The sequence below is a fragment of the Lachnoanaerobaculum sp. ICM7 genome, from assembly GCF_000287675.1.
Taxonomy (GTDB): domain Bacteria; phylum Bacillota; class Clostridia; order Lachnospirales; family Lachnospiraceae; genus Lachnoanaerobaculum.
The window spans coordinates 1-57,671 of the sequence record NZ_ALJL01000030.1 but is presented as its reverse complement, the minus strand read 5'-3'; the positions used below and the strand labels follow the sequence as shown (position 1 = coordinate 57,671).

50 protein-coding genes (1 of these 50 running past the window's edge) are annotated in these 57,671 nt (G+C 35.3%); 2 read left to right on the top strand and 48 right to left on the bottom strand.

Annotated features, from left to right (window positions below; all coding sequences use genetic code 11):
- The 42 genes from HMPREF1140_RS10790 to HMPREF1140_RS10585 form a co-directional block, all read right to left on the bottom strand.
- Positions 1-559, bottom strand: partial view of a hypothetical protein gene (locus HMPREF1140_RS10790; protein ID WP_009663894.1) — the beginning only. The gene continues 1,715 nt to the left of window position 1, outside the view; the window shows 559 of its 2,274 coding nt (coding positions 1-559); it begins with the start codon at positions 557-559; its stop codon lies beyond the left edge, outside the window.
- The gene (locus HMPREF1140_RS10785) at positions 537-1,355 is read right to left on the bottom strand and encodes a hypothetical protein (protein ID WP_009663857.1); all 819 of its coding nucleotides are present in this window, start codon (positions 1,353-1,355) and stop codon (positions 537-539) included. The genes HMPREF1140_RS10790 and HMPREF1140_RS10785 overlap by 23 nt, the downstream gene beginning before the upstream one ends.
- A gap of 10 nt (positions 1,356-1,365) precedes the next feature.
- Complete coding sequence (locus tag HMPREF1140_RS10780; protein WP_009663940.1) at positions 1,366-2,286, bottom strand: MBL fold metallo-hydrolase; 921 nt, start codon at positions 2,284-2,286, stop codon at positions 1,366-1,368.
- Positions 2,287-2,630: 344 nt separating this feature from the next.
- On the bottom strand, positions 2,631-4,520 hold the full coding sequence (locus HMPREF1140_RS10775; RefSeq protein ID WP_009663903.1) for an IdeS/Mac family cysteine endopeptidase: 1,890 nt from the start codon (positions 4,518-4,520) through the stop codon (positions 2,631-2,633).
- Positions 4,521-4,672: 152 nt separating this feature from the next.
- Positions 4,673-6,325: a glycosyl hydrolase family 18 protein gene (locus HMPREF1140_RS10770; protein WP_009663842.1), complete on the bottom strand. Its 1,653-nt coding sequence runs from the start codon at positions 6,323-6,325 to the stop codon at positions 4,673-4,675.
- A gap of 133 nt (positions 6,326-6,458) precedes the next feature.
- On the bottom strand, positions 6,459-6,827 hold the full coding sequence (locus HMPREF1140_RS10765) for a TIGR02328 family protein (RefSeq protein ID WP_009663878.1): 369 nt from the start codon (positions 6,825-6,827) through the stop codon (positions 6,459-6,461).
- Position 6,828: 1 nt separating this feature from the next.
- The gene (locus HMPREF1140_RS10760) at positions 6,829-7,215 is read right to left on the bottom strand and encodes a YbgA family protein (protein ID WP_009663840.1); all 387 of its coding nucleotides are present in this window, start codon (positions 7,213-7,215) and stop codon (positions 6,829-6,831) included.
- Between the two features lie 226 nt (positions 7,216-7,441).
- On the bottom strand, positions 7,442-7,870 hold the full coding sequence (locus tag HMPREF1140_RS10755) for a type II toxin-antitoxin system HicB family antitoxin (RefSeq protein WP_009663836.1): 429 nt from the start codon (positions 7,868-7,870) through the stop codon (positions 7,442-7,444).
- Positions 7,842-7,964: a hypothetical protein gene (locus tag HMPREF1140_RS13865; protein ID WP_009663879.1), complete on the bottom strand. Its 123-nt coding sequence runs from the start codon at positions 7,962-7,964 to the stop codon at positions 7,842-7,844. Before HMPREF1140_RS13865 ends, HMPREF1140_RS10755 begins: the two co-directional genes overlap by 29 nt.
- A gap of 688 nt (positions 7,965-8,652) precedes the next feature.
- The gene (locus HMPREF1140_RS10745) at positions 8,653-13,083 is read right to left on the bottom strand and encodes a S8 family serine peptidase (RefSeq protein WP_009663887.1); all 4,431 of its coding nucleotides are present in this window, start codon (positions 13,081-13,083) and stop codon (positions 8,653-8,655) included.
- 7 nt (positions 13,084-13,090) lie between these two features.
- Complete coding sequence (locus HMPREF1140_RS10740; protein WP_009663892.1) at positions 13,091-14,515, bottom strand: S-layer homology domain-containing protein; 1,425 nt, start codon at positions 14,513-14,515, stop codon at positions 13,091-13,093.
- A gap of 283 nt (positions 14,516-14,798) precedes the next feature.
- Positions 14,799-15,308: a QueT transporter family protein gene (locus tag HMPREF1140_RS10735; RefSeq protein WP_009663898.1), complete on the bottom strand. Its 510-nt coding sequence runs from the start codon at positions 15,306-15,308 to the stop codon at positions 14,799-14,801.
- 119 nt (positions 15,309-15,427) lie between these two features.
- Complete coding sequence (locus HMPREF1140_RS10730) at positions 15,428-16,597, bottom strand: iron-containing alcohol dehydrogenase (protein WP_009663850.1); 1,170 nt, start codon at positions 16,595-16,597, stop codon at positions 15,428-15,430.
- A gap of 67 nt (positions 16,598-16,664) precedes the next feature.
- The gene (gene lon, locus HMPREF1140_RS10725; protein WP_009663901.1) at positions 16,665-18,923 is read right to left on the bottom strand and encodes an endopeptidase La; all 2,259 of its coding nucleotides are present in this window, start codon (positions 18,921-18,923) and stop codon (positions 16,665-16,667) included.
- Positions 18,924-19,084: 161 nt separating this feature from the next.
- Positions 19,085-20,257 (bottom strand): MalY/PatB family protein, encoded by a 1,173-nt coding sequence (locus HMPREF1140_RS10720; protein WP_009663883.1) that lies wholly within the window; start codon positions 20,255-20,257, stop codon positions 19,085-19,087.
- A 12-nt stretch (positions 20,258-20,269) separates the two neighbouring features.
- The gene (locus HMPREF1140_RS10715; protein WP_009663905.1) at positions 20,270-21,409 is read right to left on the bottom strand and encodes a trans-sulfuration enzyme family protein; all 1,140 of its coding nucleotides are present in this window, start codon (positions 21,407-21,409) and stop codon (positions 20,270-20,272) included.
- 114 nt (positions 21,410-21,523) lie between these two features.
- A complete protein-coding gene (locus tag HMPREF1140_RS10710) occupies positions 21,524-22,066 on the bottom strand; it encodes an NUDIX domain-containing protein (protein ID WP_009663934.1) in 543 nt (180 codons plus the stop codon).
- The gene (locus HMPREF1140_RS10705; RefSeq protein WP_009663890.1) at positions 22,054-22,374 is read right to left on the bottom strand and encodes a hypothetical protein; all 321 of its coding nucleotides are present in this window, start codon (positions 22,372-22,374) and stop codon (positions 22,054-22,056) included. Before HMPREF1140_RS10705 ends, HMPREF1140_RS10710 begins: the two co-directional genes overlap by 13 nt.
- The gene (locus HMPREF1140_RS10700) at positions 22,368-23,012 is read right to left on the bottom strand and encodes an HAD-IA family hydrolase (protein WP_009663893.1); all 645 of its coding nucleotides are present in this window, start codon (positions 23,010-23,012) and stop codon (positions 22,368-22,370) included. Before HMPREF1140_RS10700 ends, HMPREF1140_RS10705 begins: the two co-directional genes overlap by 7 nt.
- A complete protein-coding gene (locus tag HMPREF1140_RS10695) occupies positions 23,012-24,277 on the bottom strand; it encodes an HlyC/CorC family transporter (protein ID WP_035620424.1) in 1,266 nt (421 codons plus the stop codon). Before HMPREF1140_RS10695 ends, HMPREF1140_RS10700 begins: the two co-directional genes overlap by 1 nt.
- 19 nt (positions 24,278-24,296) lie before the next feature.
- Positions 24,297-24,776: a signal peptidase II gene (gene lspA, locus HMPREF1140_RS10690; protein ID WP_009663902.1), complete on the bottom strand. Its 480-nt coding sequence runs from the start codon at positions 24,774-24,776 to the stop codon at positions 24,297-24,299.
- 8 nt (positions 24,777-24,784) lie between these two features.
- A complete protein-coding gene (gene clpX / locus HMPREF1140_RS10685; protein ID WP_009663930.1) occupies positions 24,785-26,182 on the bottom strand; it encodes an ATP-dependent Clp protease ATP-binding subunit ClpX in 1,398 nt (465 codons plus the stop codon).
- A gap of 92 nt (positions 26,183-26,274) precedes the next feature.
- Positions 26,275-27,012, bottom strand: a complete 738-nt coding sequence (locus tag HMPREF1140_RS10680) for an amino acid ABC transporter ATP-binding protein (RefSeq protein ID WP_009663889.1) — start codon at positions 27,010-27,012, stop codon at positions 26,275-26,277.
- Entirely contained in the window at positions 27,002-27,694 is a 693-nt protein-coding gene (locus tag HMPREF1140_RS10675; RefSeq protein WP_009663921.1) for an amino acid ABC transporter permease, read from the bottom strand. The genes HMPREF1140_RS10680 and HMPREF1140_RS10675 overlap by 11 nt, the downstream gene beginning before the upstream one ends.
- A gap of 1 nt (position 27,695) precedes the next feature.
- Positions 27,696-28,499, bottom strand: a complete 804-nt coding sequence (locus tag HMPREF1140_RS10670; protein ID WP_009663875.1) for a basic amino acid ABC transporter substrate-binding protein — start codon at positions 28,497-28,499, stop codon at positions 27,696-27,698.
- Between the two features lie 213 nt (positions 28,500-28,712).
- Positions 28,713-28,973, bottom strand: a complete 261-nt coding sequence (locus HMPREF1140_RS10665) for an HPr family phosphocarrier protein (protein ID WP_009663886.1) — start codon at positions 28,971-28,973, stop codon at positions 28,713-28,715.
- The gene (gene whiA / locus HMPREF1140_RS10660; protein ID WP_009663871.1) at positions 28,966-29,928 is read right to left on the bottom strand and encodes a DNA-binding protein WhiA; all 963 of its coding nucleotides are present in this window, start codon (positions 29,926-29,928) and stop codon (positions 28,966-28,968) included. Before whiA ends, HMPREF1140_RS10665 begins: the two co-directional genes overlap by 8 nt.
- An 8-nt stretch (positions 29,929-29,936) precedes the next feature.
- A complete protein-coding gene (gene rapZ, locus HMPREF1140_RS10655) occupies positions 29,937-30,812 on the bottom strand; it encodes an RNase adapter RapZ (protein ID WP_009663911.1) in 876 nt (291 codons plus the stop codon).
- A gap of 1 nt (position 30,813) precedes the next feature.
- On the bottom strand, positions 30,814-31,695 hold the full coding sequence (murB, locus tag HMPREF1140_RS10650; protein ID WP_009663834.1) for a UDP-N-acetylmuramate dehydrogenase: 882 nt from the start codon (positions 31,693-31,695) through the stop codon (positions 30,814-30,816).
- 31 nt (positions 31,696-31,726) lie between these two features.
- Positions 31,727-32,656 (bottom strand): HPr(Ser) kinase/phosphatase, encoded by a 930-nt coding sequence (gene hprK, locus HMPREF1140_RS10645; RefSeq protein ID WP_035620460.1) that lies wholly within the window; start codon positions 32,654-32,656, stop codon positions 31,727-31,729.
- 35 nt (positions 32,657-32,691) lie between these two features.
- Positions 32,692-36,117: an SNF2-related protein gene (locus HMPREF1140_RS10640; protein WP_009663844.1), complete on the bottom strand. Its 3,426-nt coding sequence runs from the start codon at positions 36,115-36,117 to the stop codon at positions 32,692-32,694.
- 2 nt (positions 36,118-36,119) lie between these two features.
- Positions 36,120-37,445, bottom strand: a complete 1,326-nt coding sequence (locus HMPREF1140_RS10635) for a S41 family peptidase (RefSeq protein WP_009663923.1) — start codon at positions 37,443-37,445, stop codon at positions 36,120-36,122.
- Between the two features lie 103 nt (positions 37,446-37,548).
- Positions 37,549-38,637, bottom strand: a complete 1,089-nt coding sequence (locus HMPREF1140_RS10630; protein WP_007594353.1) for a PucR family transcriptional regulator — start codon at positions 38,635-38,637, stop codon at positions 37,549-37,551.
- 326 nt (positions 38,638-38,963) lie between these two features.
- Positions 38,964-39,767 carry a diaminopimelate epimerase gene (gene dapF / locus HMPREF1140_RS10625; protein WP_009663861.1) on the bottom strand — a complete coding sequence of 268 codons (804 nt, stop codon included), beginning with the start codon at positions 39,765-39,767 and terminating at the stop codon, positions 38,964-38,966.
- 18 nt (positions 39,768-39,785) lie between these two features.
- The gene (locus HMPREF1140_RS10620) at positions 39,786-40,337 is read right to left on the bottom strand and encodes an ANTAR domain-containing response regulator (RefSeq protein WP_009663904.1); all 552 of its coding nucleotides are present in this window, start codon (positions 40,335-40,337) and stop codon (positions 39,786-39,788) included.
- A 41-nt stretch (positions 40,338-40,378) separates the two neighbouring features.
- Complete coding sequence (gene glnA / locus HMPREF1140_RS10615) at positions 40,379-41,683, bottom strand: type I glutamate--ammonia ligase (protein ID WP_009663913.1); 1,305 nt, start codon at positions 41,681-41,683, stop codon at positions 40,379-40,381.
- A gap of 14 nt (positions 41,684-41,697) precedes the next feature.
- On the bottom strand, positions 41,698-42,885 hold the full coding sequence (locus tag HMPREF1140_RS10610) for an aspartate aminotransferase family protein (protein ID WP_009663918.1): 1,188 nt from the start codon (positions 42,883-42,885) through the stop codon (positions 41,698-41,700).
- Complete coding sequence (gene argB / locus HMPREF1140_RS10605; protein WP_009663876.1) at positions 42,882-43,748, bottom strand: acetylglutamate kinase; 867 nt, start codon at positions 43,746-43,748, stop codon at positions 42,882-42,884. The genes HMPREF1140_RS10610 and argB overlap by 4 nt, the downstream gene beginning before the upstream one ends.
- An 11-nt stretch (positions 43,749-43,759) precedes the next feature.
- The gene (gene argJ, locus HMPREF1140_RS10600; RefSeq protein ID WP_009663862.1) at positions 43,760-44,986 is read right to left on the bottom strand and encodes a bifunctional ornithine acetyltransferase/N-acetylglutamate synthase; all 1,227 of its coding nucleotides are present in this window, start codon (positions 44,984-44,986) and stop codon (positions 43,760-43,762) included.
- A 67-nt stretch (positions 44,987-45,053) separates the two neighbouring features.
- Positions 45,054-45,545, bottom strand: coding sequence for a GNAT family N-acetyltransferase (locus tag HMPREF1140_RS10595; RefSeq protein ID WP_009663860.1), 492 nt, complete (start codon positions 45,543-45,545; stop codon positions 45,054-45,056).
- Positions 45,512-46,552, bottom strand: a complete 1,041-nt coding sequence (gene argC / locus HMPREF1140_RS10590; RefSeq protein ID WP_009663935.1) for an N-acetyl-gamma-glutamyl-phosphate reductase — start codon at positions 46,550-46,552, stop codon at positions 45,512-45,514. Before argC ends, HMPREF1140_RS10595 begins: the two co-directional genes overlap by 34 nt.
- 161 nt (positions 46,553-46,713) lie before the next feature.
- Positions 46,714-47,517 (bottom strand): Rpn family recombination-promoting nuclease/putative transposase, encoded by an 804-nt coding sequence (locus HMPREF1140_RS10585; RefSeq protein ID WP_009663891.1) that lies wholly within the window; start codon positions 47,515-47,517, stop codon positions 46,714-46,716.
- Between the two features lie 193 nt (positions 47,518-47,710).
- On the opposite strand from HMPREF1140_RS10585, the gene HMPREF1140_RS13585 reads away from it, so the two are divergent.
- Both HMPREF1140_RS13585 and HMPREF1140_RS14170 read left to right on the top strand, forming a co-directional pair.
- Positions 47,711-47,869, top strand: a complete 159-nt coding sequence (locus HMPREF1140_RS13585; RefSeq protein ID WP_009663912.1) for a hypothetical protein — start codon at positions 47,711-47,713, stop codon at positions 47,867-47,869.
- A 50-nt stretch (positions 47,870-47,919) separates the two neighbouring features.
- The gene (locus HMPREF1140_RS14170) at positions 47,920-48,072 is read left to right on the top strand and encodes a type II toxin-antitoxin system Phd/YefM family antitoxin (protein ID WP_442852172.1); all 153 of its coding nucleotides are present in this window, start codon (positions 47,920-47,922) and stop codon (positions 48,070-48,072) included.
- Positions 48,073-48,689: 617 nt separating this feature from the next.
- Here the strand turns inward: HMPREF1140_RS14170 and HMPREF1140_RS10580 are convergent.
- The 6 genes from HMPREF1140_RS10580 to HMPREF1140_RS13080 form a co-directional block, all read right to left on the bottom strand.
- Positions 48,690-49,076: an SMI1/KNR4 family protein gene (locus HMPREF1140_RS10580; RefSeq protein WP_009663838.1), complete on the bottom strand. Its 387-nt coding sequence runs from the start codon at positions 49,074-49,076 to the stop codon at positions 48,690-48,692.
- Positions 49,077-49,109: 33 nt separating this feature from the next.
- Positions 49,110-49,619: an HNH endonuclease gene (locus HMPREF1140_RS10575; protein WP_009663924.1), complete on the bottom strand. Its 510-nt coding sequence runs from the start codon at positions 49,617-49,619 to the stop codon at positions 49,110-49,112.
- Positions 49,619-52,798, bottom strand: a complete 3,180-nt coding sequence (locus HMPREF1140_RS10570) for an ATP-binding protein (protein WP_009663874.1) — start codon at positions 52,796-52,798, stop codon at positions 49,619-49,621. The genes HMPREF1140_RS10575 and HMPREF1140_RS10570 overlap by 1 nt, the downstream gene beginning before the upstream one ends.
- 287 nt (positions 52,799-53,085) lie before the next feature.
- Positions 53,086-53,619 (bottom strand): hypothetical protein, encoded by a 534-nt coding sequence (locus HMPREF1140_RS10560; RefSeq protein ID WP_009663896.1) that lies wholly within the window; start codon positions 53,617-53,619, stop codon positions 53,086-53,088.
- Between the two features lie 12 nt (positions 53,620-53,631).
- Entirely contained in the window at positions 53,632-55,935 is a 2,304-nt protein-coding gene (locus tag HMPREF1140_RS10555; RefSeq protein WP_009663938.1) for a dynamin family protein, read from the bottom strand.
- A 3-nt stretch (positions 55,936-55,938) separates the two neighbouring features.
- The coding region (locus HMPREF1140_RS13080) for a dynamin family protein (protein ID WP_198007473.1) at positions 55,939-57,671 on the bottom strand (1,733 nt) is incomplete at its 5' end.

Below are 57,671 nucleotides of genomic sequence, written 5' to 3'. Positions count from 1 at the left end.
ATAATGTTTCATTTAAACAACTCGCCTTCCCTTTAATAAAATCAGGTATTTTATTTTGTTCTTTGTTTTTATCATTACAAGCAAGCTCTTTTTTAATCTTTTCTTCAACCAGATCACAAATTTTACCATACCTTTCTATATTTTTCTCCCAATCTTCATCAATTTTGAAAAGATTTTCTTTAATCAGCATTGCCTCTTCTTTTATATTCTCCCCATTATTCGTATAATCTTGGATATCCAAAAGTTTATCAAACAGATATTCTTCTAATGTACTAATAGAATTTCTTCCATCAATCATGTTTACAATTTTCAAAAGATAATTTGCATAATTTAATCGTATCATTCTCGTTACAAAATTTTCTTTATTTAAAAACTTTATTTCAATTGACGGCTTCTCCTCATATAGGGACAAATCGTAGATAATATTGGAGCGAGTAGTTTGACCATCATTTGTTGAATTTATATTAGAAGAATGTAACAAAAATGTTTTCGCAAAAGAAGATTTTCCCGCACCACTTGCTCCAAGCAAGAGTAAATTAACTTTCTTTGTTTCTTTCATATATCCACCTCACATTAACCGAATGATCTTCATTCCTCCTAAAAATAATACACCCTTTTTCTCTCAAATATTCCAAGACATACTTTATTTTATAATAATATAGCAACTTAAACGGATTTTCGCCCTCATTAATATTTAAAACTGATTGATTTAACCCTACTATAAAATGAGAGTTTTCTTCCATATTATAGACAGGTCCTCCTGAAAATCCCTGAAAAAGTTTTAAATCTTTAAAATTACTGTACCAGTGATAATCATCTGTTATTTGAAAAATACCGAATTTGTTGTTCTCAGGAAAAACTTTTTTGTATTTTCCTTGCATCTGTATTTTGGATGAAATCTCATTATCATACAAAACTTTAGGAAAGCCTTCAACATAAATAGTATTTAATTTTTTATCATCCCACATTAATTTAATCTCTAAGTCCATTTTTATTTCAATTTCAAAACAAATTAAAAAAGCTGCTATATCTTCTAAACCCACAAGGTTTTTAAGACTTCCCTCAGGTTCTTTGTTATCTTCTTTTGATAAATTTTGACAGGTAAAAAGTCTAATATCTAAAATCAAGTCCATATCCACCAATTTCCCTGTTTGATCATAAATATCAAATGCAACCATTTTTTTAAGTTTGTTTTCATCGGATATATCCGTCAAATCTTTTACCAAATGTCTATTTGTAAATATAATATACCATGGTTTATATTTATACTCTTTACAGGCTTCACAAGGATATATAATTCCCGAACCAATTTGAGTACCTGTCCTTATTCTAACAATATTTTGATTTATATTCATTATAATACCTCTATAATCTTATCGTATTCTCTTTTATGACCGTTAATATTTCCTTATCCTTATACTCTCCTTCATATGATGAACTATATACCTTTTTTCCATTAAGGACATCTATCAATTCTTTTTTTATTCTTACATCACCTTGTTTAAAATCTTTAAACTTGTTCGTAATAATAAATTTATCGCAAGGTAGTCTTTTCAATAACTCATCAAGTTGCTTGTTATTATCTTCAGAACCATGATGTGGAATTTTTATAATATCAAATTTTTCTATAGGATTATTTGTTTTTTTGTCATCAGACAAATCCTTAATATCCTCAATTATATCTTCTATATAGCCATCTCCCGTCATCAATACAACATAGTTGTTATACTCTAATATAAATATAATAGAACTTTGATTAACTATTTTTCCATTACCGGCTTTTGGCTTATTTCTAGATTTATAATAATCATAGTATTCATATAATTTTTGCACCTTTTCTTTATTAGGGGACAAAAATGTAATGTAGATTTTTCCTTCTTCTTTTTCCCGTTTTTCCCTTTCACCTATACTCAAAAAAATAATGCTTCCTTCACTATCTTGATATTCCCTATAAGAAACTATATTGTGAAAACGCTCCGTCAACTCTTCAAACTGTTTAGCTTGATTATATGAAATCACTCCATTTATAAATTTATTATATATAACTGTTATGCCTTCATAATTCTCTTTGTTTTTAAATAACTTTATTAAGCCCTTTATATGATCTTGGTCTATATGTGTAAGTAGCACATAGTGCAATTCTTCAATCCCAAATTCTTCCATTTTAGTTATAAAGTCTATATTTCCATTTCCACCATCAACTAAAAGATTAGTTTTTTCCTGTTCTCCAATACTGATACAAAAGACATCCTCTTGTCCTTCTGAAAAATTATAAATTGTTATCACTTTTATACTACCTCCTAGAAAATTATACTATTTAAATAGCATATCCCAACGTTATAAACTTGCAAACCCATTTAAACTATATACTAAAAAGTGCTGAAAATAGATAATTTATCTTTTCCAACACTTTATTCTAAATAAAAACTATAGATATCTATTATTACAATTATTTATATTGATGTTTTCTGATTCTAATTATAATAAAGCTATCTGACTACTAACTACAATTTGCTTTTGATTGGAAATTACGGTATTTAAGCTTATGTATATGTACAAACACCCATTTTGAGGTTAATGTATTGATTAGAGATAGAATATTTCAATTATAAATATAACCACAAATGTAATTATCTGAAATAATCATTCCATTGATTTGTTCCAAGGTATAGGATATGCAGATAGCCTACCTCAGCACCTGCAGACTTATCAGTCTCGTTGGTAGATAATTTTGCCCTTCCCCCGACATTTCGGATTTCATAACGTTTCATACCTACACTTCTTTCATCCTGATCGTCAGAATCACTGACATATACAGCTTTCAGCTTTCCGTTCAAATCATATTCCGCACCCCACAGAGTTACAATATGATTACTCTTTCTAAATACTTTATGAGAAACTCCTACTATACCGCCGTTCCCAAAAATTTCTTTAAGAAGATCACTTAAGGATTGATAGTTTCCGCCATAGGTACGCTCTGTAAGTTTTTCCCCTTTGAAAACATCATGGAAAAATCCACCGTTATTACTTGGAATGAGGTCGTCACTCTCTATATTAGTAGCACCCGTTATTTTTGGAGTATATCCGTTAATGAACAAATCCATCAAAAGATCCGAATAAAAGCCTCTCTCATTATATCCGTACAGCACCTTATAAAGTTCAAATATTTCACTTTTTTCCTGACTCTCAAAAGAAGTTTTTAAATCTGAAAGTTTTCTGTTTGCACGAATTATATCTCCGTTTTTTTCTATATATCTGTCAACATATTCAATATTTTGATCAAACCACCAATGAAGCATATTTGATGATACCGCCGCAAAGCAAAGATTTTTATCTATATCGATATTTCCACCGCTTGTCGTTTTATTAACATCATACCATCCGTCTCCGCTTGAATATGGTACAGTATATGTTATATAAGTATCTTTACCGCCTTGTATAATCTCTTTATGAAAATCTCCGCCTTCTCCCATAAGAGGACCGTTAATCCCCTTTGCCCAGATAATGGTTCTGATTTCACCATCTTCAGTCGTATACTGAACAACATTGTCATTCTCCGGAGTAATCAATGATTCTTTTATCTTTTCATCCCTGTCCTGTGTACTCTCTTTTCTTTTAGCCTCAAGCTTTTTACTTTCCTTTGGCTCTATATCCTTTTTTTCCTCTTCTTTCGGTATCTCTACATTTGAAGATGTAGCAGGCTTTACAGGGCTCTCATTAGACTTTTGGGTATCCTCTTTATCCTGGCTTAATTCTTTTCTTTGACTTATCGAACCTTCACTTCTACTGAAACTTCCGCCATTTTCCGATTCTCTTAATATTCTGCTTTCTTCTCTTTTTTCTCCTTGATTTAAGTTGCTTAAGTCATCACTTCTTCCGGTATTTTCTCCCTTATTTGATCCGGCGCTTTTATCGTAGCTTTCACCTTTGCCCAGGCTATCTGATCCGCCGTCTTTTCCTAAGCTTCCGCCTCTACCCAAGCCTCTGCTTTTACCGGAACTTCCACCTTTACCGGAGCTTTCGCCCTTGCCCAAGCCTCCGCTTCCACTACTTTTTCCCAAACCACCTGCATTACCTTGTTTCTTTGCTGTATTCGATGAGCTCTGTGAAGCATTACCTGTACTTATCCCCTTACCGGCTTCATAATACTCTGTTCCGCTTTCATTAATCCATCTTCCTAAAGCATCAACTCTATATCCGCTGACATCAGTATTTGAATACATTTTTCCAAATGTAGTATTATCTGTTCCTTCAAAATAATAACAATATCCGTCTATCCACTGCCAGCCTGACAGCAGTACTCCCTCATTTGCCGTCTTAGAGCTGTCCAAAAAATACCAATTATTTGAAGCATCCATATACCATCCGGTTTTTAAACTTCCGTCTTCATTAAAGAAATACCAGTTATTATTTATCTGCTGCCAGGCTTTTAGAGCCTTATCTTCTTTATAATATTTCCATTTATTATTTTCCTGTTTCCATCCGTCAGCACCTGCATATGCATTAAAGGACATCAACATGGTAAGCCCCAAAACTGTCGGGACAAATCTATTCTTTTTCACTTTACTACCCTTTCATTACTCAAAAATTGCACAAAAAATCAGCCACATCAATATGACTGAAGTTTTGTAAACAATTGTATAATACTACATTTTATTTTAAATATCCATTATCATTTATATGATATAACATCCCAGATCTCTTTAGGTTCAAGTCCCAGTTTCCAAACTGCCACTCCCGCCAAATCGGCTTCCTTTACCGCATCCATTTTAAGCTTCATAGAACGCTCATCTTCCATCCATATATACTTGGTGGCATTTCCCACTGTGGTTTGCCCTACATACTGACCTACTTCCTCGTCCCATGTTAGATTTACATTGTTTTCCTTTACCCATGTAGCAGCTCCTACCATTCCGAGTGCGGTTGATGTAACCTTATCATTTTCCTTGGTCCAAACCCTTGTATATACCGGAACAGCATTTATAAGTTTTTCCTTAGGTACTTCTGTAAGGCTGTCTGTAATGGAATTTTTTACAAAGTCTATAGAAGCACTGCTTCCTTCATCAGATCCGCTGTAATGCTCATCGTATCCCATATTTATAACATAATCCACAACTTCAGCCAGCTCATCTCTTTCATAGTACATATTGTAAGATGCCGGAATCGGAACATCTACACTCAACACCATTTTATTATTTCTGCAAGAAACAGAAAGCTCTCTTATAAACTGAATAAAATGTGGTGCATTATCCTGAGTGAGTGACTCAAAATCTATATTTATTCCGTCAAAACCATATTTCTTTGCATCTGCAATCAGATTTGAAATAAGATTTTTTCTGTTTTCAGAAGAAGACAATATCTTTAATGTACTGATATCCTTACTGAAATTATCAATTAAAGGCCATACCTGTAAGTTCTTTTTATGTGCCGCATCTACATAATCTTTACTTGCTATAGAAGTATAATTGCCCTTATTATCTGAAAGTTTGAACCATGTCGGTGATATTACGTTCATTCCACTTGTATTTGCAACAACCTTCTCCATACCGCTGTTTGCGGCAGCTGTCGTTACCTGATGCCATCCAAGAACAACCTTCTCATCCATTGATATGGAAGTATATTCCGGCTTTACAAATCCACTTTGTCTTTCAGCTTGTGTAAAATTTTTCAAGTGATTTTTCTTTACATATCCCATCAAACCGCTTTGTGTGAAAACTTTATACCACTTCTCATTTTGTTCAACTATTGTAACATTTTCATCTTTCTTAAGTTCCACACCCTCTATACTTGCAGACCAATTATCGGCATCCACTCTCAGTCCCGACTTTGACTTTATTGTAGCAACATCATAACTACCGAAAGTATTATTGATATACACCTTTTTAATTTCACTGTCAGTATATGAATCTACCCATACGTCTGTATAAGCCTTTATGGTTTCTATAGACAAATAAACCTTTCCGTCCGATTCAAGCAAAAGCGGCTTTCCGTTATTATCCACATTCTCAAAATTTGCATAAACTATTTCTGTAGGCAAAGCGTATGAAAGAAGCTTTTCATCATCACTGTAATAAAATTTATCATTGAGTATTGCTCTTGTCCAATTTAGAGGTACATATACCACTCCGTCTTTATATATTGCTTTGGCCTTTTGCAAAGAATAATTATATACAAGCGCTACATCATCACCCTCAACCTGATATAACTGCGCCTGTGTAATCTTCTCTTTTGAGCCTATAATTCCATCCATTTCTCTTGATATAAATATAATTCCAAGTATGATACATAGAACTACAACAATACCTATTAAAACCTTCTTCTTCACTTTTCCTCCATATAAATAAGTTATTGTAAAGTCTTCACTATTATATACCATAAATATGTATAAATATTTAAGAGAATATTTTTATAGGCGAAATTTTATGTTCCGACAAAAGTATCAAGGAATTTTATAAATTCTATAATTTAAGCTCTATACCTTTATTTCTTAAATTCTCTATACATTCATCCAGATATTCAATATTATGCTCTTTATAAATTGGATCTTCTATGATTTCCTCTTCAAGATCTATATATTTTTCTGCAATTTTACCTCTGTAATTTCTATCCTTCCACTCCCCTGAAACATTATATCCTCTTTTTTCCATCTCATCCATTACCAACAAATGGTATCTGAATAAAAGATATGGCGGATATGAAAACACATAATCTACGGTTTTATGTTTCTTCTTCCAACCGTTTCCCCTAAGAGCACAACATTCTCTATGCTGTCCAAGCAGCTGATTTTTAGGTAACAAGTGTATAATTTTTTCATGCCATAGTCTCATATTATTCTCCTGTTAAGAAAGTGGAGTTTTCCAAATATTCATTTGGGTATTTCTTTAATAAAGTATTTAAATAGTCAATTACAACTGTCTGACTGCTTCTCTCTTCCATATATTCATTTAATGTATTAAATAATTCTTGCTTCTCTACAGCACTTGCATCCTCTTTAAAATATCCCCACACATGAAGAACGGCATTACTGAAATCTTTCCTACTCTCATTCATGCCTTTTATTTTTTGTATTTTATCTTTCAGAAATGAAACATCCAATTCATTCCCTTTCAAGTACTCTCTTATCCCGAGATATTCCTTATGTGATTTACTCAGTACATAGTATTTATTTTTTGCCCACAACTCTTCACATTCTTTTCTTATGTTTTTATAACTCATACTCTCTTTTCTTTCAAAATACTTGAATATTTAATACTATAGTAAATTATGTAAGATTAAATACATTCAAAACTTATATCGTCATATTGTATCAAATATAATTATAATAATATAGTCAAAGCTTAAAATAAATCCCTGACGATTCAATATTCCCAATATAAAAACTGTCAAAATGTATCTAACATCCTGACAGTTATACTTACATAGCTTACCTTTTTAATATATACTAATTTAATGCATGGAACCTTTCTTCAAGTGCATCTTGTAAAACTCTTGAAATATTTAAGTTCAACCGTTTTGCCTCAACATTCATCCAACTCGGTATAGTCAAATTTTTCCTAACCATTTTCTTATCCAGTTTTTTTCTGTATCTTGTTAAGTCTGCATCTACGGTTGTAATTATACCTCTTGTATAATCGAAACTTTCACCCTCATGAATACTTTTAGCTAAATCTATAGCCTTTTCATAATTTGACGGTCCCGGAATTTCTTTTTTGCTATCCTCAATACTTAAACACTTTAAGCTTATAGCGTCCCTAGCCATTTCAATAGCATCAGCCAGATCTTTGCCCTCTGTATATATCATCAAATCCGGAACAAATACTAAGTAAATTTCATCCGACTTTTCAATCAATGTTGGATATACAACTCTCATTTTCTCCTCTTTCAAAAATATCATGTTCTTTTCCATGTCGTTTGAGTTTAAATCCTGCCTCTTCCAGCTTTCTTATTAAATCTCTACGTTTCATCGCTTTCTCCTGATATCATTTATACTGTACGTATTTTATGCGTACTTGTCAATATTTTTACTTAATTTATTTTTCAAAAAACAATAATATAAACATATACTATAAAAACTGCCAAAATATATCTCATATCCTGACAGTTATACTTACATGGCTTTCTTTATTTTTCAATATGTTGGGTATCAATGAGCGGCTACCTAGTAAGCCTTTACTGTGACACTTCTTTCATTGATACTTCACAGTTATAAACCATACTTTATTTGATTTTTTACATAGAGTCAGACGGTTTTTATACAATATATAAAAACCTATCTGTCTGCAACTTATATACTCGCTACAACCTGCGTGGGCTTTGCTTTAAGTAGTATTTTTATATATTTTTGTATGTAAAAATCGTATTTGGGATTTTCAGATTGAATAATCATTTAGAATACTATGATTCCCTGTTCTGCAGATTGACAGGTTTCGTTCATAGAAATTGAATTTTAGAATTTTAACTTTTATATTGGGGACTTTGATGGCTAAACTATCATTTATAAAAGTTATTTATAAATTTCTCCTTTCTCCGTCTTTACATAAATTATAACCCTCAAACGCTTTACACGCAATATGGAATAGTTGTTCGGTCGATATATGGCAAGATAGATTGTGCAAAACGAAAAGAGAGCCCTAAACAGCTCTCCTTCTTCTACTAATTATTTTTTGCTCTATATATGTATATGGTCTTTTCAGATTTGTTCCCGGCAAGATCTATGGCGCTTATTTTTATACTGTTTTGCCCCTCGTTTAGCGGAACTTCTATTTGTGTAACTATCTGCGTAGTATTACCGTCTTTACCTTCAATATAAGAAATTGAGGTTTTATCATCAGTGCCTATAAGCGAGTCTCCGTTATAAAGACTTAATTTAAATGAATTATCACGTGAGCGAACCTTTATTTTTACCATATCGGAATCAAGCTCTCTTTCATATACCTTATAATCAATAAAAGGATTTATCTTATCGTAGAATAATCTTCTTACCATGCTTGCCGATTTTTCGTTTTTAGTACTTACCTCAACTTTTATATTAACATTAAATGCTTCAAGCTTCAGTTTACTTTCAAAAGAATACGCTTCGCCCTTATATATTACATTTCCCTTTTTTCTATAGATAATATTGCTTTTTACAAGATCCTCTTTTCCTATATTTATCGGACTCGAGAGTTCATTTCCGTCATTATCTACAAGCTTTATTTGCACACTTTCTACGCTGTCATCCTCGTCCACATATCCTACAAAACCTGATACATCTATCTGCTTTTCTTCACCTTCCGTATTGCCAAGTACATCAAAAAACTCAGGTGTTTTAAGGAATACTGCAGGATATGGCTTTCTTTCTGCATTTGACGCAGTAGCATTATTAATTGTAATATCTGTAATACCTGCTTCTTCCATGCTCTCATGAGTATTTTGCATAGGCTTTCCGTCTCTAAATACTGTTGTAATATCAAAGCTTGTTTCAACAGGATTTATTGTGAATTCATAACAAAGCTTGTCCTCATCATATTTGAAATTGTATTTTTTTGATATTTCAGAATTTACTTTATTATCCAAGATTATATTTTCTTCGATATTATCATGTTTCAAAGTAAGTTTATGCAAATGTGATTCTTCATCCGCCAGCTTTATCCTAATCACCGCTTCCTTTTCTATCAAACTGTAAGTCATATCATCAAGTTTTATATCGTTTACATAAACACTTGCATTTTTATTGCTTATATAGTCAAAAAAGTTAAGGAAATTAATCTGATTATAATTGTCTTCTCTGACATCTGAAAGAGTGGTTCTGCTTTTATTATCCATATAGTCAACGGCATCTATTATAAGATCTGAAGTATCCGCAAAATACGGACAATGTACTTCAATATCCAAATTTCTGTAACCGTTGGTATAAACATATACTTCCCCCCTTGCAGTTGGACTGTCAGGTACCGCTTCTAAAGGTATATTAAGTTTGCCGTCTTCAACCTTTACAAGCTCTTTTCCATCCTTCATAGGTTCATCTTGAAATCTTATAACAAAGGATTTTCCGTATCTTATACTTGTATTGGCCTTATCATCTTGTGCATATCTTATTGACTGCAAATATACATTCTCTATACCTATGCCCTTATCATGAACATTAAATACTATCTCCTTCATATTGCCGTCAATATCATTTACCTGCACTTCATTAGCGGTGCTTAGACTAGGGGCCATGCTGTCCACACGTATAGGAAATTTATAGACCTGCTCTCCACTTCCTCCTACATTATTAGTATTAAGCTTTGCCTTTATACAATATATGTACCTGACACCGTCCTCTGCAATTCCTTCGCCAAGTTTTCCGTCCCATACCGACTCCGGCATAAACTTAAAGCTTTTATTGACTGAAAGTCTACTAAGCTTTCTTACCTGCTTTGAAATCCCTAAAACTCTTAAAGTTTCCTCCGTCTTTGCATCAAGTATCGAATACTCTATCTGCTCCATATTTCTGAGTGGTGCTATTCTTGTCGCCACATCGGGATAGTACTTACTGTTCGGTGAAAAATATATTTCATCATTGTACAGTGGAAGTTTAAGCATCATACTTGTTCCAAGCATTGAAGAGCTTACTCCCGCATTTTTATTTACAAAAAATTGTACGTTTCTTTTTTCACTTCCGATTTCAGGAAGCTGGAACGCATCTATAGCTCTTTGTCTGCCCCAATCTCCGTAAAATCCGAGGAAAGGTATATTAAGATCTGATATACCGTCTTTGTCTTTAAGACTTATAAAACCTTCTATAAAGTTATCCTCGTCAAGGTTTTCTGCATCCGAGTAATCCATAGTGAAATCTATACTTGCGGATGAATGTGCTTCCACGCTTATCTCTCTGCTTATATTAGACTCATTTGAATGTAATATTTCAGATCTTTGCAGTCTGTATGTACCGTCTGTAGGCTCATAAAGTGCAATTGAATTTATATTATAGCTTTTTGTACTGTCTCCAAAATTTTCAAGACTAAGTCTAACATCAAACCTTTTATCCTTAAGTTCTTTAAGCTCGAGCTTTCCGTCGGCTATATTGTCATTGGTTCCTTGTGCCCTTACTACTACAGTGGTTTTTAATGCATTTTCAATATTTAGAGCACCGCTTCCCTGCTGTCTAACAAAGTAGGGTATATCTTCAAATATTCCCTCATCCTTTAAAGGAGTTGCGGTATTCATAAGTAAAAGTTTTATAAATTCCGAACTGTTATCTGTTTGTATATTCTTTGCCTTTATATATTGTTTAAGTATGGCTGTAGCTCCCGTTACCTGAGGAGCCGCCATGGAAGTACCGGACATATCCTTATACTTATCGTCCTCAACGCTTGAGTATATATGTCCTCCGGGAGCGGTTATCTCCGGTTTAATTCTAAGATCCGGAGTGGGACCCCATGAAGAAAACTTTGAAACACTTCCTGCCGCTACATTGTCGACATCCGTCATTTCAGTAAATATCTCAGGTCTCAGATCATTATTATAACCGTATTCCTCCATTAACTTATCATAGGTACTTCTTTTTATACGGATACAGGTAAGCTTTCCCGCATTACCCGGAACTTCAAGATTTCCGCCTATTTGCTCAGCCATGCTCCTGTTATTGTAAAAAACAATGGCGGCAGGTTTTAATTCAGCTATTGACTCAAGCTTATCCCCAAATCCTAAGCTGTCTTTTGTTGTAGGAATCTCAAAGAGTACCAGCTTACCTTCTATATTTTCTTTTTTAATAAGCTCTTGCTTAGCGTTTTTTAAATCAAATATATCCGCACTTATAATCTTTTTCGGATTTTCTCCTTTATGCAAATCCATCTCTTCATTTACATAGGCATCCCAACTGTCCTTCCACCTTATGACATACATATGCCTTTTAGTATTTTCCATAGATGCAACTGCTATAGTTCCTTCATTTACAGCAGGATTTGCAATTAAAGCGGTATCATAATTTTCTTTTAAAGGCTCTACATTATTTATATTACCGGAAGTAATATTTCCGTCATTACCGGCAGCTACTGAAATTACTATTCCGGCTTTTCTTGCCTTTTCTATAACCTCATTTTCCGGATAAGCTCTGTTCTCCATTGAAAATCCGGCTGCCGATCCCAGGCTTAAGTTTATTACATCGGCCTTCAATGTTATAGCATCATCCAAGGCTTTCAACCAAATATCGGTAAATGTTGTAGGATACTCAAGGTCATCTGAAAATACCTTAAGCGCAAGTATTTGTGCATTAGGTGCCACTCCGAAAGTCCCGCTCTCAATATCGTTTGCGGCAGCTATTCCGGATACATGCATACCGTGCATTACACCGTAACTGTTACGTAAGTTCTTATTAAAATCATAATAATTATAGCCATAAGGTACTTTATCCGAATAATAAGAGCCTTTCAATCCGTTTTCAGCTATTATCTTTTCTATATCTGTCTTTGTGTACATAGGATGTACCGATTCATCCAGTCTAAGTGCCTTATGTCTGTAATCTATACCTGAGTCTATTACTGCAATAACGCTGCCCTCGCCCTTATAGCCAAGTGTATTCCACGCATATCCCGAACCAATTATACTGTTTGAAGACTTAAGATAAGGTCTTTGAAACTCCTGTGATACATAAACGCTTTTTACTCCGGGAAGCGCTTCTATTTTTTCTATTTCAGTCGCATCGGCACTTAATGATATACCGTTAAATATGGTATCATAGTGCCTTACCTCCTTAACATCCGCCTTTATGTCCTCATTTTTTATATCTTTTACAAGCTTATCCTGATCTTCTTTCAGCTCCTGCTTTTTTTCATCTATAAAGGAATCATCCAGTTTATCATAGTCCATATCTTTATTTATGGCTTCTTCTATCAAGGAGTCCTTATCAAGCTCTATTATAAGCCTAAGCTCTTTTGGCTTGTCTTCATTTTTTTTTGCTTCGGTATCAGCCGAATTTAATTTTTTATCTGCCTCTTTTACATACTCTGAAACTCTGTCCCCGTTATTTTGTGCCGCAAATCCCGGCTTAGCTGTAGAAACCAAGGGATTTATAAGAAGTACGGCACAAAACAAGGCAAGTTTTTTACTTATTCTATTCATAACTCACCTATTCTATAATTATTTTAACTATAAATTTCACCTTGCCATAGTTCTTGTCATTGATTACAAGATCCTCTAAGCTGCTTACAGCAAGCATATATTCTCCTTTTTGAGCGTTTTTTACCTGATTAAGACTCTCACCTTCCCACTTTACATTAAGCTTTACTCCGTTGTTTTCTCCGCTTAATTTAAGTCCTATAAGCGCTTTGTCTTCAAGAGTCACTCCATTAACTGCTTTATATTTTAACGTTTTATCCGCATATAAATGTTCATTCAGTACTATAAAGTCTTCACTCAAATTTTCCGCTGCACTGTTTTTTTTGCCTTCATTAGGAGTACCTTCATTTACTTTGGGCAGTACTTCACTCTGAGTTTTCTTATTTTCAGCAATATTTTCTGTACCTTTTTTCTCCTCCGGCTTAGCTGTACCCTTGTCTTGAGGTATTACTTTTTCTTCAGTTTCTTTATCACTTTGAGCTTTATTCTCTTTTTGATTATTGCCTCCGAAATAACTGTCTGATGAACCGTTACTTCTACTTCCCTTTATTATCCTCTTAACCGGTTTTCTACCGTCAGGCTTATACTCCTCCGGATTTGGCAAAGGTTCTACCTTCCCGTCAGATCCCAAATTTGTATAGGAAATATTTTTACCGAGGCTTTTTGCCGATTGTAACTTTGAGTTTGAAAGTTGCACCTCAAAGTTTTGGCTTCCTGCGGCAATATAGATTTTACTTATATCTGAATTTATAATCCTTAACCTTCCGTTACTTGCCTTTTGGTTTATAAGTATCGGAGTCTGTATTTTTATATTTTCTATAACGGCATCATTGGCATTTACAACTATAAAAGCCTTTGACTTATTGTTTTCATCCGCCTTGAAATTTTGAGAGGTATTGATAACCGTAAGGAAAAGCTCTTTAATTACATCCCTTAACTCACCTCTGTTTAAGACTTTACCGGGCTCAAAGCTCTTATCTTTTCCTTCAATAACACCAAGGTTTTCAAGTTCTTTTATATAGCCTCTTGACCATGACTGTAATTTCTCGTCATCAATAAAAGCTGTTTTACCCTCAGCCGCTTCAATACCTATATACTTTGCAAGTAGGTAATAGACCTCTTCCTTTTTAGGACTTTCATAAAGATTGGCAAATGATACATGCTCATCTATTATATTCAGTCCTTTTAATTTCTCTACAGATCTTTTAATATACTCTTCATCCGCATTTGCGTAATTTCCTATGTCCGCTATGTCGGATCCCAAGTTGCCTGAGATCTTTTCGAGTAATATAATCAAGTCTTTTTTGCTGATACTTACTTCGTTATCCATATATGTTTTTTGCTCCGCTTTTGCAATCGGAGCAATAAAAAATAATTGAATACATATAGCTATGCTTAACAACAAAGTAAATTTTATTGCTTTTTTCATACTCATTTGTTTCTCCTTATTTTGTTCTAAAGTATTTTATCTTCTGAATTTGTCCGGACATAAGAAGATAAAGCACTTTAAATTTTTTAATCGCACTTATTGGCTAAACAATATCTATATATACATATTGTAGTAAATTATAACAGGAAAAAGTGAAATGTAAATAATATGCATAGTTTTTTTTAGAAAAATTTAATCTATACGGAAAAATAAAAATATCCCGACAAATACAAGGCATCTTGTCCTTGTGACTTTGTCAGGATATTTCATTAATAAAAATTTTTATTTTCTAAGCTTTTTGGCTAACTTTGTTCTCGCTTCCAAAAATAAATGAACTTTTCGGTTCAAGCGCAAGCATCAATAAATTACCTAAAATACCTACCGCAAGGACTTCTCCTATACCCACTGTAAGCATCATGTAAGGTATCAAATCCGGTAAACCGTAAGCATACTTTAGTACAAACGGAATAATAATTGCGTTTGCAAGTATCGGTGGTACACATACCAACCATTTTGAAATACTTCTGAGTCTGTAGCTTAATATTGCACCTATAAGTGTAGCCAATGTTCCGAATATAATATCAGGAAGTGCCGCTCCGCCAAGTATATTTGCCAAAAGGCATCCTATACTTACTCCGGGTATTGCCGCCACTGTAAAGAACGGCAGAATACAAAGTGCCTCAGAAATTCTGAACTGGATAGCACCAAAGCTGATAGGGGCAAATGCAAGTGTAAGCACTACATATACTGCCGCTATGACTGCACCCTGTGCCATCATTTTTGTTGTAATATTTTTCATGTTTTCTCCTTTAGTTTTGTTTTAGGTGAGGAAGGTCTCGAACTCACCAAGTACGCTAGATACTTTACGGTATTTTAGAGAATAAATCAAGCATTTTCTTAATATTAATATGTTCTATACTATAAACATGCCTTATAGATTTCAACTATGTCCTCATTCGTAAGTGCTACGAATGCATCCTTTAAATATCCTCCGGTATTTGCGTGCTCAGCCATTGTCACAAAATGCTTATCGTCAATACCAAGTTCTGTAAGAGTCATAGGAATACCTGTTTCTTTAAAGTAATTTTCAAGCGCATCTATTCCTGCAAATGCCAACGCTCTCTCGTCATCACCGCTAAGTCCCATTACATTCTTTGCAAATTTTACAAATCTCTCTGTAGCACTTGCATCTTTATTAAGAATATGGCGCATCCATCTTACTGTTAAAATGGCAAGACCTACTCCATGAGTAATATCATAATAGGCAGACAACTCATGTTCCATTGCATGACATGGCCATCCTGTTTCCTGCTTGCCGTACTCAGGGATTCCTGAGCAGGCTACTGAGGAATTAGCCATAAGATTTGCTCTTGCAGAGTAATTTGTAGGATCTTTGAGTGCTATCTTACAATTTTTCATAACAGACTTTAATATAGTCTCTGCTATTCCGTCTGATAGATCGCTGTCCGGTGTTCTTGAAAAATATCCTTCAAATATATGACTCATTATATCCGCACTGCCTGCAGCTGTTTGATAAGGTGATACTGTATAAGTATATGTAGGATCGCATATACTTACTGCAGGATAGGTGTATACCGCACCCAATTTTTCATTTGTGTCAAGATTTGATATTACTCCTCCGGCATCAAACTCTGAGCCTGTTGCACTGAGTGTAAGTATATCTACAAGTGGAAGTGCTTTTGCTCTTCTAAAGCTTGTTTTTACCATCTCCCAAAGATCATCACCCTCATAGTAGCGTCCTACTGCAATAGCCTTTGCACAGTCAATTGTACTTCCACCACCAACTGCCAGAATCACATCAATATTGTGTTCCTTACAAAGTTCCACACCACGCTTTACCGAAGTTATCCTTGGGTTCGGCTCAATTCCGTCACATTCAGTGATATTGAAATTATTCTCCTTTAAAATCTTTATCACTTCATCATAAAGCCCCGTCTTTTTGATTGAGCCGCCGCCAAGGACGAACAAAACATTTTTACCGAAAGGCTCCAATGATTTTGCCAATCTTTTAATCTGTCCCTCTCCAAAATATAATTTGGTAGGAATATCATGTTTGAAACTAAGCATATTGTACCTCCACTTTTCATATACACAACCGGGGAATTTTACTTTCAAAATCCCTATAATATCAGCTTTATTTTAATACAATACTCAGTACATCTTCAACTTTTTTTACAGGAATTATTTCAAGTTCATTCAAAACTTCCTCTGCCACTTCTTTTAAATCGTCTTTGTTCTCATCAGGAATAAACACCTTCTTTATTCCCGCTCTGGCAGCTGCCATAAGTTTTTCAGGAAGTCCACCTATAGGCATTACATTTCCCCTTAAAGAAACCTCTCCTGTCATGGCATACTCAGGTGATACCGGAATATTATTTACAAGTGACGATAGTGCTGTAGTCATTGTAATACCCGCACTCGGTCCATCCTTTGGTACCGCTCCGGCAGGTACATGGATATGAATATCATTGTTTTCAAATACTTCATGACTTTCAGGGTACATATTTTTTACAAGGCTAAGTGCAATATCCACACTCTCTTTCATTACATCACCAAGCTGTCCTGTAATTTTTACTTTGCCCTTGCCTTTTGTAAGCATTGTCTCGATAAAGAGTATTTCTCCGCCTACAGCAGTCCATGCAAGACCTGTAACCACTCCTGCCTGCTTCTTCTCTAATATACTCTCATGTCTTATCGGTCTTTGATCAAGATAATCCTGTAATTCTTCCGGCTTTACATCCAATATTTCTTTATTGTTCTTAACAAGCTCAACTGCGGCATGTCGGCATAGAGCACTTATTTGCTTCTTTAATCCACGTACTCCTGCTTCCATAGTATAGCCGTTTATAAGTGCTTTTATGGTCTCATCCTCTATTATGAGATTGTCCTCGCTGATACCTGCCTTTTTCTTTGCCTTAGGTATTAAATGATCCTTTGCAATAGAAAACTTCTCAAGTGCGGTATAGCCTGTAAATCTGATGACTTCCATTCTGTCAAGCAGCGGTCCCGGTATAGTATCAAGAGAGTTTGCGGTACATACAAATAATACATCTGACAAATCATACGGTACATTCATATAATGATCTGTGAAAGTATTGTTTTGCTCCGGATCAAGTACTTCAAGAAGTGCACTTGCAGGATCTCCATTGTATGATGATGCGAGCTTATCAATCTCATCCAGTACCATTACAGGATTTGATGTACCTGCCTTTTTCATACCGTCCATTATTCTTCCCGGCATTGCACCTATATAAGTTCTTCTATGTCCTCTGATATCAGCCTCATCTCTGACACCTCCGAGAGAGATTCTTACATACTCTCTGCCAAGTGCCTCTGCAATGCTCTTTCCTATACTGGTCTTACCTGTACCCGGTGCGCCTACAAATAGCAGTATTGAACCGCTTTGTTTTTTATTTAAAGACATTACCGCCAGTTGCTCTATAATTCTCTTTTTAACCTTTTTAAGTCCATAATGCTCTCTGTCAAGGACTTCCATAGCATTATCAAGCTCTATATCCTTCGGTTCTTCTTTTTTCCAGTGTAATGAAGTTACAAAGTCCAAATAATTGTAAAGAAGTCCATACTCATGACTGTCCTTACCTTCCTGCTTCATTCTATTTAAAACATTGTCGGCTTCTTTTCTGGCCGTATCATTCATCCCTGAATTTTCTATTTTTTCTTCAAACTTTCTTACTTCGGAAATATTTTCAGGATGCATCTCATCCAAGGCTTTTTGCAAGAAATTTATCTGCTTTTTAATAGCGTCTTCCCTATAAGCCTTCTCATGAAGCTCTTTTTGTGCCTGCTTTGCCTCTTCACTTACTTCATTTATAGCCATAAACTCTCTGGCATATTGAGCTATAAGCTCAGCCCTTGCTTTGGTTGAATCCTCTGAGAGTACAGCATACTTTTCCTCAGGAGTAATATTCATAAAAGGTGAAAGTCCTACCATCACCTCATTCATATTCTTCCATGCAAGTACATAGCCTCTTGCCATAAGTCCCCATTGAAACTTGGTGACATAACTTAAAAGTTCATCTCTAAGTCCGACAAGCATTGCATTTGCATCATTCGGATCCAGATCATCTATCTCAGGCCTTTGTACTCCAATAACATTTTGGGTGTCAAAGTCTATATATTCAACATTTATTCTGTTAAATGCCTCGAGGTTTGCACCACCCTCATCATCTACAGAAAGCACCTGTCCCGCAACAGCTATGGGGTAGATATCTTCAATTGTAATATCTTTATCTTTCGGCTCTCTCAGGTAAAGAAATGTTACCTTTTCACCAACAGATATCTTATCTACACCGGCCTCCTGTAAATAATCTTTTCTGAAATATATTTTTGAACCCGGTAAAACTACCGTATTATATGTCGGTATTAAAATCATATAACCTCCTTTATTAGCACTTATTATCAAGGAGTGCTAAAGTGAATTTATAAAAAAGAGGTTGAAACAATGGCTTGTTTACAACCTCCCCATCTATATGACTAAATTATATCACTGGCACTCTTATACGTCAAGTGATAATTAGATTTTGTAAAATTAATTTACAATTCTTTAATCGCCTTTGCCAAGCTGTCAAGTGCCATCTTCAAATATTCTCTCGGACATGCGATATTAAATCTCTCAAATCCCTCTCCGTCTACACCAAACATGGCTCCCGAGTCTATCCATAGCTTTGCTTTATTTACTATCAGATCCTCTCTCTCCTCTTCAGTAAGACCAAGTTCTCTAAAGTCCACCCATACAAGGTATGTACCCTCCGGCTCTATAAGTTTTACCTGTGGAATATTCTCTTTTAAATAATCTCTGAGGAAATCAAGATTTCCCTTTATATACTCTCTTACAGCGTCCAGCCATTCCTGTCCTGACTCATAAGCAGCTCTTGCAGCTACAAGTCCCATAGTATTCATCTGTGAATATCCTGATTTTACTATCTCATTTTTAAAAGCATCTTTCAGCTTCTTATTTTCTATAAAAATATTTGAGACCTGAAGACCGGCTATATTAAAACTCTTACTTGGTGCTGTAGCTATCACTGCATTTTGGGCATATTCCTCTCCCAATGAAGCAAATACAGTATGCTTATTTCCGGGATATACAAAATCCGCATGAATCTCATCACTGAAAATTACCACATTATGCTTGATGCATATATCTCCTATTCTCTTTAACTCTTCCTTACTCCATACTCTTCCTACAGGATTATGTGGAGAGCAAAGTATGAAAAGCTTTACCTGATTTTCCACTATCTTCTTTTCAAAATCTTCAAAGTTCATCTCATATCTGCCGTCTTTTATTAAAAGCGGAGAGTTGATAAGCTTTCTGTTATTACATAGTATCATTTCACTGAAAGGATAGTATACAGGTTGTTGTATAATAACACCATCACCCTCTTTTGAAAATGCCTTTACAGCCATTGCTATGGCATATACTACTCCCGGTGTCTTAACTAATGTACCTTTTTTAGGTTCCCATGAAAAGTTTTTTACAAACCAGTTCTTTACCACTTCAAAATAGTCGGACTGTACTTCCGTGTATCCATAAATCCCATGGTCAACTCTTCTTTGCAAAGCGTCTGTAATAGGCTGTGCCACAGGAAAATCCATATCCGCAACCCAGAGTGAAAGCTCATCACCTTTTTTACCTCTAAGCTTTGCACAGTCGAACTTTAAACTGTCAGTACCTTTTCGGTCTATGATCTTATCAAAATCGTACATATATCCCCCTTATTATGCCAATGCTCTTTCCAGATCCCTTATCAGATCGTCTACATTTTCTATTCCGACAGAAAGTCTTAAAAATGTATCTGTTATTCCAAGTTTCTCCCTTACCTCTAACGGTACATCCGCATGTGTCTGTATCATAGGGAAGGTAATCAAAGACTCTACTCCGCCAAGACTTTCCGCATATTTTATTATTTCAATTTTTTCAAATGCATCTCTTGCAGTTTTGGCAGTATCTGTTGTAAATGCAATCATTCCACCAAAGCCTCTTGACTGAGATTTGTTTATCTCATATCCCAGATGCTCAGGTAAACCTACATAATATACATTTGTAACCTTTTTATTTGTTTTCAGGAAATTTGCAATCTTTAATGCATTTTCCTGTATTCTGTCCATCCTTACTGCCAATGTTTTCAGTCCTCTAAGTACAAGGAAGCTGTCAAAAGGTGAAAGGCTTGGACCTATTGTTTTATACATAAATCTGATTTTTTCAGATAATTCTTCATTTGCAGTACATATAAATCCTGCCAAAGTATCATTGTGACCTGCGATATACTTTGTACCGCTGTGGATAACAATATCTGCACCGAGCTTTATCGGGTTTTGAAAATACGGACTTAAAAATGTATTGTCAACAATCAATAAAAGATTATGTTTCTTTGCAATCTTTGCCATCTCTCTTATATCTGTAACAAGCATTGTAGGATTGCTTGGTGTTTCAATAAATATAGCCTTTGTATTTTCATTTATTGCATTTAACACATTCTCAGGATTTGTTGTATCGACATAGCTGAATTTTCTGCCTCTGTCAATTCCAAGTGTATTAAAGAGTCTGGTACTTCCGCCGTAGATATCCTCCTGAGATATTATATGATCACCTGCATTAAAAAGTTCAAGCACCAAAGAACATGCTGCCATTCCGGTGGAAGTCGCCACAGTATCATAAGCACCTTCCATAGCGCTTATACAGTCCTCAAGCTCCGTTCTTGTAGGATTTGATTGACGTGAGTAGTCATATCCTGTACTTTCGCCTACTCCGGGATGTGAGAATGTAGCTGTCTGGAATATCGGTACCGTCATTGCACCGTATGCATGGGCATTCTTATCTTCATTTGGACTGTGTACACATAATGTTTCAATATTCATAAATTCACCTGACTTTTCTAAAAACTATTATTAACAATAGAAAATATTTTACAAGTTCATATTTTCCCGGTCAATAAGATGTTTTCTTGCTCTGGTTATAAGGAAAGCCTATATCTATAAATTATACTTATTCTTATATGCAATAATTGCAGCCACTGTCTTTGAATCCTTCAATTCGCCCTTGTAAATCAAATCCACCAAATCCTCAAGGGCCCACTCTTCCACATCAATGCTCTCATCTTCATCAAGATGCTGCTCACTCTTAATAAGATTTCTTGCCACAAAGATATCAATTTCCTCATCACCGAAAGCCACCATAGTATCAATTCTTATCAAGAACTCAAGTTCATCCGGCGAAGCAACCTTATAACCGGTCTCTTCTTCAAGTTCTCTGAATGCACATATTCTTCTCGGTTCATCCTTTGAGTCAACCTTTCCTGCCGGAAGTTCAAGAGTATATCTGTTCAGCGCATTTCTGTACTGACGTACCAAAAGTATCTTACCGTTTTCAAGTACAGGTACTACTGCAGCCGCACCGTTGTGTTGTATATAGTCCCATACAGCTTTTCTGCCGTCTATCAGCATATGGTCTTTATATACCTTTACAATTGCTCCTTCATAAGCAAGCTCTCTTTTTTCTCTGATTATATTTCCCATGCTTTCTCCTTATCCGACTTTAATGTCTGTGCCATATTATTTAGAAATTTAACAGCTTCATCCAAACCATCATTTGTATAATCAAATTGAAAGTCTTTTTTCTTATCATCTTCAGTATGGTCAAAATTAAAGGGCTCAGGCCATACTGTCAGTTTCAGCTTGGCCTCGCCCCTCTTATCCTTTGGCGTAAAATTTACCTTTTCAAGCGGATCTCTTCCCAACCTGAATCTTACGCCCTCCAGACTTCCTGTGAAATATTGGCCATAATCATAATATCCTATATTTAACAAGTCACCTTTTTTTAACATAAAAACATATCTCTCAAATCTTCCACATTCTTTACAATGTAATTTGCACCTTCAAACTCCTCCAAGTCGCCATAACCGTAAAGTACTCCGACACTTTTAAGACCTGCATTACTTGCACCTGCTATATCATGGCTCTTATCTCCTACCATTATAGCAAAGCTCCTGTGCATTATTTTGTTTGTCTCCAGCACATATTCAATTACCGCTGTCTTTGTAGCTCTCTTTGTGTTAAAATCTCCATCAGAGCCACCTACGAATGTAAAATATTTGTCCAGTCCGAAATGCTCGATTACTCTTTTTGCCTCTCTTTCAGGCTTTGAAGTCGCCACATAAAGCTTATATTCTTTTGACAGACTCTCAAGCATCTCTTCTATACCTTCATAAAGCTCACATTCAAATATACCTACAGATCTGTAATAATCGTGAAATACATCAAGTGCTTCTTTATATTGCTCCAAACTGAATCCGTAAAAATTTGTATAGCTTTCCACCATCGGAGGTCCTACAAACTTTTTCAAGGCATCAAGTTCCTCATATATACCGAAGTGCTCAAGTGATTTTTGTACGCCCTTTGTAATACCGAGATCCGACCTTACTATAGTGCCGTCCAAATCAAATAAAATATGCTTTTGCTTCATTACTGCTCCTTAACTAAAGAAGGCTTTAACTTCAATCCCACCTTCTCAATTCTCGCATGGTCCATTTTCTTTACTGTTAAAATGATATTGTCAAATGTGATAACTTCTCCCTCTACAGGCAATCTTCCAAGCTTCTCCATTATTATTCCGCCTATAGACTCATACTCCTCGGAACTCAGTTCCAGTCCTATTCTGTCATTGACATCATCCAGATTTGTAGATCCGTCTATAAGGTACTCCGTTTCAGAAATCTTTGTTATACCTTCATCCTCATCGGCATCAAACTCATCTCTGATTTCACCTACAATCTCTTCAAGCATATCTTCCAGAGTAATAAGTCCTACAGTTGTACCGTATTCATCCAGTACTATTACTATATTGGCACCGGTCTTTCTCATATCCACCATAAGTGATGAAGTCTTTTTATATTCATAGGTGTAAAGAGGTTCTCTCAAATGCTCCTTTACAGAAAAATTCTCCTTATCCTCTATCAGCAAGAAGTCTTTTACATTAAGTATTCCGATAACATTATCAGGGCTTTCTTCGTACACCGGTATTCTTGTATATCTCTCTTCTCTGAAAATTTTAAGTATCTCTCCATAAGAGGATTCCACAGACACCATAACCATATCGACTCTCGGTAACATTATATCTCCCGCAACCGTATCTCCGAAGTCCACCACATTTACAATCATCTTCTTTTCTTCTTTTTCAATAACTCCGTCCTCATGGCTGACCTCCACCATTGCTCTAAGCTCATCCTCGGTCACCATATTATTGTCATCATTATTTTTTATAAATAACGAGATAACTATTCCTGCCACTTTATTTACTATATAGATTGCAGGTGTCAAAATAATAACCAATACGGAAATGATACCTATATATTTTAATGCCATATCCTCTGCATTTTTTGATGCTACATTTTTTGGTGTAATCTCTCCAAATACAAGTATTAGAAATGTCAAAACACCTGTGGCAACACCTACCAGACTGCTGCCGAACACCTTTAGTGTAAGTGTTGTGGACAGTGCCGAAGCGGAAAGGTTTACTATATTATTTCCAATCAAAATAGCGGAAAGCATCTTATCCGTATTTGCTGTGATTTCCAAAACCTTTTCAGCTCTTTTATCACCGTTTTCCGCCAAATTTCTTATTCTTAATTTATTTGAAGTCATGAGGGCTGTTTCAGCAGATGAAAAGAATGCTGAAGCAGACAATAATAATACCAAAATGACTAACTGTAATATGTCACTCGTTTCCAAAATTTCTCCTATAATCGAATTACTCTTCTTCAGATATAATATCCGGCAATATTTCTTTTGTTTTTTTCTTTGCTCCAAAAGGCATTATCAGACTGCCAAGCAATATAAATATATCTCCCAGATTAAAAATCACCTTATCGGCACCCTTAGTCTTTATACGTATATAATCCACCACATAGCCTCTTGTGAATCTGTCAAAGATATTGCTGAGAGATCCTGCAATAATAAGGCTTAGAGACAGCTTTCTGATTTTATTTCCCCTTTTAGGAAGTAAAACAGCCAGTACCCCAACCAGTATTGAAGTAATAAATACCGGAACATACTTTACTATTTTCTTCTTTTTCTTAAGCTTTCCGAATACAAAGCCGTCATTGTGAAATTTATCTATTTCTATCTTTTTTGCAAAAGTTCTCGGCAGTTCTTTTTTATCCATTGAATTTACTGCATATTTTAAAACTATATCAAGACCTGCAAGTATCGGTATCAAAACAGCAAACATATATCCTCCTATATATTTCTGAACACTATATTCGGGCTGCCCTTATGCTCCAAATAATCTCTTGTAATAATAACTTTACCGATATTTTTATCCTTCGGTGTCTCATACATTATATCAAGCATGAACTCTTCTATAATGGAGCGAAGTGCTCTCGCACCCGTATCCTTTTTCATAGCCTGTTCGGCAATCCAATCCATTGCATCATCATCAAATGAAAGCTCCACTTCATCCAGCTCTAAAAGACGCTTATACTGTTTTATAATAGCATTCTTCGGCTCTATAAGGATTTTCTTGAAAGCTTCCTTATCAAGTTTTGAAAGTGTGCATATAACAGGTAATCTTCCTATAAACTCGGGTATCATACCGAATTTTCTGATATCCTCATTGGTTACCTTTGCATAGAGATTTTCATCATTATCATATTTATCTTTAAGATCCGAGTTAAATCCCATGCTTGTATTTTTTTGAAGTCTTTCCTTTATAATATCATCAAGTGCCGGGAAAGCTCCTCCACAGATAAAGAGTATATTATCTGTATTCACAGTCTCCATAGGTGCCATAACATTCTTTTGGTTTGTACCTACAGGAACCTCAACCTTACTGCCTTCCAAAAGCTTTAAAAGCTCCTGTTGTACACTCTCACCGCTTACATCTCTTGAATTGGTATTTTTCTTCTTTGCAATCTTGTCTATCTCATCTATAAATACGATACCGCATTCCGCTCTCTCCACATCATTACCTGCTGAAAGCAAAAGCTTTGATATAACACTTTCTATATCGTCACCTATATATCCCGCTTCAGTAAGAGAGGTGGCATCTGCTATAGCCAAAGGTACATTAAGAAGTTTTGCAAGTGTCTTTACCAGATAGGTCTTTCCGCTTCCTGTAGGCCCTATCATAAGGATATTTGACTTATCAACTCTTGTTCCTTCCTTATCTTTGTCTAAAAATATTCTTTTGTAATGATTGTATACGGCAACCGAAATTATCCTCTTCGCCTGATCCTGACCTATTACATATTCATCCAGCATTTCTTTTATTTTATGCGGAGCAGGTATATCCTTCATTGTAAAGAGCGGCTCTGTTCTCTTCTCGTCTCTTTTCTTTACTCTGGCTCTTTCAGGTATGGGGTTCAAATTCATGTTCGGTATTGTAAAGCTGCCAAGGTCCACATTTTTTAAATCATCCATATTGATTTTTGACATATTGGTAAGCTTACTCATATCCATACTCTGCATAGAGTTGAAAGTTTTTTGTATACAATCGGGGCAGATATCTATACCGCCCGGCATTGATATCATCGTACCGGTCTTAGATTCCGGTCTCCTGCACATATAACATATTTTTTCATAATTATTATTTTTATCGTCTTTATCGTTTTTATTATAATCTATCTTGTCTTCCATTTTTCCATTCCTAATGTTTCAAACAGTTTTATGTTATTCTAGCACAAAAAGAAAAAATGTGCCATATTAGGGAAATACGGCACATTTTATGTTTATAAAACCTTACTAAGGAAGGTCTTAAGTCTTTCATTTTGGGGATTTGTAAAGAATTCCTCAGGTGCATTCTCTTCCACAAACTCACCTTCATCAAGGAAAACCACTCTGTTTGCCACCTCTCTTGCAAAGCCCATCTCATGTGTTACCACTACCATGGTCATCTTCTGCTGTGCAAGATCCTTCATAACTGTAAGCACTTCTCCTACCATCTCGGGGTCAAGTGCTGAAGTTGGCTCATCAAAAAGCATTACATCCGGCTTCATACAAAGTGCTCTGACTATAGCAACTCTTTGCTGCTGTCCGCCTGAAAGCTTTGAAGGATATTCATTTGCTCTGTCCGCAAGTCCTACTTTTTCCAAAAGGCTCATGGCATACGCCGTTGCAGACTCTTCGTCAACACCCTGAAGCTTCATAGGTGCTATAATCAAGTTTTTAAGAACTGTCATATGTGGGAAAAGGTTAAACTGCTGGAAAACCATTCCCATTTTCTGACGATGTAAATCTATATTCACATCTTTTTTACATATGTCCGTTCCTTCAAACAATATCTCACCGCTGCTTGCTTCCTCAAGTCTGTTCAAACATCTGAGAAATGTTGACTTACCCGAACCGGAAGGGCCGATAAGACATACTACATCTCCTTTATTTATATCCAGAGATATATCTTTAAGTACCTGCTTTTTATGAAAATGCTTGCTTAAATTTCTTACTTCAATAAGTTTTTTACCTTCCACTTCTAGCCAACCTCCTCTCAAGTAATTTTACCAAATAGCTGAACAGCATTACCATGATAAGATAGAGTAGAGCAACTGCAAGGAAAGGCATCATTGCCGAATATGTTTTGCTTCTTATAACATCTCCCGCCTTTGTAAGATCATCCAAAGCAATATAACTTGCTACCGAGGTCTCCTTCATCAAAACTATAAACTCGTTTGCAAGAGTAGGCAATACATTCTTTATAACCTGTGGCATTATTATATTTATCATTGTTTGAGGATAACTGAATCCCAAACTTCTTCCGGCTTCCATTTGTCCTTTCGGTACTGAGTTTATACCTGAACGGAATATTTCCGCCTGATATGCTCCCGAGTTTATACCGAATGTAAGTATTGCGGCAAAGCTTTTATCTATTCTTACAGAGCTGAATATAACAAAGTATATTATAAGAAGCTGAACTACTACAGGTGTTCCTCTTATTACTGTAAGATAAATATTGCAAAGGAAGTTTAAAAACTTCAACTTCTTTGTATTATCGTATATATTTCTTACAACAGCCACTCCAAACCCCAGTATAAAACCAAGGATTACGGCAAAAAATGTAATCTTTAATGTGACAGCAAGTCCGTTTATGAGTAAAAGCCATCTGTTATCCGTTATAAAATTTAAAATAAATTGTGATTTTAACTCTTCAAACATATTAATCAGCCTTGATATATTTTGCAATAATACTGTCCACTGTTCCGTCAGCCTTTAACTCTGAAAGCGCCTTGTTAACCGCATCTATAAGTGCTGTATTACCTTTTTTTATTGCAATAGCATATTCCTCTTCCGCATACGCCTCATCTAAAGTCTTAAGTCCGCTTGTCTCTTCAACAAACTTCTTTGCCACCTCACTGTCGATAACTACCGCGTCTATCTTTCCCTGACTGAGTGCCTGAACCGCATCCATACCCTTTGCATATCTCTCAACAGTTGCATCCTTTATGTCACTTACTAAAATATCACCTGTAGTACCTGTCTGTACACCGAGTGTCTTGCCTTCAAGATCCGCACCTGAAGCTATAGTAGAGTCATCTTTTACAATAATAAGCTGCTTTGATGTTGTATATGCATCTGAAAAATCAACGCTCTGCTTTCTCTCATCTGTAGCGGAGATACCTGCAATACCTACATCCGCCTTACCTGATGTTACCTCAAGGATAACGGAATCAAAAGCTATATCCTCCACTTCAACTTCAAGTCCGAGCTTACTTGCTATAGCATCAGCAATCTCCATATCAATACCTACAATCTTATCACCGTCGTGGTACTCATATGGTGGGAACTCCGCATTTGTTGCCACTATAAGTTTTCCTGACTGTATAGTTTTTACTTCTCCTGAAGCTGTATCACCCGCACTCTCATTTGCAGCCTTTGTTTCGGCAGTCTTTGCACCGCCACATGCTACCAAACTTGTTGCCATAAATCCTGATATAACCAATGCTAATATTTTCTTCTTCATAATGTCCTCCATTTGTATATTTACCAATCACTATTGCATAATAATACACTCTTTTTTATAAGAATGCAATAGGATTTTTTAAAATTAACATAGGAAAAGACTCTAACTCTGTATTTTTATAAGGTTATAATCCTAACCATAATAGTCCATACAAAATTAGAGTCCTAAATCCCGGCGCTTTCATACCCAATAAATGCAATATATTTTCTCAGCTTATACTACTGCTGAAGTCAAATATTTTTCCATCTCGTTCACGGCATGTTCTTCATCATTACCGTCTGCTGATATGTATACCTCTTTGCCATCACCAAACTTCAATGTCATCATGCCCATGATACTTTTTGCATTTACTTTTTTAGTACCACTTTCAACATAAATCCTGCTTTCAAACTGGCTGGCCACCTGTACTAGCATAGCTACCGGTCTGGCTTCAGTTCTTGCATCAATTGCAACCTTAACTGACTTCCTAACCATTTTCTCTCCTCACTTGTTCTCTTAAACGACTTGCGATATCCGAGAGTTTACGCAACCTATGATTAACCCCACTTTTCCCGAGCTGTGGACTAATCATTTTTCCAAGTTCCACCAACGAAGCATCAGGATTTTCCAGTCTGGCATTGGCTACCGCCTCCAGATTTGATGTCAATTTATCAAGTCCCATCATCTCTTTAATAAGTTGTATATCCTCCAGTTGAGAAAGTGATGCGGAAACTGTTTTATTGATATTTGCAGTCTCACAGTTCACTTTCCGATTCACGTCGTTCCTCATTCCTTTTAAGATTCGAATGTTTTCGAAACTCATAAGCGATGTAGGTGCTTCCATCAGACCAAGTGCCAATGATATCTGCTCACTGTCCTTTATATATACTACATAAGCTTTTTTCCTTACAGTAATCTTTGGTAAGAGTGACAGGTCTTCCATCAATTCCTTTAAAACTAGTGCATCCTCCATAGTTGAACATACTATCTCAAGATGATATCCCTTCTCAGGATCTGTTATAGAGCCTGAGGAAAGAAATGCTCCTCTGAAGAAGGCCTTTTTACAACATGAATTCAGTAAAACCGTATTACTGCCAAGCGGCAAATTATCCATCAACTCTTGATTTTTAAGAAGCTTTATAGCTTTAAGCACCTCTTTGGCTCCTGCGCTGTCTACAATACTTACCGAATACATACGCTTACGTTTCACCAAAGTACTATTGCTTATTACTACATCTGTATTTATATTAAATGTTTTTTTTATTAATGTAAAGTACTTTCTGGCAAGTCCTGAAAATTCAGTGTTTATTTTTAAAGACAATTCACCATTTTGTGATAAAGAAACAGTACCAATGAAGTAAACAATTGCCAAAATTTCTGCAAGTATGCAATGCCTAACCGTAGGAATTATCCTTGCGATTTCATTTTTCACTTCTGAAGAAAATGTCATCCGCTCTCCTATCTTTGTGAAATTCTTGAAATATTTTTGCCCATATCTCTGTGTTCCAGTCTGACTCCTATTCCTTCTATATTATCAAGTCTTTCTTTAAGAGCCGCCGCAATAGCTACCGAGCGGTGTTGTCCACCCGTACATCCTATACCTATTACCAAAGCACTCTTACCCTCGTCAATATATCTGGGTATCAAAAATTTAATCATATCATCAAGCTTATCAAGAAAAATATCCGCATCATTATTTGAAAAAACATAATCCGCAACTTCCTTTTCTTCACCGGTTTTAAGTCTGAGATTTTGATCATAAAACGGATTAGGTAAAAATCTTACATCAAATAAAAGATCCGGATCATCAGGTATACCGTACATATATCCGAATGAAAGCACTGTAACAAAAAGATTATTGAAAGACTTTCCGTCAACATAGATTTTTTTAAGTTCCTGTTTCAACTCTTTAGTCAGAAATCTGCCGGTATCAAGTATCCTGTCCGCTCTCTCTCTTAAAAATGCCAATCTTTCTCTCTCAAGATTTATTCCGTCTATAAGTCTGCCCTCTGTAGCTAAAGGATGATTTCTTCTTGTCTCTTTATATCTTTTTATCAATGTTTCATCATCCGCCTCAAGGAAGAGGATTTCCATATTGATTTTTTTATGGCTAAGTTCATCAAATACTTCCTGTAAGCCGTTAAGTCCGCTTCTGATATCAATACCCAGAGCTATACCCTTCATACCTCTTTCGGATTCGATTGTAAGATCTACAAAGTTTAACAAAAGTTCCACCGGCAAATTGTCGACACAGTAATATCCGAAATCCTCAAACATCTTTAATGCAACAGTCTTACCTGAACCGGACATTCCTGTTACAATTATCATCTTCATATCAAATCATCCTTACTTCACATTCAAGTTTTACACCGAACTTTTCACACACTTCCCTCTGTATATGTTCTATCAGCTTCTTTATATCATCAGATGAGGCATTATCATAATTTATCACAAAACCGCAGTGTTTTTGAGATACTGCAGCCCCTCCGAGTCTGAAGCCTCTAAGTCCGGCATCATCTATAAGTTTACCTGCAAAATACCCTTCAGGTCTCTTAAATGTGGAGCCTGCACTAGGATACTCCAGCGGCTGTTTTTCATTTCTCCTGTTGTTTAAATCCTCTATTTGTGCTCTTATTTCATCCCTGTTGCCATACGCAAGTTTAAGCTTTGCAGCCAGTACTATTTCATTATTTGCTAAAATATTGCTCTTTCTGTAACCGAGGTCAAGTTCTGAAATATCTTTCCATTTAATGCTTCCGTCAGGGCAAAGCACCTTTACTTCCATCAGCACATTTGACATCTCTCCGCCATAGGCACCTGCATTCATTACTATCGCACCGCCAAGGCTCCCCGGTATACCACAGGCAAATTCAAAGCCTGTAAGTGAATTTTCCATAGCATACTCACTTATCTTATCAAGTCCCACTCCGGCACCTGCTTCTATAATATTACCCTCATGTGTAATACCGTTATTTAAACCTACCGTGGAGATAATCACTCCGGCATAGCCCTTGTCATCCGCCAGTATATTGCTGCCTTTTCCAAAAATATAATATTTTAGGTTTCCTCTCTTTATTATATCCATACACAGGCTAAGTTCTTCCTCCGTGACAGGAGTAAGAAAATAATCACACTTTCCTCCTACCTTAAAAGTGGTATGATTTTTTAACAATTCACCGGTTTTGCAATTTTCACCAAGGATGCTTTTAAAATCCATTTGCATTTTGTCTCCGCTACTATTTTTAATATCAATCTTTTCCGGCCATATTTGCCTGTACTCTATTGTAGAGTTCCTTTGCCGCATTATATCCCATCTGTTTCTGTCTGTGATTTACAGCCGCAGTTTCTACAATAATTGCCAGGTTTCTACCGGGTCTTACAGGTAAAACATGACATACCACCTTATTTCCCAAGTACTCTATATAATTATCCTCAAGTCCGAGTCTGTCATAGTCCTTATTATGTACCCAATCTTCAAGCTGTATTACCAGATCAATTGACTGAGTATCCTTAACGCTGAGTACACCGAATAACGCCTTTACATCTATGATTCCTATTCCCCTAAGCTCAATAAAGTGCTTAGTTATATCAGGCGCCGTTCCTACCAAAGTCTGCTGTGACACCTTTCTGATTTCCACAACGTCATCAGATACAAGTCTGTGACCTCTCTTTACAAGTTCAAGAGCCGCCTCACTCTTTCCGATACCGCTGTCTCCGGTTATAAGTACTCCTTCACCGTATACATCCACCAAGACACCATGTATGGAAATAACAGGAGCCAATTGTACATTAAGCCATCTTACAAGCTCTGCGGTAATATAAGTTGTAGACTGTTCGATACCGAGACATGGCACACCATAATGTACACAGTAAGAAATCATATCCTCATCCGGCTTTATTCCTCTTGCATATAGTACACATGGAACCTTATATGAAAGCAGCTTATCATAGGTTTCCTTTCTCTTTTCGTCATTTAATGTCTGAATAAATGCGTTCTCCACATTACCTATTATCTGTACTCTTTCACTGTCAAAATGATCAAAGAAACCTGCCAACTGTAATGCCGGTCTGTTTATATCAGGATGCTTCAATATTATAGATTCCGTATCTATATCCGGTGTGAAGTTTTCCAGATTCAAATCCTTTATTAGTTCCTTGATTGTTACGTTTTCTCCCATAGTACCTCCTATCATGATTCCCCCTATCTTAAGACTTATCCCAAAAGCTCAAGCAATTCCTCTTTTGAAATATTTGCTAAGGATATGCCCTCTTCAAAGTTTAATACTCTGTCCGCCAAATCCTTCTTTGACTCTTGAAGCTTAACTATTTTCTCTTCTATAGTTCCCTTTGCAATAAGTCTGTAAACCGTTACTTTATTCTTTTGCCCTATTCTGTGGGCTCTGTCAGTAGCCTGATTTTGTGCCGCAAAATTCCACCACGGATCATAGTGAATTACTATGTCGGCACCAACAAGATTAAGACCTGTACCTCCCGCTTTCAAAGAAATGAGAAATACATTTGTATCATCATTATTAAAATCATTCACCAACTTGATTCTTTTTTCTTTATTGGTAGCACCTGTAATAACATAGCTGCTTATATTTTCTTCTTCAAATCTCTTTTTTATTATATCAAGCATTGAAGTAAATTGTGAAAATAAAAGAATCTTATGTCCTGCTTCTATACCGCTTTTTACAAGATCGATGCAGGTTTCAAGCTTGGCGGAATCTCCCGCATAATCTTCAAAAATAAGCCCCGGATCGCAGCAGATTTGTCTTAACTTTGTAATCTCCGACAATATTATCATCTTTGAACTGTTATATTCTTCATTGCCGTTTAATACATTTTTTAGTTTACTAAGTTCGGTATCATATGCCAACTGCTGCTTTTTATCAAACCTTGATACTCTGACTTCTTCTATCTTATCCGGCAAATCCGTTGCCACCTCGGACTTAAGCCTTCTAAGTACAAAAGGACTGATCATCTTTGAAAGAAGCTTTGCACTTTCATCATTACCGTCTTTTACTATTGTATTTTCATACTTCGATTTAAATGAATTATAACTGTACAAAAATCCCGGCATTATATAATCAAAAATACTCCAAAGTTCACTTAATCTGTTCTCTATCGGTGTTCCGGTCAAAGCATACTTTATATCAGCCTTCACAGTTTTTACCGCCTTTGCAACTCCGGTATTTTGATTTTTTATAAACTGAGCCTCATCAATTATCTGATGAGAAAATCTCATATCATGATACAGTGAAATATCCCTTCTTAAGGTATCATAGGAACTTATATAGATATCAAAAGCTTCGTGCTCTTCAATACTTTTTTGCCTCTCTTCTTTGGCGGCCGCAAGTACACATACTCTAAGTTCACCTTTTGTATCAAATTTTGATATTTCCTCACTCCAATTATATACTAAAGATGCCGGACATACTATAAGAGCTTTTTTAAGCCTTCCGTTCTTTTTTGCATCCATCAAAAGTGAAATAATCTGCAGGGTCTTTCCAAGTCCCATATCATCAGCCAAAATTCCGCCAAATCCAAGTTCTTCCACGGAGCGCAACCATTTAAAGCCTTCGTTTTGATATTTCCTTAAAACATTTGACACTTCAACCGGCGGAACAAAGTCTAAGGATTTTATATTGTCAAATTTCTCAATCAGTTTTACAAAACTCTCATCTCTTCTTTCTACCAGTTCATTATGTGCTTCCATCATTTCATCAATATAGAGTGAACGATATAATGGCACTGTAAGTGCACCGGTTCTCAAATCTTTAGGAGAAATTTCCAGTACATTCAGCATCTCATTGAAATTCTTCATGTACTCGGAATCCATATTTATAAAAGCTCCGCTCTTTAAACGATAATATTTTTTCTTTTTTCTGTAACTTGTAACAATATTTGCAAGTTCCTCAGCACTCATATCATCTGATAAGAATTCCAGTTGCAAAAGATTTGAATTTACAGATACTCCCACTCCTGCAGCAGGCTTTTTGTATACTCTGATATTATTGAAAGCCTCGCTTCCAAGTACCTTACCGTATTTATTTAATTTATCAATACCCGAAACCTTCAGCTCATAAAGTTCTTCTTCAGTCTCCGCACTCAGGAAATTTTGCTTATCCTCATAAGGAAGATATACTTTTAAAGCCTCTATAGCCTTTTCTTCCTGTTTTTGGTTTCTTAAAAGCTCATTATCATTTCTCTCAAGTATTTTTCCCGATAAAATATCCACTCTGCCGCCGGTATAAGCCGCTTCCGCTCTTCCTGTTACAATGCTGTCTTCCATATCTAGATAATATGTAATCTCGGGCTTTTCAGGCACAAAACTTATTGCCTCCGGAGCATTATCTACTATATTCGCATAATCTTTTATACTTGGCAATACATTGGAATAAAACCTGCCTATATTTTTTCTTCCTATCTTTATCTCCCGATATCCGTACCCTGACTCATTCATTGCTTTAAATATCTTCAAAAGATTTTCATCACATCTGTTCAGATAATTATCTTTAATGCAGTATACATAATTGTTTGATATAAACGACAGAGGAAAATCCACTTCCAGGTTTATACCTGCAAACAGATCTCTGTCATAAATAGGGTTTATCCCGATAGTAATCTTTTCATTAAAATCTCTAAGTTCAATATCCGTAACGGTTTTCTTTGATAAGTACTCTGTTGTCAGCTCTACTTTTTCTCCGACAAGTAAGTTGTAAATATCATCTATATTTGCTCCGTCTACCGGTATTTTGGATACATTGAGGCCTGTCTTTACATAATCAAGCAGTTTATAGCTTATAGAGGCCTCTGTATCCACAAGTTCTTCAATAAACTTTACGTACTTTATACTCTTATCGTCAAATGCCCCATAGCCAAGCTTAACACTGTCATTTTTTCCAAGAGGATAAATCTCTTTATCTCTTAGTGCATCAACAAAATTTCTATAACTTTTTATCTGCACAAGCTTCTTTCTGCCGATTTTAAACTGTATATATAAGCTGCTATCATACTCGCTCTTATACGACATTATAAGCTTAGGTACTATATGTACAGGTTCTTCATTAAGGTCGGTTTCTTCATCAAAATGTGAAAGAAATGCCTCACCGAAGTAATTTGTTTCATCACCAAGCTCATGGCTGTCTAAATACGCATTTAAAAGAAATACTGTTGCAACTACATGTTCACAGTTTCTTGTATCGTTAAGGTACCCTCCGATTCTGTTTTTATCAAAGCATTTCGAACAATTACAATATGCTCTTTTTAATCTGTCTTTGCTAAACTCTATATCCACTTTGCAATTTTCAGATGATTCAACTTTTGCAACTGCTATTCCGCACACATTAGGGTCCTGAGTATAATATCCGTATGCATTTCCATATGATATTATACCGTCATTTACTTCAGTCAAACGTACCTGATTGTTTTTTATCAGCTCTTTAGCCTTCTTTGCAGTATCGGCAGACATAGAAAGGCTATCTATAATAGCCTCTCCGTCGAAGTATTTATAAATAGCCTTTTTCTCTTCCGTATCTGAAGCGGATATCATATCCGCCTTTATATTTTTCATATCTTCTTTTTCTTTTTTTAATTCAGCAGCTGTCTTCACGCCGTCAAGAAAACGAAAATCCATTTTTATTCCTCATTCTTTAATATATCAATAGCGGCACTAAGCTGATTGTCGGAATCGGTTCCTATCTTTGCACCTTCATTTAAATCAACCTCTAAATCAGGCTTTATTCCTACCTTATGTAAGTCATAACCTGAAGGAGGATAGTAATGCTGTGTAGTGATTTTAACTGCCGTACCGTCTCCAAGTGGAAGTACATTTTGTACTATACCCTTACCGAATGTGGTTTTTCCTACCACTGTACCCCATTCAAAATCTCTGAATGTGGCTGTAAAAACTTCCGATGCGGATGCTGAGTTCTCATTTACAAGCACAACCATAGGAATCTTCAACTCATGACTTCCGTCAGAATAATATTCATCTCTTTTTCCGTACTTGTCTTCCGTATATAAAACCAATCCGTCAGGCAGTATATAATCAAGCATATCCACCACCTGATCAAGCAATCCTCCCGGGTTTCCACGAAGGTCCACTATCAACTTTGTCATTCCCTGTGACTGCAGTGACTCTATATTTGATTTAAACTGTTCTGAGGTAACCGCATCAAACTGACTTACAGCTATATAGCCGATATTGTTATCAAGCATTTTACCTGCTACGGTCTCCACCTCTATAGATCTTCTTATAAGATCAAGTTCAACTTCTTTTCTGTCATCACCTCTGAGGACTGTCATTTTAAAACTTGTGCCCTCTTCACCTCTGATTTTGGTCTTTACAAGTATATCCATATCCGTTCCGGCAACTTCTTCACCGTCTATTTTATAGATAATATCTCCAACCTGAAGCCCCGCATCATTTGCCGGACTGTTATCAAATATCTTTACAATAGTGATAATCTTGTTATTCGGATTTTGTGAAACCACGGCACCTATACCTGAGTACTTACCCTCGGTATCTTCATTGAGCGCCTTGTATTCCTCTTTTGTATAATATACCGTGTAAGGATCCCCAAGTCCGTTCATCATTCCGGCGTAAATACCGTCTTCCACCTTTGTCATATCTTCATCAAACAGAAAATATCTGTCTATAATGTTTTGTAAAACCGATGTCTTTTCTTCTATTTTTTTATAGTCAAGCTTATTATTTCTCTTTAAAAACAGAGACAGTACATTTCCGTTATTGAACGCAAAAGCAAATCCTACATATACTAAAACAAACGATGTCATAATTCCAAGAATAAATCCTATAACCCCGTTCATTCTTCCTTTTCTTTTTTGATTTCTTTCCCGATTTCTATCATCTCTTAGGCCGGAACCGTTTGTACCCGTTCTTCCTTGTTGCCTTTCATTAATATATTTCTCATAGTCATCTATTTCACGATGTTCAAACATATAACACCTCCATTTTCTCTATCCCCTACTATATCACACATTAAAAATAAAGGGGAGATATAAATCTCCCCATATCCTGATTTATCAAATTTTATTTTCAAACTTAATAGCCGAGTTTATCCATGTATGACATATACTTTACAACCATCAATGCAATCTTAAAAGTGATTGCATCCTCAAACATTCTAAGATCAAGTCCTGTACTCTTTTGAAGCTTATCCAAACGATATACCAGAGTATTTCTGTGGATAAAGAGCTGTCTGGATGTCTCAGATACGTTTAAACTGTTTTCAAAGAATTTATTGATTGTAGTAAGTGTCTCCTCGTCAAGATCCTCAGGATTTTTTCCGTCAAATATCTCCTTGATAAACATCTTGCAAAGTGGTATGGGTAACTGATATATAAGTCTTCCTATTCCAAGTCTTGAATATGCAACAATGTTCTCCGCAGCATAGAATATCTTACCTACATCAAGTGCCATCTTAGCCTCTTTATAAGACTTTGACACTTCTTTAATCTCATTTACTATAGTTCCGTAAGCAACTGTAACGTTCAAAATTCCGATAGAATTAAGCTCATCAATAACAGATCTTGCTACTCTGTCCAGATCCTCGTATGCAGATCCTTCCTTCATCTCTTTTACAAGAATGATATCTCTCTCATCAACAGCTGTAACAAAGTCCTTATTTCTTGATGCAAAAAGAGCTTTTACAGCTTCAAGACTTGATACATCTCTCTCATTCTTTGTTTCAATAATATATACCACTCTTCTTACAGTAGTCTCGATATGTAATTTCTTTGCTCTGTTGTAGATATCTACAAGCAGTAAATTGTCAAGCAAGAGATTCTTTATAAAGTTGTCTTTATCAAATCTCTCCTTATACGCTATAAGAAGGTTCTCTACCTGGAATGATGCCATTCTTCCCACCATATAGGTGTCATCGGTTGTTCCCTCAACCATAAGAACATACTCAAGCTGGTGCTCATCAAAAATCTTAAAAAACTGGAATCCACCTATTGCCTGAGAGTCTGCCAAAGAACTCGCAAATGTACTTACCTGTAATCCGTAAGTATCGGCCTCGGCAAAAGTTGTTGCTAAAACCTTACCCTCAATGTCACAAACACAAAGTTCTGTTCTCGTAATACTCTTTAAACCATCTATGGTATTTTGAAGAATCTGGTTTGAGATCATATAACTATCTCCTTTACTCTATTACTTTTCTCTACCATCTCATACAAAAATCAGAATGAGACAGTCATTAATCGGCCGTCATATTTGACAACAATTAGTTTTCGAATTCGATCTACTCTAAATACCTGATAGCAGATATTAACAAGTTTCACATAAATAATAATGCATTATCACAAGTAAATCAATAGGAAATACGATTTTTTTTATTTGTTTATGTAATTTTGCCTATACATAACAGAGTATGCAGGTGTTCTATTAAAAATTTACCATATCTATAAAGAACGTCATGTGCTGTTTTCACTTATTGTGTATTTTATATGAAAACTTTAAAAGTTTATTTCACCTGTAAATACATACTCGGCTTTACCTCTCATATATATCTCATCATCTACAAGACTGATATCAAGGTCTCCTCCAAGCAGGTGAACTCTTACCGTAGTTTCACATAATCCTCTTTTCATTGTAGCAAACGCACTTGCACATGCTCCCGTGCCGCAGGCAAGAGTTTCTCCCGAGCCTCTCTCCCATACTCTCATATGAATATTCTTTCTGTCTTCTATATAAATAAATTCGGAATTTACCTTTTGAGGAAATCTCTCATGTTTCTCATAGTACTCACCGACATTTTCAAGATTCATCTCTTTAAGTTCTTTTAAAGAATTTACATAATATACGGCATGCGGATTTCCTATATCCACTCCTATAAACTCTTTCTCTTCACCGTTTATCAATATCTTCTCAGGAAAATCGGATGTAATGGTTGCCTTTCCCATATTTACATTAATATATTCTGCAACACCGTCTTTTGGCTCCACTTCAATATACTTTATACCTGCGCCTGTTTCCATGGTAAACTTCTCAGACTTCACATAGCCATGGTCGTATACATATTTAGCCACACATCTTGAGCCGTTTCCACACATAAGCCCTCTACTTCCGTCGGCATTGTACATATCCATCTTTACATCCGCTATATCTGAAGGGCATATAAGTATCAGACCGTCACTTCCGATACCGAAATGTCTGTCACTTACCTTTATAGCAACCTCACTTGGCTTTTCCACCTTTTCCTTGAAACAGTCCACATATACATAGTCGTTTCCCGCTCCCTGCATTTTTACAAACTTCATAAAAATCTCCATCTATAATTATTCCTTACCACCATACAACAAACAAATCTTTTTTGCCGTATTGATAATGGTTTCTCCGTTTTTCATACTGCTGATCTGCAAATATTTATGCGCCTCAGGCTCAGTCATATTTTTGTGCTTTATCAAAAGTTCCTTGGCTTTTTGTATAGCCATAAAATTTTTGCCGCCTCGCTCTTCCTGCTTTTTCTTTCTTTTTCTCTCATAATAAAGTTTATCCGATATTTCACTCACCTTTTTTACCAGTTCTATTACTTTAAAAGGCATCGGTAAAAAGTTTATATCATCATCAGGCGCCTCATTAAGCTTGCCCGGTGAACATACCAGCAAAAGCTCGCAGGTTTCATTCATATTCTCCTTAAGCTCCATATATTGCATATCATTAAGCTGATAAGCACAGACCACAATGCCATAATCAATATCGTCAGACAGATTTATTGCCTGAGCACCTGATGCCACTACCCCGACAATAGAATATCCGTTTTTTATCAAAATCGACCTCAAAACCTTGCTGTCACCCGGATTTGGAAATGCAATGATTATATCTGACATTACTGTCCTTTCTCCTTGATTAAAAACTCAAAAGTTCTTTACTAGAATCTTTCCAGATATTTCTTAATCTCCCAGTCTGTTATAGCATTGTTAAACTCGTTCCATTCGATTTTCTTTGCCTCTATGTACTCATTAAATATTTGAGTTCCAAGCTTTTCCTTAACAAAATTTGAACTTTCAAATTCATCAATCGCCTCACTTAATGTATCCGGAAGCTTTTTAATATTATAATTTTTTCCCGAGTACATATTTTCATTAATAGCATCTTCAAGCTCCATACTGTTTTCCAGTCCGTCCAATATTGAATATATAAGCATCGCAATACAAAGATACGGATTTGTAGCGGAATCGGGACTTCTAAGCTCAAGTTTTATTTGATTGTTTCTTTCTGTCGGTATTCTAAGAAGAGCACTTCTGTTGGAATTTGAACTCCATGACACATAAACCGGTGCATCAAAATTCGGCTTCAATCTCTTATAAGAATTTACCAAAGGATTATTTATAAGCGATAATTCCCTTGCGTGATGAAGAATTCCCGCAATTGTTGACTTTGCCCTGTCACTGAGCTTAGCATTATCTTCAAATATATTCTTTCCGTTATCGTCAAAAGCGGATATTTTAAAATGCATTCCGCTTCCGTTTTCATTCTCAAAAAGTTTCGGCATAAAGGAAGCACTGAGACCATGTCTTTTTGCCAAAGTTTTTACCGCCATTCTGAATGTCTGAATGGCGTCTGCACATTTTAGTGCATCCTGATCAGTAAAGTCTATCTCATGCTGTGCCTTTGCTATCTCATGATGTGAAGACTTTATCTTTATACCCATCTCTTCCAAAGTCAGTACAATATCTCTTCTGATATTTTCAGACATGTCAAGAGGGCCGATATCAAAATAACTGGCCTTTTCCTTCACATTCAGACTTACCTCACCTTTATCATCAGTGTTGAGCAAAAAGAATTCACACTCGGCTTCAATAAATATATTAAGTCCTAATTTCCTTGCTTTATCATATGCATCAAGTAATACCGCCCTTGGGTCGGCTTCAAAAACGCTTCCGTCAGTTCTGTGAATATTGCAGATAAATCTTGCAACCTTTCCCTGCTGAGGTCTCCAAGGAAATATACAAAAGGTAGAAAGATCCGGATGTAAATACAAATCCGAATCTTCTATAGGCGCAAATCCCTTTACACTTGAACCGTCAAAAAGGATCCTGTTTTCCATGGCATCCTCAAGCTGGCTTGCAGTTATTGCGATATTTTTCAAAGTTCCGAAAATATCTGTAAACTGTAATCTGATAAATTCTACATCTTCCTCTTCAACTATGGCAAAAATCTCTTCCTTCGTCATTGCTCACCTTTTCTTTAAAACTTATTAAGCACCCTTTTTAACCTTTCGAGTGCATCATCAACATCTTCTTTTGAAATAATAAGCGGCGGAATAAATCTCAAAATATTGCTTCCGGCATTGATAAGTACCATTTTCTCATCAAGGAGCGCCGACTTTATAATATCGGCCACAGGTATGTCAAACTCCATACCCAAAAGCAGTCCCTTTCCTCTGACTTCCTTTATAAAAGGATATTCCTTTGCCATACCCTCAAGCTTTTCTTTGAGATAATCTCCCACTGCTTTTACATTTCCTGTTATGTCGTCCTCCTTAAAGATATCCAGTACCTTGGATGCCACCGCACATACCAAAGGATTCCCTCCATAAGTGGAACCGTGATCTCCCGGCTTTAATACATCGCTTGCCTTACCCGATGTCAAAAATGCACCTATCGGCACTCCGTTACCAAGTGCCTTTGCCACCGTCATAACATCAGGCTTGATGCCGTATTCCTGCCAGGCAAAATACTGTCCGGTTCTTCCCATTCCACATTGAATTTCATCCAAAATCAGTATCAAATCATGTTCATCTGTAAGCTTTTTGATACCTTCAAGGAACTCTTTCGTTGCAGGATGAATTCCTCCCTCACCCTGTACCGTCTCAAGTATTATAGCACAGGTTTTGTCACTAACAAGATTTTTTACAGACTCTATATCATTATATTTTGCAAATTTTACTCCCGGAATCAGCGGATAGAAATCCTCTCTATAATGCTCATTTCCTGTTACAGAAAGTGCTCCTAAGCTTCTGCCGTGAAAACTTCCTTCCATTGCGATTATTTCAAATCTTCCACCGGTTTTTGTACCGTACTTTTTTGCAATCTTTATCGCACCCTCTATAGCTTCCGTACCTGAGTTTGTAAAAAACACCTTTTCCATCTGACTGATACAAAGAAGTTTTTCTCCGGCCTCTATAACAGGCTCATTATAAAAATAGTTTGATATATGCCAAAGCTTATCCGCCTGTGATTTTAATGCCTCATTTATTCCCTTATAATTATATCCGAGTCCCTGTACCGCAATGCCGGCAAAAAAATCCAGATATTCATTTCCGTCGGTATCAAAAAGCTTTATCCCGTCACCGTGATCAAATACCACCTGATACCTGTTATACGTCTTTAATAACAATTGCTCGGCGCAATCTATTGAATCCTTCATCTTCATAACTGATCTCCTACTATCATGGTACCTATACCTTTGTTTGTAAACATCTCAAGCAAAAGGCAATGTGCAACCCTGCCGTCAGCAATTGTCACCCTGTTTACTCCGTTTTTTACCGCATCCACACAGTTTGAAAGCTTCGGCAGCATACCTCCTCCCATCTGTCCGTTTTCTATAAGCTTTTCAATTTCACTTATACTTATCTTTTCTATCAGGCTGCTCTTGTCGTTAAAGTTCTTGTATACACCTTCAACATCTGTAAGAAATGCCAGCTTTTCCGCCTTCAGTGCCTTTGCAATTGCACATGCCGCATCGTCCGCATTTACATTGTAGCTTGTATACTCTTTATCAAAACCTACAGGACATATAACAGGTAAAAAATCTTTTTCCAAAAGATCAAAGATGATGTCGGGGTTTACCTCACTCACTTCTCCGACCAGACCTATATCCTCACCGTCCACTTCCTTTTTATGGCAATGTAGCAGGGAACCGTCCTTTCCGCTGATACCTACAGCCTTCATTCCAAGCTCTCCTATCATCTGTACCAACTCTTTATTCACTTTATTAAGTACCATTTCCACAACTTCCATGGTTGCATCATCTGTAAATCTTAAGCCGTTTACAAAATGAGGCTCAACATTCACCTTTTCAAGCCACCTGGAAATCTCCTTTCCTCCTCCGTGAACGATAACAGGCTGCATACCTACAAGCTTTAAAAGTACGATATCCTGTATTACATTTTTCTTTAAGTTCTCATCAAGCATTGCCGAACCGCCATACTTTACAACCACAATCTTTTTATTAAACGCCTGTATATACGGCAAAGCCTCTATAAGAGTCCCCGCCTTTTCAAGTAATTTATCCATAAAACACCTCTCTAGCTTCTGTAGTCCGCATTTATTTTTACATAGTCAAATGTCAAATCACATCCCCATGCCGTTGCAGCAAAATCTCCCATATTTAACTTTACCAAGGCTCTGACTTCCTTTGCAGACAATATCTTGCTTGCTTTTTCTTCATCAAAGCCTACAGATACTCCGTCCTTATATATCAAAATCTTTCCGTTTTCACTCTCAAAGTAAAGCTCCATATTATCCGGATCAAACTTTTCACCGCTGTAACCGAGAGCACAAAGAATTCTTCCCCAGTTGGCATCATGTCCGAATACGGCCGCCTTTGTAAGTGATGAGGTAACTACCGATTTTGCCAAAGTTCTCGCGGTCTCCTTAGTCTTTGCTCCCTCTACCACCACTTCAAAAAGTGCTGTAGCTCCCTCACCGTCTCCTGCAATCATCTTTGAAAGAGCTGTTGTAACGAAATTTAGATTGCTCTTAAATACCTTGTATTCCTCACTGCTTTCATTAACTATCTTTTCATTATCAGCAAGTCCGTTTGCAAGTATTATAAGAGAATCGTTTGTGGACGTATCTCCGTCCACACTAACCATATTGAAGGTATCCACCACATCTTCTCTCAGAGCCTTTAATAAAAGCTCCTTTGAGATATTTACATCTGTTGTGATAAATCCGAGCATTGTGCACATATTCGGATGTATCATACCAGAACCCTTACACATAGCTCCCATCCTTACCGTCTTTCCCGATATTTCAAACTCTACTGCAACTTCCTTTGAAACGGTATCTGTAGTCATTATAGCCTTGGCTGCTTCATTTGCAGCCTTTTCACTCTGCTCTAAAGAATTTGAAAGCGATTCTATTCCGGTACAAATCTTTTCTATAGGAAGCTGCATGCCGATAACACCTGTAGATGCCAAAAGTATTGAATTCTCTTCCGCTCCCAGTTCAGATGCCGCCTTTTTTGCACTCTGTTTACAGTACTCCATTCCCTCATCCTTGGTACAGGCATTGGCAATACCTGAATTTATAACTATTGCATTTACATCAACTTCGCTGTCCGTTATTTTTCTGTCCCAAAGTACAGGCGCCGCCTTTACAAGATTTGTGGTGTAGACTCCTGCAGATATTGCAGGAACTTTGGAAAAAATCATGGCCATATCGGTTCTGTTTTTATATTTTATATTCGCCTCGGTTGCACTTGCAAAAAAACCCTTCGGTGCACATATTCCGCCATTTATTATCTTCATACATTCTCCTTATATTGCTGTTATGATTTATACTCTCTATACAAGGCTTCAAGCCCTGTATAACCGATTATGCTACAATACTTGATATATTTTCCTCATTCAGTACAAGCTCATAGCTGTTTATCTCCTTATTTTGCTTCCAGTTTTGACTCTTCCAAAAAATATTTCCTGCAAGATTTTGCTTGAATGCTATAAGAGTTATCTTACTTATTCCTTCGGCATTTACCCTTTCTATAGCTTCCTTTACCATCTTGGCCGCTATATTCTCACCTCTGTACTTTGAATCCACACATACATGGTAAAATGTCGCCTGCCTGCCGTCGTGACCCGAAAGTATACTTCCGACTATGTGATTATCCTTTACGGCAACAACACTAAGCCCTATATTTCTTTCAAGAAACCTTTTTATATGTTCAAAATCATCATCAACCGCCCTGATTCTGAAACCCTTTATACTTTTCCAAAGAGCCATTACATCAGTGTAGTCTTCTATTTTCATCGTCCTTATTTCTATATCGTTTTTCATCATATTGACATAGGTAAACTTTTTAATCCACATTCTTCATCTATCCCAAACATTAAATTCATATTCTGTATGGCCTGACCTGCCGCTCCCTTTATCAGGTTGTCAATGGCGCCGGTCACTACTATCCTGTTTGTCCTCTTATCTGTTACATAGCCTATATCCACAAAATTGCTTCCCTTAACAAATCTTGTTTCTGCATTCTCATTTTTTCTAAGCAGTCTTATAAACTTTTCATTTGCATACTCACTCTCATATGCATTTTTTATATCCTCTTCACTGACATTCGGCTTCAGTGTGGCATATGCAGTCACCAAAATTCCTCTCATCATAGGAACAATATGAGGTGTAAAACTTATTACAATATCCTCTCCTGCCGCCTTTGAAAGCTGAGCTTCTATCTCAGGTGTATGTCTGTGGCTTCCGATTCCGTAAGCCTTCATATTTTCATTTACTTCACAAAAAAGATTGTCAACCTTGGCACTTCTTCCGGCACCTGAGGTTCCCGACTTTGCATCTATTATAATGCTGTTTTCATCTATCAGTTTATGCTTTAAAAGCGGCTGCAGTGAAAGTATTGAACAGGTAGGGTAACATCCCGGATTTGCAATCAGTCTTGCCTTCTTTATATCTTCACGGTAAAGCTCAGGTAGACCGTATACTGCCTCTTTTATAAGATTTTTTGACTTGTGCTCAAGCTTATACCACTTTTCATATACATTCACATCCTTTATTCTGAAGTCTGCCGAAAGGTCTATTACTTTTGAATTTGCAAGCACCTCATCATTTATATTCTCAGACAGAAAGCCTTGAGGTGTGGCTGTAAATATAATGTCCGCTTTCTTTGACAGTTCCAAAACATTGTCGTTTTCGCAAATATCATCTGCATATTTATACATACTTCTAAAAATGCCGGAATAACTCTCACCGGCAAAGCTCTTTGAACCGAATCCGACTATTTTCACATCATCTCTTTGCAACAACAGTCTTACAAGCTCAGCTCCTGCATATCCCGTAGCTCCCACAATGCCTACATTTATCATAAAAACACCTCTCATCCTTTCCTGCGATTTTATAATTAGTTTTATAATTTCATAATTATACACTTTTTATGAATAAAATCAAGGTTTTGTGCATAAAAATTTTCGAACAAAAAAGGACACCTTTTACAGTGTCCTCATTGTCTTAAGCCTTAATAAAGCATTTACATTTTTTTATTCAAATATTTTTGAAATGTGCTTACGCTTAAGTTTGCTCTTTTTGCAGCATCTTCTACGGAAATTATTCCATCTTTTACAAGCATAATCAATGTATTTATTACACCCTCTTTTATCCACTTGTCTTTAGATTCTTCTTTAAATATGTCGTATAACTCCTTCATTGCATCTGTCATCTTATTACCCTCCTTAACATACTTAAAATCATATTTCATTTTAGATGTTACAGGAAAATTGTCACTGTAACAATCATCTTTTGTAAAAACTCCCATCAATTCAGATAGTATAGTACCGTCATTTATATTGGCACTGATATATATTTCTTTGAGCCCGTTGTCAACTTCCGTATTACTTCCGGCTATCACCCTTTTTATTAAATATGAGCTCTTATTTTCTTTGAATATATCAAAATTGCAAATATATATCATGCACACTTCCGGCACATTATCAAAGCTTTCGCCTTTTTTCATCAAGCTTGTAGTCAATACACTACTGTAATATCTCACTCTTTTTTGATGATTTACATTATCAGCATTTTGAACCTCAATATTCACTCGCCTTCCGTCTCTTAACTCACAATATGCATCAAGTATAACGGAGCGTCTTTCTATATTAGTTATAGCATATTGCGACTTATTATTTAAGACTTTCAGCTGATAATCTTGCAAAAATATCCTTAATATTTCTTCACAAAACTCCTTATTCTCTGCCATCTTTCTAAATATAATATCGTCAATGGGATTTAACTTTTGTACATATTCTTTGAATTTTTGTATAGACCTGTCAGACATAAACCTCCTTTATAAATAGAACCTTTTAAAATTAGAAAATATAAGAAATGTAGATATAAAATTATTAGATATAATGAACTGCACTTTTAATTATTATAATAAATGCTATTAATTAAATCAATATACTTGATAGAAATACAACATAATATGCTATAATTATCCTATAAGTTTTTTAGATTCCGGAGGTTTAGATATGCAAGATAAAACTATTCAATTTAATACGAATTCAGACGGCACTGATACAGCTGGAATCAGAGCTTTAGCAAAAGCAAGTAAGATTGCTAAGAAATATAATATTTCCGATATGTCAACAGATGAGATAAATGAAGAAATAGCAGAGTCAAGAAAATAATTAGATTGATATTACTTCGATATATGCAGTAGGTAAATACTATTATCTATATGCTTCTGATTTCTGACCTAAAAAACAAATTTACAGAAATTTGGGAAGCGATTACAACTTCAGACTCTCCAATTTTTCTCACCAAAAAAGTCTATGTCACAATGGTTATAATGAGTATTAAACAATACTCTTCACTTACCGACACATTTTAAAGAAAACTTGATGAAACTTACAGCTTTGTCAAAAGTACCTCTACGGGGCTTTCAAGGTCCGATTTGTTTAATAATATTAGATATACGATTGATAGATTTTAGATTTCTATTAAAGTTTTGCCACGTCCATAATATAAATATCTGATACGATAGATTTGTTCCATTGATGTCATACCCCTTCACTCCTTGTAATATTTTTCTACATAACACTTCGCGTATACATAATTGTATGTATATCTATAATAGATCATTTGTGTATCCCACTCAGTGGTTCTTTATTTCCCAGTACCTACCACTCATAGTATATAACAACCTACATTTTTGATTTACAATAGTCTACATTTTATGTCTACAACCTTCTACTTTTTAAGTTTACACTAAACAAACATTTTTGAATAGACATTGTATATAGTATACAGTTGTATTTCAAATAAAAAATATCTCAAGATGTAATAAAATCAAATCTTTTCACATCTTGAGATTATTTATATTTTATACAGTATAATTATCTTTACTTATTTTTATAAACCCACATATTTTGATCTCTTTATTAACTATGCTTGTGAAGATTACAATCTAAATTAAATGTAAACAATTAATCTGTTTTCATTTAAGGTTTAGTACAAACTTTCAATGAATTGCTTCAATTTATTTCCTGTAGACTCTATTCTATCTGTCTCATGATCCCAAAATACCACTTCTTCAGATTTTAAGTTCAAACAGATATAGTTACCAAACGGATCAATTCCAAATGGAAAAAGATTTTTATCCTTTACCACATCTAAAGCCACAAATACTGTATCATCGTCTGCTTTATTAAATGATAATACTGCACCAAATACTCTCTCATTATTTCCAACCATGAAACAATACTTTTCCGGCGTTGCAGCATTTTCATCAATAACTAGCTGTTTTAAATCTTCAGGAATTTCTATGCCCCTGCTTTGTTCAATTTCAGAAAATACAGACTTATCTTCCAAATCAATTTTATATTTCCAAACCATATTCTTTCTACCTTCCTATTCTGTAAAGCCTTACTATCTATATTCCGATCCACCACCCCAAATACTTCGTCCTCCGGTATGTCTACAAATATCATGTTTGTCATTATCCACTAACTGCATTTGCCCCGGTATCTCATTATGATGCCAAGTTTTTCCACTTATCCTTGGTTCTCCATTTTTAATCTGTTCCAGTTGCCTATGCGTAAAGCCCTGTGCCAAACTTGGATCACGTTCAAGTGCATTTTTTAAATTATTTGAGCAATACTTAAACTGCTCTGTATCACTTGCCTGCCACATTTTTTTCGGCAAATGTGTATCGAATTTACTTTCAAATTGTGGGAATACCCCTTCAACCCTTTTCCCTTCAACTCTAAATACCCTTTTCTCATATGAAGTACCATTATATACTGTGCCTTCTTTGTCTTGATTAATTGTCTTTATGTGCTCGATACCTTTGACATCATTCTTTGTATTTTCAAATGCCTTTAATTTTTTGACAGAATCAATATTTTGTTTAGGTTTAAATTCTCCTATCTCTTTCATTAAATAACCTCCCCATTTATAAATTCTCTAAATTGTTCTAAATAAACATCTTCAACTTCATTTCTCTTGATTTGTTCTCTTAATATACATTCTGCAATCTGATTCTTTCTCCACTCAGGCAAATTTGACACAATTGAATCTTCTGCATATATATAAGTATTCATCCATTCTTCAATAGATTCTGACTCATTAGCTTCTCTTACAAGATTCTCTTTAGCAACAATATCATATATTACTGACTGAATATCGTCAATTCCTATATATCCATTTTGCCTAAATAATCTTATCATCTCTGTCTTTTCAAAAGTTGTAAATGAAGATTTGATAACTTTATCAAGCAGTTCATTCATATTCAAATCAAGCTTCTCACCCGCCACTTTATCTAAAAGTTTATTTATTATAAGAGAGTTCTCATTATAACCAAATGTCAGATCTTCAGATATATTTTTGTATATTCCATCTGAACTTTCATATCCAACTTTGCACAGTACAGGCTCCAACCAGTTATTTTGATAAACTGCTGCAATACCGGTAGGAATCTTTGCAAGCTCTTTTATTTGATCTTCTGTAAGGTTAGCTGATTTACCCACCAAATTTCTATCCTCAGCATCCGGTAATCTCATTATTATTTTTGTATTTGTATTCCTGATTACACTCATATCAAGTAATCCCGGTGCCTGATCTGCTATGATAAAACCTTCTCCATATGTCCTTACTTCTGCAATTGCATTTGACAGCATTTCTACAGATTTTCCCAGTAAATTAGATGATTCTCCACTCTGTTCAGTCGAAGTTCTCTTCAAAAGATTATGTGCTTCTTCCAAAACAGTAACATGCTTCAAATCTGCATTCATAGCTCCTGATGTCATACGATATTCTTGTAATCTCATTACCAGAATACCCATAATCATTGATTTAGTCTCTACTGAACCAACACGGCTCAAATCAACAATTACATTTTCATCAAATAACTTCTCATCCCCAAGTTCATCACTATCAAATATCTTCTTATATATTCCATTTGTCAATGATTGAATTCTTGTAGCTAATGCACCTATATAATTATCTCTTACCTCATCTGAAAATGCAGATTCATTCATTACATTATTTAGCTCTCTAAGTACATCCACAAATGTTGGAAAAAGCTTATCTGAGTATGTATTCCTTGAAGTTTCTAAATTCCAACCAGCATTTTTGTATGATCTCTCCACAGATTCTTTTAATACTGCCGGCATTGCCGCATACATAGGCCAACACACATTAAATATTTCAATCAACCTATCTATATGTTCAAGTACGTGTATTCCTTCAGGGAATTTGAAAGGATTTAATTTCAATAATGGTGTTAGATATATATTGGTACCATATACCTTAGCATCATTATTACCAAACACATGTTTATATTCTCCCTTAGCCGGTTCAATTACTAAGAAATGTATTTTTTGTTTTTTTAACTCTCTTAATAATTGGTACACTGTATTTGATTTTCCTGAACCTGTAGATCCAGTAATAAATGTATGCATCGCAAGACTTTTTAAATTCAAATCTACTTTTGTAGATTGTTCAGCACCCATATGAAAGATATTACCTAAATTTATCTTGGAAACATTCTTATTTGACAAATTAGTTTCAAAAACATTTCTTCCAAATGCTGCCATTTCAAATACAGGTAATCCATTAATTGATTTTTTTGGTAATCCTATATTTACTGTCAACTCATAGGAGTTGCTAATAGAAGCTGGGCTAAGTAGTATTTCACTATTTATCGGACTAATAAATAGTGGATGTGATAATCTCTTTAAATATTCCTTCACAACTACTCTATCCCTTGTATCTTCATTCCAATTATTTATTTGTGATATCTGTAATGATGAATTATCTCCCCTCATTAATGCACTATATCCACTGGATACTATAGCATTTGTCTCAGGATCTGAAGAAATAACATATGTCGCACAGTTGAACGCACCATAAGACTCACACTTTAAAAGTCTTTCAACCTGCTTATCAATCTTTGACAGCAAGTCCTTCACCATCTTATTTTCATTTGATAATTGCACTGTTCTTCCTTGTGTTGTTCCTTCAGATTCTCCTCTTGAATCACTGCTTTGTGTAGAAGAGGAATAAGACTTTGATAAACTTTTTCCGGAAGAGTCAGAAGTACTACCACTCGTTCCTGATGACTGACCAGTGTTAGTACCTTGCGAACCAATTAATCCACTCCCTATTTGACCACCTATTGAACTTCCTAAATATGCACCACCTGCCACTCCTATGGGTCCAGCTACAAAAAAACCTGCTGCACCTCCAATTATTGCTCCACCTGCCGCTCCTAACAGATTACCTGTATCTTTATTTGTACTTGTACCACTACTTGTACCTTCATTCCAACCGCTTGTTTTTGAATAACTCTGAGTCAAAGATGTACTTTCACTTATTGACTCTGATACTCCATCTGTATGTGTTTTGCTTACAGTAATGCTCTCTGATTCATTATAGCTGATAGATGTCTTCAAAAACGGTGATAACTGTGTATAAAGTGATTGATACCCTAACTTAGTATTTGTTATTTCTTTGGCACTTATTGGATCTGCAATCACAACTACACTATACTCTCTACCTGCAACAGAGTCTATAAGATGCTCTATTCCTTGAACAAACTTTTCATAGGAATTATCTTTTTCATTTCTAACCGATGCAATTCCCGAAATAGAAGTTATATAATCATACTCAAATATATTATCAATCAATTGTTTTTTTCTATTACCTGACACTGGAAGTATTTCCAACCCGGGAAAATTACCTGTTAAGGCTCTTTTCAAAGTTTCCCCCTGTGTTGTAATATCGTTATTATGCTTATTTACTACGCCTAAATAATAATCTGTATACTCCTTATTACTTTTAATAAATGTCACTACTGTAGCATTACTTAGATATGCCGCATTTAACACTGTAACAAATTTGTCAATGACGCTTTCCTTTTTATCAGATACCATTTTTGTGAATTTATATATTCTTGTATATTCAGTGATATCAAGTTCTCGCAACTCTGTTGGCATATCTACAACTTGATATTGATTTAATTGGTATAAATAATCCTTTGTTATAATATCCTTTGCCAACAAAAGCGATTCATTAAGTTTATTTATGTCTTGAATTTCTGATAATTCAGTATTCATTTACATTCCTCCCCTCATTAGTTTCTCTAAATCCTCTTTTTTATTATTCGTAAATGCATTCTTCCAAATTTCATAATTAGTCTTTTCTTTTTTATTGCATGTATCGTACAAAGAACATTCTTTTAATTCACATTTTCCCTTGACGTACTCGCAGAAAAATTTTGTTTTTATCCATTTCTTTTGTCCTGCTTTATATTTTCTATATTTTCTCGCCTCTTTATCCTCACATTTATACCTATCTTCACATATAGCACACCTATGAAAAGCTGAACATCCATATCGTTTTTTTATATCTTTACTAGTATTTTGCAAATACACGCTATCATAACTATTATCACTGCTATTGCCACCGCCCCTATTATCATTTTTCCTGTATCGTAAGGCTGGTGGCTCTGTGCGTTTGGGAATTCACCGCCCTCTACATTTCTATTTACTGTTTGCTTTTGAGATACCCTTTCTTGTGTTTGCTTTTCCACTCTGTTTGTGGAAGCTTCATTTTGTGTAACCTTTTTTCCGTACAACTTCTTGCCTATAGTCTCAACATCTTTAATTCTCTCATCACAAAAGTTTCTTTTCAATTCAAAAACTGCTCTTGTAAAATCGTCTTCATTAAACTCCGACTTTATTTTAGAAACTGGTTCGACTCCCAGCAAAGTATCATCCTTTAACTTTATTCCTTTTGATTCAACATAACTTACCACCTCAAAAAATTCTCCATTTGAAAAATCTCTATTAGTGTAACATATACTTCCTATAGCCTCTCTTAATGCTTTTATATCCTTATTAGCTATTCCTTTTTCAACCGCATCATATTTTTGCATGTTTATACCTCCTTAAAATTCCAATACTTGACGAATTGCTTTATCTTTTTCATTGAACCAGTTTGCTAATGTCTGATTTTCTTTTACTCTTTCTTCCAATATACTTGATTCCTTAGTATCATAATCCAGTTTTTCCAAAATATTTGTTATTTCTGTGTTTAAAAGATCAATATTTTCATTAAAAACAGTCTTATATTCTTCTACCTGATCATTAGCCTGCTTAAACATATCACTTATATTTCTCTTTATGCTGGATGAGAAACTTGACATGATATTAACTATTATAGCCCTTACGTCAACATCAATACCATCTTCTACATTAACCGTATAGGAAATTTGTTTTTTCTTCCAAAATTTAAAAAATCCTGTAAATCCTCTTCTCTCGGGATTATCCTTCACCCTAGTCTCACTTCTATATCGTACATGCTCATTTCTACACTGTATATCATATAAATTTGATATTTTTATAGAATCAAACGCTCTTATTTTATTGAAATCAAAATTTTCAATTTCAATGTTATCGATAATACTTTTTACAAGATAAGAATAATCTTCAAGCAGCTTTTTACATTCTCCAAATATCTTATTCTCAATTTCTCTATTTAATCTACATTCACAATCCCTTTGATAATCCTCCAGTCTATGTTGAAAGTCTGAAACCATATAGTCTGCATCTCTCTTATCAATCTTTGATTTTCCATCATATGGTCTTATCATCTGATTTAATTCTCTTTCAACATTATACTGTGCCTCAGATTCATTTGATGAATCTAGTTTAAATTCATTTATTTTACCCTTATACTCATCATAGAGATATTTACCCTGATTATTTTTATCTTTAGCTATCTTTATTTGTTCTCTAACCTTTGAAAGTTGTTCTTTATCTATCGCTATACTTTTTTCAAATTCAGCCTTCATATTAATCTCATCCAGCCTATTTACAATATCTTTTATTGCATCCTTGACTTTCATCGGATATGCGTATTTATCAATATACTCAGCAATAGTTGCCTCCACCGCCGGTATCCCTGTATGTATCAAAGCTTCAAACTCTCTCTTATACTCATCACAACTATATTCCCTTATTTTATCCTGCAGATTTTCTTTTACCGTTGGGGTAAGTGTTGCAAATTCTTCAAAATGTAATTCTTTAACTTCAATAAAATCATTTATATCATTTAATGTATTTCTTTCATTACGTGATAACCCCTCTCCTCTCATATTTTTCCTAATCAATAAGGCCATTCTTGCACTGGTTGGAATAAGTGTAGGCTCAGTAATATCAAACTCATTTAGATACTCTCTAACACTTTGTAATAGTTTATCTACCGTCTCTCCTTTTTCCTCATCAAGTGCATCACATTTATTAATAACAAAGATAAAACGATCCCTTGCTTGTTTTCCACCTTGTCTCATCTCATTAGATATTGTTCTCAAAAGTTGTTCATCATCTTTTATAGCTATTTGTGTTGCATTCATTACATAAAGTACTACAGAATTTGTCCCTTTTATAATATTATTAGTAAGTCTACTATGATTTTCATCTCTTGAATTATTTGGACCAGGTGTATCTCTCAGGCAAAGTCTAATCTTGTCACTTGGAATTGCAGGTACAGAACCTTCTATATCTATATATGTAACTTTACCATTCGAATTAAACTCTTTCATACTATCCAATGTAATAGTTTGCCTTGGATAAATCTCTGTAATACCATCATCTGCATAGCATGTAGCTTCATAATGATCCATAGTATCATTGTCAAGTATTTTACAGATAGTAGCTGTACAAGCCTTATTCTCTGATGGTAGAAGTTCTGTATTTAATAGAGCGTTTATAAGTGTAGATTTTCCACTACTCATAGTTGCAATTACACTTACTTCAAAAATTCCGTTTTTTGCTTCATTATATGAATCGAAGATATCCTTCCCTTTTTCATTCTTTACATTAAACTCGGGTATATTCTTTCCCTTTATATCAAGCATTATTTCATCAAGTTCTTTACTAATGTCTGAATCATTTTTTGCCTCTTCAAATTGTAATTCAAACTTGTCTTTTCCCTTATATACATTTAATGCGTATTTTAAATCATCAAAATCTATTTTTCTGCCTCTAAAAGTTATCCTTACTTTATTATCATCACATGAACCATCAATTTCTTTTAACAGACCGTCCCAGTTAGATGACTCTCCAAGTAAAGCCTGTAATCTATGGTTCTTACTCCTTGAAGCAATTTTCCCCACTGTCAACTCTTTACCATTCTTTTTAAATACACACTCCACTAAATATGGATTGTATCCAATATAAAACTCTGTCATTTTTCATTTACCTCCACCTACGTTTATCATATTTTTCATAATACCGCTACTCAGAATTTGTGCTTTCTGAATCTCCTCTTCAAGTAACCTTATTCCTGTATTATCTATTGCCCTGTTCAAGTCTCTAATTACATATTCCGTACCTTTAACTTGAACTTTATTATTTTGATTTTTCAATGTATCCGTTATTGCAAACGATCGCATAGAATAATCTTTTGGTTGATATACATCGTAACAATCGCAGAATGATCTATACTCATTCCTTGTTAATTCTACTCCATTCAACACCTTTTTAAATAAGCTTGCAGATAATGCTGAAACAGGAATAATATATGGGTTTTCAATACCATTTGATATCAAATATTCTTTAGCTATTGATACAAACTGTTCTACTGATTCTCCCCTACCTTCATCCAATTGATCAACCTTGTTCAAAACAAATATCAAAGATATCTTTGGATTAGCTTTAATTTGTTCTCTTATTTTTCTCAAAAGATACTTATCATCATTAATGCCCATTTGTGTAGCATTCATTACATATAAGAATAGTCCACCCTTAACCTTGCTAATGACATCTTCCATAACTTGTTCATGAGATTCATCTCTTGAATTATTTGGTCCGGGGGTATCAACTACCAATAATGCCCTGTCTGTATTCATTACGCCTTTGACATCACCTTTTATCAGGACTTCAACAACTTCTTCATTATTATTTGCTTTTTCTAATTCTTCTGCAATATCCCTCTCTTTAATCAAAGTTTGTCCGTTTTTATATGTAATATAAATAGTTGTACCATCTGACTGATCATCATCAAGAATCATATATTTCTTTGCAGTACAAGCTTCATTCTTACTTGGTAATACCTGCTCTCCAAGTAATGCATTTATTAGGGTACTTTTCCCACTTGACATAGTTGCCATTACTACCATAGGAAATATACTTCCTTCATCTACTGTAATACCTGATGGAAAGAAATCATTACTCAAAAAGGATTCTCTATTTGGTAAATACTTTACATTCCGTTCTGTATTGCTGATGTCATTTCTATTTACACTACTATATTCTTCATTATCAACATTATAAATATACTTTTCAATATATCCGTTAATTACTTCTTCGAGTGCAGGAACACCTGTATGTATCAAGGCTTCAAGTTCGCACTTATCCTCATTACTATGATACTCATTTATTATATCCTGTAACTTTTCTTTAACAGTTGAGGTAAGTGTCGCATATTCTTCATAATGCAATTTTTTAATTTCAATAAAATCTTTTATCTCATTTAATGTACTTCTTTCATTGTGCGACAGTGCCTCTCCTCTCATTTTTTTTCTAATTATTAGAGCCATTCTTGCACTGGTTGGAATAAGTGTAGGCTCAGTGATACCAAACTCTTTTAGGAACTCTCTAACATCTTGTAATAGTTTATCTACTCTCTCACCCATCTCCTCATCAAGTATATCACATTTATTAATAACAAAAATAAAACGGTCCCTTGATTGTTTTCCACCTTGTCTCATCTCATTAGATATTGTTCTCAAAAGTTGTTCATCATCTTTTATAGCTATCTGTTTTGCATTCATCACAAAAATTACTACAGAATTTGTCCCTTTTATAATGTTATTAGTAAATCTACTGTACTTTTCATCTCTTGAATTATTTGGGCCAGGTGTATCTCTCAGGCAAAGTCTAATCTTGTCACTTGGAATTGCAGGTACAGAACCTTCTATATCTA

Coding starts and splice junctions, on each gene's coding strand:
- HMPREF1140_RS10785 (WP_009663857.1), bottom strand. CDS start 1,355: ATGAATATAAATCAAAATATTGTTAGAATAAGGACAGGTACTCAAATT.
- HMPREF1140_RS10775 (WP_009663903.1), bottom strand. CDS start 4,520: ATGTTGATGTCCTTTAATGCATATGCAGGTGCTGACGGATGGAAACAG.
- HMPREF1140_RS10765 (WP_009663878.1), bottom strand. CDS start 6,827: ATGAGACTATGGCATGAAAAAATTATACACTTGTTACCTAAAAATCAG.
- HMPREF1140_RS10760 (WP_009663840.1), bottom strand. CDS start 7,215: ATGAGTTATAAAAACATAAGAAAAGAATGTGAAGAGTTGTGGGCAAAA.
- HMPREF1140_RS10755 (WP_009663836.1), bottom strand. CDS start 7,870: ATGAGAGTTGTATATCCAACATTGATTGAAAAGTCGGATGAAATTTAC.
- HMPREF1140_RS13865 (WP_009663879.1), bottom strand. CDS start 7,964: ATGAAACGTAGAGATTTAATAAGAAAGCTGGAAGAGGCAGGATTTAAA.
- HMPREF1140_RS10745 (WP_009663887.1), bottom strand. CDS start 13,083: ATGAATAGAATAAGTAAAAAACTTGCCTTGTTTTGTGCCGTACTTCTT.
- HMPREF1140_RS10740 (WP_009663892.1), bottom strand. CDS start 14,515: ATGAGTATGAAAAAAGCAATAAAATTTACTTTGTTGTTAAGCATAGCT.
- HMPREF1140_RS10735 (WP_009663898.1), bottom strand. CDS start 15,308: ATGAAAAATATTACAACAAAAATGATGGCACAGGGTGCAGTCATAGCG.
- HMPREF1140_RS10730 (WP_009663850.1), bottom strand. CDS start 16,597: ATGCTTAGTTTCAAACATGATATTCCTACCAAATTATATTTTGGAGAG.
- lon (WP_009663901.1), bottom strand. CDS start 18,923: ATGATTTTAATACCGACATATAATACGGTAGTTTTACCGGGTTCAAAA.
- HMPREF1140_RS10720 (WP_009663883.1), bottom strand. CDS start 20,257: ATGTACGATTTTGATAAGATCATAGACCGAAAAGGTACTGACAGTTTA.
- HMPREF1140_RS10715 (WP_009663905.1), bottom strand. CDS start 21,409: ATGAATATTGAAACATTATGTGTACACAGTCCAAATGAAGATAAGAAT.
- HMPREF1140_RS10710 (WP_009663934.1), bottom strand. CDS start 22,066: ATGGGAAATATAATCAGAGAAAAAAGAGAGCTTGCTTATGAAGGAGCA.
- HMPREF1140_RS10705 (WP_009663890.1), bottom strand. CDS start 22,374: ATGTTAAAAAAAGGTGACTTGTTAAATATAGGATATTATGATTATGGC.
- HMPREF1140_RS10700 (WP_009663893.1), bottom strand. CDS start 23,012: ATGAAGCAAAAGCATATTTTATTTGATTTGGACGGCACTATAGTAAGG.
- lspA (WP_009663902.1), bottom strand. CDS start 24,776: ATGTTTGCTGTTTTGATACCGATACTTGCAGGTCTTGATATAGTTTTA.
- clpX (WP_009663930.1), bottom strand. CDS start 26,182: ATGGAAGACAAGATAGATTATAATAAAAACGATAAAGACGATAAAAAT.
- HMPREF1140_RS10675 (WP_009663921.1), bottom strand. CDS start 27,694: ATGTTTGAAGAGTTAAAATCACAATTTATTTTAAATTTTATAACGGAT.
- HMPREF1140_RS10670 (WP_009663875.1), bottom strand. CDS start 28,499: ATGAAGAAGAAAATATTAGCATTGGTTATATCAGGATTTATGGCAACA.
- HMPREF1140_RS10665 (WP_009663886.1), bottom strand. CDS start 28,973: ATGGTTAGGAAGTCAGTTAAGGTTGCAATTGATGCAAGAACTGAAGCC.
- whiA (WP_009663871.1), bottom strand. CDS start 29,928: ATGACATTTTCTTCAGAAGTGAAAAATGAAATCGCAAGGATAATTCCT.
- rapZ (WP_009663911.1), bottom strand. CDS start 30,812: ATGAAGATGATAATTGTAACAGGAATGTCCGGTTCAGGTAAGACTGTT.
- murB (WP_009663834.1), bottom strand. CDS start 31,695: ATGGATTTTAAAAGCATCCTTGGTGAAAATTGCAAAACCGGTGAATTG.
- hprK (WP_035620460.1), bottom strand. CDS start 32,656: ATGGGAGAAAACGTAACAATCAAGGAACTAATAAAGGATTTGAATCTG.
- HMPREF1140_RS10640 (WP_009663844.1), bottom strand. CDS start 36,117: ATGGATTTTCGTTTTCTTGACGGCGTGAAGACAGCTGCTGAATTAAAA.
- HMPREF1140_RS10635 (WP_009663923.1), bottom strand. CDS start 37,445: ATGTTTGAACATCGTGAAATAGATGACTATGAGAAATATATTAATGAA.
- HMPREF1140_RS10630 (WP_007594353.1), bottom strand. CDS start 38,637: ATGATCTCAAACCAGATTCTTCAAAATACCATAGATGGTTTAAAGAGT.
- dapF (WP_009663861.1), bottom strand. CDS start 39,767: ATGAAGTTTGTAAAAATGCAGGGAGCGGGAAACGACTATGTATATGTG.
- HMPREF1140_RS10620 (WP_009663904.1), bottom strand. CDS start 40,337: ATGTCAGATATAATCATTGCATTTCCAAATCCGGGTGACAGCAAGGTT.
- glnA (WP_009663913.1), bottom strand. CDS start 41,683: ATGACGAAGGAAGAGATTTTTGCCATAGTTGAAGAGGAAGATGTAGAA.
- HMPREF1140_RS10610 (WP_009663918.1), bottom strand. CDS start 42,885: ATGAAGATGAAGGATTCAATAGATTGCGCCGAGCAATTGTTATTAAAG.
- argB (WP_009663876.1), bottom strand. CDS start 43,748: ATGGATAAATTACTTGAAAAGGCGGGGACTCTTATAGAGGCTTTGCCG.
- argJ (WP_009663862.1), bottom strand. CDS start 44,986: ATGAAGATAATAAATGGCGGAATATGTGCACCGAAGGGTTTTTTTGCA.
- HMPREF1140_RS10595 (WP_009663860.1), bottom strand. CDS start 45,545: ATGTGGATTAAAAAGTTTACCTATGTCAATATGATGAAAAACGATATA.
- argC (WP_009663935.1), bottom strand. CDS start 46,552: ATGATAAATGTAGGCATTGTGGGAGCTACGGGATATGCAGGAGCTGAG.
- HMPREF1140_RS10585 (WP_009663891.1), bottom strand. CDS start 47,517: ATGTCTGACAGGTCTATACAAAAATTCAAAGAATATGTACAAAAGTTA.
- HMPREF1140_RS13585 (WP_009663912.1), top strand. CDS start 47,711: ATGCAAGATAAAACTATTCAATTTAATACGAATTCAGACGGCACTGAT.
- HMPREF1140_RS14170 (WP_442852172.1), top strand. CDS start 47,920: ATGCTTCTGATTTCTGACCTAAAAAACAAATTTACAGAAATTTGGGAA.
- HMPREF1140_RS10580 (WP_009663838.1), bottom strand. CDS start 49,076: ATGGTTTGGAAATATAAAATTGATTTGGAAGATAAGTCTGTATTTTCT.
- HMPREF1140_RS10575 (WP_009663924.1), bottom strand. CDS start 49,619: ATGAAAGAGATAGGAGAATTTAAACCTAAACAAAATATTGATTCTGTC.
- HMPREF1140_RS10570 (WP_009663874.1), bottom strand. CDS start 52,798: ATGAATACTGAATTATCAGAAATTCAAGACATAAATAAACTTAATGAA.
- HMPREF1140_RS10560 (WP_009663896.1), bottom strand. CDS start 53,619: ATGCAAAAATATGATGCGGTTGAAAAAGGAATAGCTAATAAGGATATA.
- HMPREF1140_RS10555 (WP_009663938.1), bottom strand. CDS start 55,935: ATGACAGAGTTTTATATTGGATACAATCCATATTTAGTGGAGTGTGTA.